The sequence below is a fragment of the Nonomuraea sp. N2-4H genome (assembly GCF_045291505.1).
In the GTDB taxonomy this organism is placed as follows: domain Bacteria; phylum Actinomycetota; class Actinomycetes; order Streptosporangiales; family Streptosporangiaceae; genus Nonomuraea; species Nonomuraea fastidiosa.
This window is the reverse complement of the sequence record NZ_CP147987.1, coordinates 5,356,540-5,414,210: the sequence shown is the minus strand read 5'-3', so window position 1 is coordinate 5,414,210 and position 57,671 is coordinate 5,356,540. Positions and strand designations below refer to the sequence as shown.

Genomic DNA, 57,671 nt, shown 5'->3' with positions numbered 1-57,671 from the left:
ACAGCCCGATGCCCGGCCTGGGGGCGCCGTTGCCGTCGCCGCCCTCGGCGACAGGTACCGTCATGCTCACTCCCCGCGTCCGCACCGGTGTCCGCATCGGCATGTACGTCAACGATCGACGGACGTGCCGACATCTGCCTACCGGCCGCACCGCCAGGTGAAGCGCCATTTCAAGATATTTCTAAGAGAGCCACAGCAGCCGGATATGTGGGCAGACTTCCGTTTCGTGCCTTCGCTTTGGTACGGCGCCGCCGCTCTCCTCCTGGCGCTCACCCCGACCCCGGCGCCGACGCGTCCGGTGTCCCCGACCCCGGCGCGCGCGGTCACCTGCGACCCCGAGCCCGGCGTCGCCGAGGTCACCGGGACGCCGTGGCCGCAGGAACGGCTGCGGTTCTCGCAGGTGTGGCGGCTCACCAGGGGCGAAGGCGTACGGGTCGCGGTCGTGGACAGCGGCGTGGACGCCGCGCACCCGCAGCTCCGAGGTGTCGTCACCGACCAGGTGGACCTCACGGGGACGGACGCGCGCGACTGCGTCGGCCACGGCACCGCGGTGGCCGGCATCATCGCGGGCCAGGACCTCACCTCGCGCGGCGTGCCGGTGCTGGGCGTGGCGCCGGCCGCGAAGATCCTGGCGATCAAGCAGAGCGCGGGCAGGTCGGGCGACGTGTCGCGGCTGGCCGCCGCCATCCGGCGGGCCGCCGACCTCGGGGCCGACGTGATCAACGTGTCCGTGCAGGCCCACGACGCGCCCGAGCTGAAGGCGGCGGTGGCGTACGCGCAGGAGCAGGACGCGGTCATCGTGGCCGCCGCCGGGAACGTCGAGCAGGACGGCGGCGAGGTCACGCCCGCGTACCCGGCCGAGTACCCCGGCGTGATCGCGGTCGGCGCGGCCTCGCCCGACGGCGACAAACCGGACTTCTCCAATGGCGCCACCCGCGTCTCCGTCACCGCGCCCGGCGCGGGGATCACCAGCGCGTGGACGGGCGGCGGCTACCGTACGGGGCTCGACGGCACCAGCTTCGCCGCCCCCTTCGTCTCCGGCGTCGCCGCCCTCGTCAGAGCCCGATATCCGGACCTCGACCACTGGCAGGTCAAGCGCCGCATCGAGCAGACCGCCGAGGGCGGGGAGCGGCGGGCACCGGCGCCGGACTCATCAACCCGCTGCAGGCGGTCACCTCGGTGCTGCCGCCGCCCGACGGCCCCGCCACGGCGAGTGCCGCCGCCGCGCCGCCGCTCGTGCTGCCCGCGGCGCCCGTCCCGGACCCGCGCACGCGTACGGTCGCCGTCGGCATCACCGCCGGCGCGGCGGGCGTCACCGCGATCGTGGTGTTCGTGGCGCTCATGCTGCCCAGGGCCAGGCGCAGAGGCTGGCGCGCGGGCGGCCCCGCGACATTTACAGGAAAGTTGAAATCGCAGCCCGGCCCGCCGGAACCCGCTTACGTTGATCCGGGAGATATCCCGGCCCGCGCCGCGCCGAAAGGAGCACCGTGGTAAATCAACCGACCACTTATACCGAGGGCAGCCAGCATAGCGCCGCAGAACGCGCGCAGCAGGCCGTCGCCAACATCGAGCAGATCTACAACCGGCTCACGCAGATCCCCGAGACGCTCGGCGCCGCCTGGCAGGGCGAGGCGGCCACCGTTTACCAGCAGGTTCTCGCCGAGTGGACGCCGCAGTTCAGAAGGGTCATCGACGCGCTCAACTCGATCGGCGAGAACCTGAAGGCGACCGGCATTCAATACAACGAGGCGAACACCCAGGCGACCGATGTGGCGGCGAAACTCCGGGCCGCGCTCGCCGGCGGCGAATTCTCCGGGCCCGTCTCCTGAACCACGGATCGAGGAGCTGACATGAGCGACATCATTCTCGCCAATTTCGACGAGATGGACGAGATCGCGAACGAGCTCGGCCGCGCGTACACCAATCTCGTCGGCGAGCTGGCGGACCTGGAGGCCGACTTCAAGGTGCTGGAGACCTGGGAGGGCGCGGCCAAGGAGGTCTACATGGAGGCCAAGCGCCAGTGGAACGACGCCGTCGTGAAGATGGGCGACACCATGCAGCGCTTCGGCCCGTCGCTGCAGGAGGCCACCGGCATCATGCGCGAGGCCGAGCACGTCAACGTGCGCCGCTGGACCGGCTGAGCAGGTGAACGAGCCGCTCATCGACCCGGCCGCCGCCGGGGACCGCACCGTGTGCCGGCCCGACGCGCTCCTCGACGTGGCCGGCAAGCTGCAGCGGGAGCTGCTGCCCCGGCTGGAGGCGGCGCGTTTCCAGGTGCCGGACCTGAGCCGGGGAGCCGCGGGGACGTGGGACATCGCCCAGGGGTACGCCGACACCGTGCGCCGCGCCCGCGAGGCCACGGGAGACTCGCTGCAGTTCGTGCTGGAGCAGGTCCAGCGGGTCATCGGCGACCTGGCCGACACCGCGACCACCGTACGCGACGCCGACCAGCGGGCCGCGGGCGTGGCGGGCCGCACTGACAGCGCGAGATAGAGGCGCGAGATAGAGGAACGCGTGCCGGAACCCGAACCGATCAAGAACGGCTGCCTCCAGGGCGGCAACCCCCACCAGTACGGGGGCCGCGACGCGATCAGGTCGCTGATCATGGGTACGCGGCCGGAGGAGTTCGAGCCGGTCGCGGCGGCGTACCGGCAGACCGCCGAGCTGCTCACCACCACGATCACCACGCTCGGCGACGGCGCGGCCCGCCTGGTCGCCGACGGTGACTGGGGCGGGGAGTCGGCCCGCGCCATGCTCACCCGGATGAACCGGCTGCAGACCTACCTCCAGGCGCTGCGCGACCGGCTGCAGGAGATCCCGCCCTCGCTGACGAGCGTCGGGCAGGAGCTGGCCACGGCCAAGGAACAGTTCGACCAGGCCACCAAGCCGCAGACCTACTACGCGATGGGCGCGGGATCGACCGACCCCCGCCATCCCACCAACGACCCCGACGAGGCGGCCAGGGCGTTCATCACCCGGCTCAACGCGGCCTTCCATCATGCGCACACGGCGCTGCCCGACCGGCTGCCGTGGGACGCGGAGCTGGCCTCGCCCGCGCCGTACCTGCCGCCTGCCGCCGCCGGTGACGGCGGCGACGGGACGGGGGAGAGCACGACCCCGCTGCGGCTGGGCACGGAGCTGGCCGGTACGGCGGGCTCCCCGCAGACGACCCCGGCAACGATGCCCGTCCCACCCGGCACGCCCGGCGCCGCCGTCCCACCCGGCACCGCCGTCCCACCGGGCACCGTCCCACCCGCGGCCGTGCCGGGCCCCGGAGCGGCAGGCACCCCGGTGACCGCCACCCCATCCGGCTACCTCGGCACCACGCACCTGACCGGCACATCGGACCTGGTGCGCCCTCTCTCGACCGGCCCCGACGGGCAGCCGGGCCCGGCGGAGAACGCCCGGCAGCCGCAGACCGCCCGCCCCACCGGCGTGCTGCCGCATGCCGCCGTTCCGCGGACGGCCCGCACCACCCCGGTCGCCCAGCCGATCACCAGGCCCGACCGCCACGTTCCCGCAGGCAGGGACACCTCCACCGCCCAGGGCCCCTCCGTACGGCCCGGCAGCGTCCCCGTGGTGGGCGGGTCATCTCCGGCGGGCCTACCGGCCGGGACCGGCGGGCAGGGCACGGCCGGAACGGCAGGTGCCGGCGGGGTGCCGTTCCTGCCGATGGCCGCGGGCGCGCCGCTCGACCGGCAGAGTGCGCGCCGCCCCGGCACCCAGCGGGCCGACGACGACTTCTTCCGCCCGTCCGTGGACACGCCGCCGCCGGTGGTGGGGTGATCGGCATGGACCACGCTTCCGTGGGTTCGCAGCGCATGGACGCCGGCACCGTCGCCGTCGTCGCCGACTCCGTACGCGGGCACGTCGCCGGCGTGATGCACAGGTACGCCCAGCTCAACCCGTTCGCCAGGGCCGTGTCCGAGGTGGCCGCCACGCAGTTCGGCATCAGGGCCGACCGGCAGGCGGGCGCGATCGCCAGCCGGGTCAGGCAGTTCGCGGCGGGCGGGCAGGGCGTGCTCGGCAAGGTCGTGGGCCACCTGGCCAAGGTCTCGCCGGGCAGGCTCGCGCTCTACGGAGGGGTGGTGCTCGGCGGCGGCATGCTGGGCCAGCAGGCGGTGGCGACCCGGTTCAGCGAGACGAGGCTGCGGCAGGAGCCGCCCGGGCCGCCGTTCGGTCAGACGCCGTTCGGTCAGACGCCGTTCGGTCAGACGCCGTTCGGTCAGACGGGCCAGGGGAGCAGTCCGGAGACCCGTCCGGGAGATGAGCCCGGAGACGGAGAGGTGAGACAGACGTGACGGCGATCCCCGACGAAGGAGCCCTGGACCGGCTGATCGACCGCGCCCGGCAGCCCGACACCGGGCTGGACGACCTCTACCAGCAGGTCCTGGCCGTCACAGGCACCGCCAGTGACCCGGACGACCTGGTCAGGGTCGAGTGCTCGGCTGAGGGAGTCACCGGCCTGCACATCGACCCGAGGGCCATGCGGTGGGGCTCGCAGCGCCTGTCGGAGACGATCCTGCGCCTGATCGCCGAGGCCCTGGCCGACCTGCAGGCGCGCTCGGCCGAGCTGCTGCGCGAGGTGGTGGGGGACGGCCCGCTGGACCTGTCCGCCCAGGACAACCCGGCCGACGTGCGCATGCGCGAGGCGCGCGAGGCGTACGAGTCCGCGCTCGACCAGGCCATGGCCGAACTCGCCCGCATCGAACGCGAACTGTAGAACCCCGGCTGTAGAACCCGGCCACGACGGCCCGGCACGGCGGCCGCACTCTGCGCAGCCCGCACACCGGAACCGGCCGAGGGCCGCGGGGAGCGGCCGGGCTCAGGACTGCAGGAACGCGGTCTGGATGAGCTTGTCTCCGGAACGCCGATCCACGTACACACCCCGCCCGGCCGGCAGCGTACGCGGCCGCACGTTCCCGAAGAGCTGCCCCTCGTCGCGCGGCCCCGACAGCAGCACGGCGGGCGTGTTCATCTCCTTCAGCCGCCGCACCACGGGATCCAGCATGGCCCGCCCCGCGCCGCCCATCGCCCGGCCGAGCACGAGGTGCAGGCCGATGTCGCGGGCCTGGGGGAGCAGGTCGCCGAGGAGCGCGAGCGGGTTGGCCGAGGTGGCGACGAGGTCGTAGTCGTCCACGATCACGTACAGGTCCTGCCCGGTCCACCAGCTCCGGGTGCGCAGCTGCTCGGCGGTGAGGTCGGGCGGCGGCAGCCGTTCCTGCAGCACCTCCTGCACGCCCTTGAGCAGCGTCGCGGCGGCGGTGCTCGATGCGGCGTAGCCGACGCGGTGCTCGGTGTCGGTGGCGTCCAGCAGCGAGCGGCGGTAGTCGATGACGACGAAGCGGGCCTGCATGGGCGTGCGGGCGGCGGCGATGCCGCGCGCGATCACCTTCAGCAGGTTGCTCTTGCCGGTCTCGGTGTCGCCGAACACCACGAAGTGCGGGTCGGCGTCGAAGTCCAGCAGGACGGGCGCGAGCGCGGCCTCGTCGATGCCGATCGGCACGCGGGCGCCGTCGCCGGGCGGCAGCGGCAGCGTGTGGGCGGGCAGCAGGGACGGCAGCAGCCGTACGGGCGGCGCGCCCTGCTCGTGCCAGGCCGCCGCGGCGGCTTCGACCAGCGCGGACACGCCGTCGGCGAGGTCGTCGACGGTGCTGCGGCCGTCGATGCGCGGCAGCGCGGCGAGGAAGTGCAGCGCCTCGCGGGTCAGGCCGCGTCCCGGCGCGCCCTCCGGCACGTTGGCGGCGGCCCGCCGGTCGATCTCGGAGTCGAAGGCGTCGCCGAGCCGCAGTTCGAGGCGGGTGCCGAGCAGGTCGCGCACGCCGGCCCTGAACTCCAGCCAGCGGTTCGCGGTGCCGACGACGTGCACGCCGAAGCCGAGCCCGCGCGTCACCAGGTCGCCGAGGTCGGGTTCGAGCTGCTCGTACTCCTGGCGCAGCGTCGCCCAGCCGTCCACGACGAGGAACACATCGCCCCAGCCGTCGCCCTCGTACTCGCCCGATGCGACCATCCGCCGGTAGGTGGCCATGGAGTCGATGCCCCGCTCCACGAACAGCCGCTCGCGCCGCTCCAGCACGCCCCGCACCTCGGCGACGGTCCTGCGCACCGCGTCGGCGTCCAGCCGGGTGGCCACGCCGCCGACGTGCGGCAGGCCGGCCAGCGCCGACAGGGTGCCGCCGCCGAAGTCCAGGCAGTAGAACTGCACCTCCTTCGGCGTGTGGGTGAGCGCGAGCGAGGCGATCAGCGTGCGCAGCAGCGTGCTCTTGCCGGTCTGCGGCGCCCCGACGATCGCGACGTTGCCCGCCGCGCCCGACAGGTCCAGCCAGTACGGATCCCGCCGCTGGTCGAACGGGCTGTCCACGATCCCCGCGACGGCGTGCAGCCGCCCCGGCCGGTCCCGCGCGGTGCCCGCGGCGGTGAGCCCGTGACGGGGCGTGGCCACGATGCGGGGGAGGAGCTGGTCCAGCGAGGCGGGCTCCTTCAGCGGCGGCAGCCAGATCCGGTGCGCCGCCGGGCCCTTGCCGGCCAGCCGGGACACCACGATGTCGAGCAGGCTCTCCTGCTTGCCCTTCTCCTCGGCGGGCGGCGGCGTCTCGGGCGCGGGCGGCAGCGGCACCCGTTCCGGGCCGTACCAGACGATCTTCCCGCGGTGGCCGGAGCGCGCCGCCGTGGCCGGGCTCTGCGCCGCCGCCGGCTGGTACGGCCCCGACACGTACGCGGCCTTGAACCGCGTCATGCCGGTCGTCTCGAACATCAGGTACGCGTTGCCCGGCTCGGGCGGCAGCGAGTACGCGTCCGCCACCCCGAGCACGGCCCGGCTCTCGGCGGCGGAGAAGGTGCGCAGCCCGATCCGGTACGACAGATGCGTGTCGAGCCCGCGCAGCCGCCCGGACTCCAGCCGCTGCGAGGCCAGCAGCAGATGCACGCCGAGCGAGCGGCCCAGCCGCCCGATCATCACGAACAGCTCGATGAACTCCGGCTTGGCCGACAGCAGCTCGCTGAACTCGTCCAGCACGATGAAGAGCGTCGGCAGCGGCCGCAGGTCGGCCCCCTGCTCGCGCGCCTGCTCGTAGTCGCGCAGCGAGGCGAAGTTGCCGGCCGCGCGCAGCAGCTCCTGGCGGCGTACCAGCTCGCCGTGGAGCGCGTCGTGCATGCGGTCGACCAGCGGCAGCTCGTCCTCCAGGTTGGTGATGACGGCCGAGACGTGCGGCAGCGACTCCAGGCCGAGGAAGGTCGCGCCGCCCTTGAAGTCCACGAGCACGAAGTTCAGCGTCTCGGACGAGTGGGTGATCGCCAGCGCCAGCACGAGCGTGCGCAGCAGCTCCGACTTGCCGGATCCGGTCGCGCCGACCACGAGGCCGTGCGGGCCCATGCCGCCCTGCGCGGCCTCCTTGATGTCCAGCTCCACGGGCCGCCCGTCCGCGCCGAGACCGATCGGCACCCGCAGCCGGTTGCGCAGCGGGCGCGGCTGCCAGGTGACGGCGGTGGACAGGCGCCGGGCGTCGCCGAGGCGCAGCAGGTCGGTGAGCGTGGTGTTGGCGGCGAAGACGTCGCGTGCCTCCTCCTGACCGCCCGTGCCCGTGCGCATCGGCGCGAGCTGCCTGGCCAGCGCCGCGAACGCGGGCTGCGACAGCCGGTCGGGACGGCCGAGCGGTGACCTGACCTCCTTGCCCAGCTCGTCCTCGGAGATCCTGACCAGCTCGTCCCCGGTGACCTCAAGCCGCAGCGTGAGCTGGGCGGGCCCCTGCGGCACCGTGCCGCTCAGGTCGATCACCGTGACGCCCTCGATGACGTCGAGCGCGAGCTGGCTGCCCTGCGGCACCGTCCCGCCGTCAACCACGATCACGTGGTACGGCACCGCGTCCGCCGACAGGCCCTTGGTGAAGCGCGGCCGGTCCTTCAGCTCGAAGCCCAGCAGCCCGTCGAGCTCGCCGAGGTCGCCCACGACCAGCCGCACGGGACCGGCGCCGTCCTCCTCCGACGGGTGCAGGGCGTGCGGCAGCCACTTGACCGGCTCCCACTCCCTGGCCCGCTCGCCCGCCGCGCACACCGAGATCCGCATCTCGTCGGGCGCGTGCAGGGCCGCCGCCTGGGCCAGCGCGGCGCGTACGAGGTCGCGCGCCGCCACCGGATCCCCCGACAGCGTGATCCTGGCGAACGAGTGCAGCGCCAGCGCCACCGGAAGCCCCGGCACGGTCGCGTGCGTGCGCACGAACCTGCGCAGCGCGCCCGCCGTCAGCGGGTCCAGGTCCTCGATCGGCCGGGTCTCCGGCGGGATGAGCGGCAGCGCCAGCCGCTGCGCCGAGGTGGCGATCCGCACCTGGGCGAAGTCGTCGTCGCGGGGCCGCCGCTCCCACAGACGGCTGGTCATCACCAGCGACCACAGGGTGGCCGGGTCGGGGTGGTTCCAGGTCATGGCGCGGCGCTGCTGCGCGGCGGCCGTACGCACCCGCTTCCTGACCTGCTCCAGGTAGCGGTAGTAGTCGCGGCGCAGGCCGTTGAGCTGGTTGCGGCGCTCGCCCGCCGTCCGCATGAGCTGGCCCACGCTCATGCCGATCATGGAGACCGCGAACAGGCCGCTGGAGACCAGCATGATCGGGTTGTGCGCCGACCCGCCGGTGAACATCAGCGCCATCGCGCCCGCCCCGGCGATCATCGGCAGATACGTCAGCAGTTGCGTCAGCCCGCCGCCCGTGACGGTCTCGGGGATCTCCGGCGGCGACTCCAGAAGCACCTCGCCGCTCGGAGGCTCCGGCGGCCTGCGCCGCTCGGGCCTGCGTACCACGATCAGGCTGCCGCTCACCGGGCCCATACAAGCCCCTGACGTAGGGATATGCCGGATATTTCAAAATTCCTGTACGTGTTACGCCCGCCGTCACGACAGCGCGCTCCCTACACTCGTCCGGGTGAGCGCCACCGGAACCGACCTGTGCCGGGTCACCATCGTGACCCCGCGCGGCTTCCTGGACCTCGGCCTGCCGCCGGACATCCCGCTCGGCAACCTGCTGCCGACCGTGCTGCGCATCGCCGGCGAAGGGCTGGCCGAGGCGGGCCTGGCGCACGGCGGCTGGGCGCTGCAGCGGCTCGGCGGGCCGCCGTTCGACCCCGGCGTCACCCTCGCCGAGCTGCAGGTGCGCGACGGCGAGCTGCTGCACCTGCGCCCGCGCGGCCACGAGCTGCCCGAGCCCGTCTTCGACGACGTGGCCGACGCCGTGGCGACCGGCGTGGCCGAGCGCACCGGCCGCTGGCAGCCCGATCTGACGAGGACGTACGGCCTGCGCGCCGCCGCCTGCCTGCTCGCGCCCGGCGCCGCCGCGCTGCCGCTCGCCGGGCCGCCGTGGACGCCCGCCGCCCTGGTCGCGGGCATCGTGGCGGTGCTGCTGCTGGTGGTCGCCGTGGCGCTCTCCCGCGCGCTCGGCGACGCCCGATCCGGCGCGGTGCTCGGCTACGCCGCCCTGCCGTACGGCTTCGTCGCCGGCCTGGTCGCCCCCGCCTCAGGCCCGTCGGTGCTCCAGCCGGACAACCTGCTGTCCGCCTGCGGCGTGACCCTCATGCTCGCCACCGCCACCGGGTTCGCGGTCGCGCAGGGGCTGCCCGCCTTCCTCGGCATCGCCGCCGCGGCGTTCTGCGGGCTGCTCGGCGCCGGCGTGGTCATGGCGTTCGGCCTGCCCGCGGCGGGTGTGGCGGCGGTGCTCGCCGCGCTCGCGGTGGGGCTCACCACGGTCGTCCCGTCGCTGTCGTTCCGGCTGGCCGGCATGCCGCTGCCCGCGCTGCCCACCACGGCCGAGGAGCTGCGGCGCGAGACCGGCGACCTCGACGGCGAGCTGGTCATCGACAAGACCGTGGTCGCCGACCGCTTCTGTGCCGGGCTGCTCGGCACGGTGTCGCTGGTCGTGCTCGGCGCGCAGGCGCTGCTGACGCTGGAGGGCACCTGGGCGGCGCTGGTGATGAGCGCCGCGCTGTCGCTCTCGCTGCTCATGCGGGCCCGCGTCTTCGAAGGACGCGGCCAGCGGGCCTGGCTGCTGTCCGCGACCCTGGCCGGCGTGGCGCTGCCGCTCGCCGGAGCCGCGCTGACCGCGGCCGACGCGCTGCTGCTGTACGCGATCGTGCCCGGCGTGGTGGTCCTCGCGCTCGGCGTGACCGGCACGGCGCTCTGGCTGGCCGCCTCGCGGCCGTCGCCGTTCTGGGGCCGGGTGGGCGACATCTTCGACATCCTGCTGATGATCGCCCTCATCCCGCTCGCGCTCGCCGTCATGAACCTGTACGAGACCATCCGCGGCCTGGTCAGCTAGCGGCCGTGAACGGGAGCGAGGGCGCAGTTGCACAGCCGGCGTGACCTTTACCAGGCCTACCGCCTCACCATCCAGCGGATCGGCCTGGCGCTGCTGCACGGCCGGCCCAACCAGCCGGAGTGGCCGCTGCGCCGCCAGACCATCGGGTTCCTCGCCGGGATCATGGTGGCGGTGCTGCTCTGCGTCGGCTTCGCCGTCTACGGGCTGCTGCGGCCCGGTGGCACCGCGTCCCTGGAAGAGCCCGGCACGCTGATCATCGAACGCGAGACCGGCGCCCGCTACGTCTACAGCCCCGACCAGCGCCGCCTCGTCCCCGTCGCCAACTACGCATCCGCCCGGCTCGTGCTGCCGTCCGGCCAGATCAAGGAGCGGGTCGTGGCTCGGGAAGCGCTGGCCTCGTACGAGCGGGGCGTGCCCATCGGCATCCCCGGCGCGCCCGACTCGCTGCCCGGCCCGGAGCACCTGGCCCGCGGCCCCTGGTCGGCCTGCGTGCAGGAGCGGGCCGAGCCGACCGGGCGCAAGCCGTACGTGACGCTGATCGCCGGACGCGAGGTCGGCGGCACGCCCGTCGCCGAGGGACAGGCGCTGCTGGTGGACGTCGGCGGGCAGCGGTGGGCCATCTGGCGCGGCACCCGCATGCGCGTGCCCGCCGGCATCGCCCGCGGGCTCACCGCCACCGACCCCGCGTCCGTACCGGTGGCCTGGCTCAACGCGCTGCCGGAAGGCCCCGATCTGGCCGCCCCGGCGATCAGCGGACGCGGCCGCCCCGTCACCGGGCCGGGCGGCAGGGCGGCGGCCGTCGGTCAGGTGTTCCGCGCAGGAGCGGTCGCGGGCGGCGAGGACCGCTGGTACGTGCTGCTCGCCGACGGCCTCGCCCCCGTCACGCAGGCGCAGGCCGCGCTGCTGCTCAGCGACCCGGCCAGCAGGGCCGCGTACGGCGGCGGCGCGGTCAGGGAGATCCCCGTGGACGCCGCCACCGCCAACGCCGCGCCGCGCTCGCGCACCACCGTGCCCGCCGACGGCCTGCCCGCCACGATGCCGGAGATGATCGCCTACAGCCCGGCCAGGCCGCTCTGCGTGGTGTACGCCGAGACGGACACCGGCTCCACCCGCGTCCGCCTCACCACCGGCGCCGCGCTGCCCGCACCGCGCGGCGACGCCACCGACCTGGTACGCCTCCCGCCGGGCCGCGCCGTCCTGGCCGGCGTGCTGCCCGGCGACGGCCAGCTCAAGGCCGTGCGCTCCTACTACCTCATCACCCAGGAGGGCCGCCGCCACGCCGTGCCCAGCGCGCAGGCCCTCGGCAAGCTCGGCTACGCGCCCTCGCAGGCAGCGCCGGTGCCGCTGAACCTGCTCCAGCTCATCCCCGAAGGGCCGGTGCTCGACCCGGCGCGGGCCGCCAAGCCGGTGCTCGACGGCGACCGGGCCGATCAGTAGCCCGTCAGTAGCCCCGGTAGCCCGTGCCGGTCTTCATGCCGACGACGCCCGGCACGTTCGACACCGAGCCGTAGCGGGCGATCGCGTAGCGGACGCCCGCGATGATGTTGTCCACCGGGTTGTAGATGTCGTCGTGTCCGGGCAGCTTGTAACGCTGGAACGTCGGGTCGATCGTCTGCATGAGGCCCTTCGACGGGGTGCCCCTGGCCGCGTTCGAGTCCCAGTTGTTGATGGCGTGCGGGTTGCCGCCCGACTCGTGCTTGATGATCAGGTAGATGTCGTTCGGGTGCATCTTGTCGGCCGGGTACCCGTGAGCCTTGAGGATCTCGATGGCCTGGTCGATCCAGACGGCCACCTGGCCCTGGGGCGCGGGGCCGCCGCCGGGCGGGGGAGGACCGCTCGGGCCGTAGCCGCCGAAGCCGCCCGTCGTGCCGCCACCGCCGTACCCGGCCAGCGAGGTGCCCCGGTCGTCGCCGCGTGACGCCGGCGACCAGCCGAGCGCCTGCCCGGCGCGGGGCGCGAACGGCTGCGCGTCCGGCTCCGGCACGGTCGCGCCCACGTCGGGGATGCCCTCCATGGCCTCGGTGATCTTGCTCGCCAGGCTCGCCAGCGTGCCGCCGGTCTCGGTGACCAGCCGCTGCAGGATGCCGCGCGCCTCGTTCAGCGCGGGGGCGACGCTCCGCGCCACCTGCTCCTCGGTGGGCGGCGGGGTGGCCGCGCGCGCCTCGCGTACGGCGGCGGCGTACGCCTGGCACACCTCCTGCGCCTGCGACTCGGCGGCGCGCAGCGTCTCGGCGGCGGTCTCCAGGTGGCCCGCCGCCGTCTCCAGCGCCTGCGCCAGCCGGTCGCCCGCACCTGTCAGCCTGCCCATGTAGCCTGCGAACGCCTCGGCGCTGCCGCCCTGCCAGGCCTCGCTCACGTTACCGGTCGCGGAGGTCAGCGCGCCGGTGTGCCGCCGGGCCGTGCTCGCCGCGGTGCGCAAGGCGCCCGCCTGCGCGGAGATCGCGCCCGGGTCGCCGACCAGCCGCTGCGCGAGCCCGGCCAGCTCCGCCCCGCCGGGCATGCCGCCGACGTCGTCGATCGCGCTCATGCCGGCGCCACCTCCGGTGACGTGATCGCCTCGCCGCCCTGGCGGCCTGCCCCGGTCCTGCCCGTACGGGGCCGCCCCGGGGTCATCGCCTGACCGCCTGCGCGGCCTGTCCTGGCCCTGCCCGTACGGGGCCGCGCCGGGGTCATCGCCTGACCGCCTGGCCGTCGGCGGAGGTGAACGTGCGATCGACGGCGTCGAGCGTGCGGTCCACCGCCTCCAGCCTGCGGCCGAGCGTCTTGGCCGCCTGCTCGGCGGCGCCGCGCAGCGCGGAGACCGCCGACGCCAGCGCCTGCGATCCCGAGACCGTCCCGAAGGCCGCCGCTTCCGGGGCGTCCGTACCGATCAGCCCGGCGAAGACCCCGGAGGCCGACTTCGCCGCCGCGCCGCAGTCGTCCAGCGCGTCGCGGTGGAACGTGAGCGCCATCCCCAGGCACTCTCCTTCCCTCAGCCCTTACACACAGCCTCACACTCCCGGCGCCGGGGCTCAGCGCCGGAAGAGCTCCAGCAGCTCCTCGGCCCGGTGGGTGCGGGCGATCCACACCTCGCGCCCCCGGCGCTCCCTCGTGATCAGCCGCCCGGCGCGCAGCCGGTCGCAGTGGTACGTCAGCCCGCTGGGCGCGATCTTCATGTCGGTCGCCAGCATGGACATCGTCATCGGCTGTTCCAGCGCGCAGAGCAGATCGGCGCGGACCGGCCCGACCAGCGCGGACAACTCGTCCACCGCCGGTGCGACGGGCCGCCGCCACAGGGAGTCCGCCCCCGGCACCGGGTAGGCGATCCAGACGGCGTCGGGGTCGTCAAGGCCGAGGATGAGCGCGTCGCGCCCGGCCAGCATCGGCACCAGCACGATCCGCCGGTCGCCCAGCTCGTACGTGCCGGCCGCGACACCCGAGAAGACCAGCCCGCGCTCGCCGTAGGACATGCGGTCGCTGATCGCGCCGAGCAGCAGCTCGGGCCCGCCGCGCACGGTGGTCACGCCGACCCGCTCGACCTCCCTGTCCAGCAGCAGGCGGGCCCGCTTCCACAGCGGTTCGGTGGTTCTCCAGACGTCGGCGAGCGCGGTGGCGTAGCCGTGCAGCCAGAGGTCTGGCCGCTCGACGACCGGGCGCCACTGCGGGGGCGGCGTGCCAGGCCCGTACGTACGCTCGAGATCCTTGATCAACGCGTCGGGCTCGAGCTCCTGAAGTGCGGCGATCTGGGCCGCGACCGTGAAGTCGCCGCCTGAGGGGGAGCGCGGCACCAGGAAGTCGGGCGCGAGCGCGGATCCGGGGGCCGACAGGGGACGCACGGCCTCATGACCGAGCGGGCCGACCCGCGCGCCGACCGCCCGCCGCCAGAGCTCGGGCAGGCCGCGGCGGCGGCCGGCGAGGGCGTCGGCGAGCATGGCGAGCGCCGTCAGGTTGGGCGAGATCGAGATGGAGAGCTGCGGTGTGGAGCCGATGATCAGTTCGCTCCACGCATTGGTCCTTGTTACTTCGGCCCCCACGGGTAGGACTGTAGACAGAGAAGACATCGGCGGAGGAATGCTTCAACGAAGCTCGAAACATCAATAAAGCGGGCGAATCACGGGGCTAAGTGCCGCACCTTTCGTGGCATCCCTTCGGCGGAGAGGCGGCGTTCATCGCCCGCGCCTCCTGCAAAGGGGCGGGCGGATTTGTCGGTGCGGGAAGTTACGCCACGCCGCTAACTTTTGCCTTAAAAGCGGCTTACAACCCCTGCTGGGTCATACGTCCTCGTGGGGCGCGGCCGCCTCTCCGGGCCACCGCCGCACCGCGGAAACCGTTTGTTGTACCGAGGTCAAAAGACGGACCACCGCGTGATGGCTTTTTCCACCGAATGCCGGGCCGACGGGTGGCGTACGGCGCGCCGGGATGAAAGCCTTCCGGCAACCGCCCCGGCCGCCCTGCGAACGGGCGGCCGGGGCGAGCCCGCAACGCACCGAGAGGAGTGCTGCAGATGACACCTGACGCCAGCCGCGTCGCGGCGAAGCGGATCAACGACCACGTGGAGGTCGTCCACGTGGATCACCCGGATGTGGTCCTGGAGGTTCCTCGCCGCGACTGGGAGGCGTTCACCGCGGCCGTCAAGTCGGGAGCGTACGATCTCGACGTGCTCTCCCGAGTGGCCGAGGAGAGCGCGGCCTGACATTCCGCAGCACGACGGCGCCCGCTCCCGCCAGGGGGAGCGGGCGCTCCGCACTCATCGGTCCCCGCCCGGTACGAGCGCGGGCGCGCGCCCGCGGACCCCACCCGGCTGGAGCGCAGGGGCGGGTGCCCGCGGACCCCGCCCGCGAGGCGGCGGGCCCGGCAAGAGGCCACACCTGGGCTCAGGGCAGTCGCAGCTCGGCGAACACGCCGCGATGGTCGGTCCCGGGGACGTCCACCACCTCGACGTCGCGCACCGCCACCCGCCGGTCCGCCACCACGTGGTCGATGGAGATGATCGGCGGCATCGGACGGAAGTTCGGCCAGGTGGGCGTGAGGCCCTGGCCGAGCTGGTCGGCGGCGTCCACGTACCCCCTGTCCAGCAGCTCGCGGAAGGCGCGGTGGTCGAGGCTCGCGTTGAAGTCCCCGGCGAGCACCCTGATCGCCGACGGCGAGGGCCCGGGCAGCGCGCGCAGCGACGCCGTCCACTCCCGTTCCTTGCGGCCCAGGGGCGGGTTGGGGTGTACGGCGACGAACTCCACGCTGCTCCCGCCGGGCAGCGTCACGGTGGCGGCCGGCATGTTGTGCCCGATCGGCGTGAACAGGTCCTTCAGCTCCGCCACCGGATGCTTGGCGTAGATGCCGCTGCCCGTCACGTCGGCCTCCGGCTGCAGCACCCGGTACGGCAGCAGCTCCCGCAGCCCGGCCGCGTCGAGCCGGTCCGCCTCGGCGTGGGTCAGCTCAAGGGCGCTGAAGACGTCGATGTCGTAGCGGCGTACCAGGGCGACCACGGCGGCGGCGTCGGCACGGCCGAACAGGTTGACCGACAGCACCCGCAGCGGCGCGCCCTTGGCCGGCGGCTGCTCGGCGGCCACCGTACGCGGCGCCACGACGGCGGCCATCGTCACGCTCGCCAGCGCGGCGACCAGCGCCGCCCACCGGTTGCGGCGCAGCAGCGCCACGATCGCGGTCAGCGCCGCAAGCACCGCGCCGTACGGCGTCACGGTCATGAGCTGGGTGTCGAACGAGCCGCGCTCCCACCCGAAGAGCCGCTCGACCGCCCACACGCCGACCACCACGGCCGCCGTCCACGACATCCACCGCCTGCGCCGCCGTCGCCGCGGCACCGGCGCCTCGTCGCTCGCGGCTCGCTCGATGCCGACCGTCGTGCTCACTTCGTCGTCGTCCCGTCCCAGAGGAGGTAACTCGCCGATGCCCGGCCGCGCCAGGGACGGCGTCTAGCGTTTGCGGCCCACGCCCGCGTACATCCAGGCGGGCTCGTCGGGGAAGAGCGGCGTGTCCCGCCACTGCGACACCGCCACGAGCCCCGGCTCCAGCAGGTCGAACCCGTCGAAGTAGCGGCTGATCTGCTCGCCGGTGCGCGGCGTCCTGTGCATCGCCTGCGTGCTGGTCGCCGCCACGTAGTCGTCGGCGGTCTTCTTGTCGATCAGGTCGAGCGTCAGGTGGCTGAGCACCAGGTAGCTGCCCGACGGCAGCGCCTTCGTGTACGCCTTGACCAGGCCCTCGGGGTCGTCGCTGTCGGGGATGTGCATGAGGATCGCGACCATGACGAGCGCGATCGGCTGCGTGAAGTCGAGGGTGGCCAGCGTGTCGGGGTGCTCCAGGATCGAGCGGGGCTCGCGGACGTCGGCCTCGATGTACGCGGTGCGGCCCTCGGGCGTGCTGGTCAGCAGGGCCCTGGCGTGCGCCATCACGATCGGGTCGTTGTCGACGTAGACCACACGCGACTCCGGCGCCTCCTCCTGGGCCACCTCGTGGGTGTTGCCCTGGGTGGGGATGCCGGTGCCCAGGTCGAGGAACTGCCGCACGCCGAGCTGCGCGAGGTGGCGCACGGCCCGGCCGAGGAAGGCCCGGTTGTTCCGCGCGCTCTCGCGGATGCCCGGCACCGCGGCCATCGTCGCTTCGGCCACCCGGCGATCGGCTTCGAAGTTGTCCTTGCCACCGAGCCAGTAGTCGTAGACCCGGGCGGAGTGAGGAATGTTCGGGTTGATGCCGTGGGGTGCGCTCACACCGAGGATCTTACGGGCAAGTCAGGCTGATTCCGCGATCAGCCCTTGCGGCTCAGGCGGTCACGAACTCCGCGACGATCACCGTGGCGTCGCCCTTGGGCTCCTGAGCGGCCATCTCGTCTGCGCTCCTGAGCGGTCAGCTCCGTCGAAGACGCGATCCAGGCAGGCCGCAGGCGACGCGCCCGCCATGAGCAGCACCTCCAGCCGCTCCGCGCCCAGCGCGTCGAGCGCCCCCTCACTCGCGATCGCCACCCGGTCGCCGGGGCGCGGCTCCACCGTGCCCACCTGCACCTCGCTCGCCGCCGACGTGCTGCTGCCGGACCTCAACCTGGGCGGCACGATGGTCATGGACCGCGTCGCCGAGCTGTGCGCGGGCGGGCAGCGCGTCATCGTCTTCTCCGCGGCACCTTATCCGGCTGCGTCACGCTCCGTGCCGCGCTTGCTACCAAGCGATCTTCCCTGAAAGTTTCAACTTCCTGAGCAATATCGGGAAAGCCCTTTCCCCAGCTCAACCCCCGGGGTCACAGAGGGCGGGCGCGGTTGACAATCCGCCGTCACTTGGCCGTACGTCCGCCGTCAGATACCGTCCGCCACTGGGAGCGCTCCCAGCAACCGGCAACCCCCGACCGGAAACACGGAGACCGCACTATGCCCCAAGCACCACGTCGTCGCAGGGCGTCGCGTGCCCTGATCCTGCTCTTCTCCGCCCTGGGGATCCTGTTCGTGCCGCTCACCGGCACCGCCTCGGCGCACGGTTCCGTCATCGACCCGGCCACCCGCAACTACGGTTGCTGGGACCGCTGGGGCAGCGACCACCTGAACCCCGCCATGGCGCAGGAAGACCCGATGTGCTGGCAGGCGTGGCAGGACGACCCCAACGCCATGTGGAACTGGAACGGGCTCTACCGCGACAACGTCGGCGGCAACCACCAGGCCGCCGTGCCCGACGGCCAGCTCTGCAGCGCCGGCCAGACGCAGGGCGGCCGCTACCGCTCGATGGACACGCCGGGCGCGTGGAAGACGACGAGCCTCGGCAGCACGTTCGACATCCGGCTGTACGACCAGGCGCTGCACGGCGCCGACTACATCAGGGTCTACATCACCAAGCAGGGCTACGACGCCACCACCACGCCGCTCCGCTGGAGCGACCTGGAGCTGGTGAGGGAGACCCAGCGGTACGCCCCCGCGAACGAGTACCTGGTCACCGGCATCGACAAGGGCTCGCGCACCGGCCGCCACGTCGTCTACACGATCTGGCAGGCCTCGCACATGGACCAGGTCTACTACCTCTGCAGCGACGTCACCTTCAGCTGACGCGCTCGCCTGGCCGCTACGGGCGGGGGCTCGTGGAGGCGCGTACCGCCGGCTCGATGGGGTGGACGCGTTCCGCCCCCGCCTGTGCGGCCCCGGCAGCGGCTCGAACAGCAGCTCGGCGCAGCTTGGCCGGCCTTCTCGGGCCGCAGGCCGATGGCCGTGATGGGCGGGTCGGCCGGCGCGTGGCCGCACTGCCGACGCGGGAGGCGCGCAGTACGCCGGCCCCCGGCGCGCGCAGCCGCCGCGCCCCGCCTCGCGCGGATGGTCGGGGAGCTTGCCGAGCCGAGCATCAGAGCGCGCTCCGACCAGATGGCGCCGCCGGCCTGGCGCGCGCCGCCTCGGCCCCGCCGCCTCGACCGTGCCGCCTCGACCGCGCCGCCTCGGCTGTGCCGCCTCGGCCGCGCTCGCCGCGCTGGATCGCCGCGCTCGCCGCGCTGGGAGCCGGCGCCGTCTTCGCGCGAGAGGTTCCGCGCGCTGCTGCCCGGGGTAGTGGCTTTCGGCGTGGACGTACGGTCGGTCAAGGCCATGTTCAAGCTGAGCCAGGGCATCGACGCCGAACGGTACTCGCGCGTCCGCGCCGATCTCGCCGCCCGCAACCCGCGGCTCGCCGACTTGATGGATGCATCATGACTTTTCCTGCTTTCTCGTCCAGCCAGATCGACCCCCGCGCTCGTGGCAAGGAGCTCGGCACCCACCTGCGCGACCGCATCGCCGCCAACTACGCCGGCTACACCGACCTGTTCGCCGTCGCCGGCGCCACCCCCGAACAGGTGCGCGCGTGGGCCGAGCGGGCACTCGAAGCGAGCGCGGACTGGGCGCCCGAGCTGGCGGAGGAGATGACGGGCATCGCCGCGGGCTCCGGCCTTGAGCCGTGGCAGGTCGCCGTCGTCAACGCGCGCACGGAGATCCTGGCCGCCATCGACGCGACCGGGCACGGCGAGTGCTCGACCTCGGTGGTGCTGCCCGAGAGCGGCCCGCCGCGTACGGTGCAGACCTGGGACTGGCACGACCACCTGCGCGAGGCGCCGATGCTGTGGGAGCTGGAGCCGCGCCCGGGTCACGTCGTGCGCACGTTCACCGAGGCGGGCGCGCTGGCCAAGATCGGAGCCGCCACGTCCGGGCTCGGCGTGCACTTCAACATCCTGCGCCACGACTCCGACACCGACGACATCGGCGTGCCCGTGCACCTGATCGCCCGCCGCATCCTCGACGAGGCGGCCACGGTGGCGGAGGCGGCGGAGATCGCCCGCTCCGCCCGGGTCTCGGCCTCGACCGTCATCACCGTGGTCACCGCCTCGGACGAGGGGAACGACGCCGCGTCCATCGAGATCTCCCCGGCGGGCGTGGCCGTCATCCCGCCGGAACCCGACGGCGTGCTGCTGCACTGCAACCACTTCCACGACGCCGCGCTCGCGGCGGGGGAGCGGCACGCCACCTCGCGGCCCGGCACCTACGACCGGCTGCGCCACCTGCGCGACCACGTCGACGACCTGCGCGACCCCGACCAGCACGCGCGGGCGCTCGCCATGCTCAGCCACGCGCCGGACGCGCCCGTCTGCGCGCACCCCGACCTCACCCAGCCGCTCAACCAGCGGTGGGAGACGCTCGCCACGATCGGGCTCGACCTGCCCGCCGGGCATCTGCGGGTGCATCAGGGCGGGCCCTGCCAGGTCACCGAGGCGACCTGGCGGACGTTCTGAGCGTCACTTGAAGGCTCCGATGCCGGTCAGCGCCTTGCCGATGACCAGCGTGTGGACTTCGGAGGTGCCCTCGTAGGTGAGCACCGACTCCAGGTTCACCGCGTGCCTGATCACCGGGTATTCGAGGGTGACGCCGTTCGCGCCGAGCAGCGTGCGGCACTTCCTGGCGATCTCCAGGGCCTCCCGCACGTTGTTGAGCTTGCCCAGGCTCATCTGCTCGGGCGCGAGCGTCCCGGCCTCCTTCAGCCGGCCCAGGTGCACCGCGAGCAGCAGCCCCTTGCCCAGCTCCAGCGTCATGTCCGCGAGTTTCTCCTGGGTGAGCTGGTACGACGCCAGCGGCCTGGCGAACACCTCGCGGTCGGCCACGTACGCGAGCGTCGTCTCCAGGCAGTCGAGCGCCGCCCCCATCGCGCCGAACACGATGCCGAACCTGGCCTCGTTCAGGCAGCCGAGCGGCCCCGACAGGCCGCGCGCGCCGGGCAGCATCGCGTCGGCGGGCAGCCGCACGCCCTCCAGCACCAGCTCGCTGGTCACGCTCGCGCGCAGGGAGAGCTTGTGCTTGATCTCGTTGACGGTGAAGCCGGGTGTGCCGGCCGGGACCAGGAAGCCCCTGATGCCCTCGTCCGTACGCGCCCAGACCACGGCCACGTCCGCCACGGAGCCGTTGGTGATCCACATCTTGGTGCCGTTCAGCACCCAGTCGCCGCCCTCCCGCTTGGCCGTGGTGCGCATGCCGCCGGGGTCGGAGCCGAAGTCGGGCTCGGTCAGGCCGAAGCAGCCGATGCGCTCGCCGGCCGCCATCGCGGGCAGCCACTCCTGCTTCTGCTCCTCGCTGCCGTACTTCCAGATCGCGTACATGGCCAGGGAGCCCTGCACGGAGACGAGGCTGCGCAGGCCCGAGTCGGCGGCCTCCAGCTCCAGGCAGGCCAGCCCGTACGCGACCGCGCCCATGCCGGCGCAGCCGTACCCGTCGAGGTGCATGCCGAGCACGCCGAGCGAGCCGAGCGTGCGGGCCAGTTCGCGCGCGGGCAGCTCGCCGGCCTCGAACCAGCCCGCGACGTGCGGCCGGATCTCGCGGTCGCACACGCGCCTGACCGTGCTCCTGATCTCGCGTTCCTCCTCGGTCAGCAGGGTGTCGAGGGAGAAGAGAGCGGTGGGTGCGATCATGGCGTCTCCGTATTTTGGATCCAATATTGAAAATCCAATATGGCATAGTTAGGGTGCGTTGACCATGGACGTTCTGCATCTCATCGCCGGCCGCCGGGTCTGCACCCGCGCCGTCACCGTCTACCTGGGGGCGCCGGCATGAGCGGGGCGCTGTCGGGGCTGCTGATCGCCGACTTCAGCCGGGTGCTCGCCGGTCCTTACGCCACCATGCTCCTCGCCGACCTGGGCGCGGAGGTGGTCAAGGTCGAGCGGCCCGGCACCGGCGACGACACGCGGGCCTGGGGGCCGCCGTACGCGGGCGGCGAGGCCACGTACTTCCTGGGCGTCAACCGCAACAAGCGCTCCATCGCGCTCGACCTCAAGGAGGACATCGAGGTCGCCAGAGCCCTCGCCGCGCGGGCCGACGTGCTGGTGGAGAACTTCAAGCCGGGCACCATGGACCGGCTCGGGCTCGGCTACGAGGCGCTGCGCGAGCTGAACCCCGGGCTCGTCTACTGCTCCATCACCGGCTTCGGGTCCGGGGCGGGCGCCGGCCTGCCCGGCTACGACCTCATCGCCCAGGCCGTCGGCGGGCTGATGAGCGTCACCGGCGAGCCGGAAGGCCCCGGCACCAAGGCGGGCGTCGCGCTGGTGGACGTGATCACCGGACTGCACGCCGCGCTCGGCATCCTCGCCGCCCTCCGCCACCGCGACCGGTCAGGCGAAGGGCAGCGCATCGAGGTGTCCTTGCTGTCGTCGCTGCTGTCGGCGCTCACCAACCACTCCTCCGCGTACGCCGCCGCCGGGGTCGTGCCGCGCGCCATGGGCAACCGGCATCCGAGCATCGTGCCGTACGAGGTGTTCCAGGCCGCCGACCGCCCGATCGTCATCGCCGCGGGGAACGACCGCCAGTTCCGCGCCCTGTGCGCCGCCCTCGACCGGCCCGATCTCGCCGGCGACCCCCGCTACGCCACCAACGCCGATCGCGTCGCCGCCCGCGAGCCGCTCGTCGCCGAGCTCAACGCGGCGCTCGCCGAGCGCACGGCCGACGAGTGGTTCGCCCGGCTCACCGAGGCCGGGGTGCCGTGCGGCCCGATCAACGACCTGGCCGCCGCGTTCTCGCTCGCCGCCGGTCTCGGACTCGAACCCGCCGTGGACATCGACGGCGTCGGCCAGGTCGCGAACCCGCTGCGGCTCAGCGCCACCCCGCCCTCCTACCGCCGCAGGCCGCCCGCGCTCGGGCAGGACGAGGCGTGGGTTCGTGAGATATTGGGGCGGTGAGTCCGGACGAGGCACGACGCAGGCCGCCCACGGCCCAGCAGTTCGTGCTGGGCGAGCTGCGGCGGGCCATCACCACCGGCAGGCTGCGCCCCGGCGCGCCCATCCGGCAGGACGCGCTGGCCGAGGAGCTTCAGGTCAGCCGGGTCCCGCTGCGCGAGGCGCTCAAGACGCTGCAGGGCGAAGGGCTGGTCACCTACGAGGCCCATCGCGGCTACTTCGTCGAGACGCTCTCACTCGACGACCTGCGCGAGGTCTACCGCATCAGGGAGCTGCTGGAAGAGGAGGCCGTGCGCCGGGCGGTGCCCCGGCTGACGGACGACGACCTCGCCCGGCTCGAGGCCGCGCAGGACGACGTCGAGCGGGCCGCCGCCGCCGGCGACGTCGCGGCCATGGCCGCCGCCAACCGGGCGTTCCACATGATGTTGTTCGACTGCTCGGGGATGCCGCGCCTGGTCCGGCTGATCCGTACGCTGTGGGACTCCACCGACGCCTACCGGTCGATGTACTACGGCGAGCCGGGCAACAGGGAGCGGGTGATCAAGGAGCACCGCGCCACGCTCGACGCGCTGCGCCGCCGCTCCGCCGACGACGCCGTGGCCACGCTCGACGTGCACCGCGCCCACGCCGTCACCGCCCTCGCCCCGCTGCTCGACACCTGACCCGCAGGCGCGCATCCGCTCGGGGCGCTTTCCAGCGCCGGCGCCGGGCTTTTCGGCGCGGGGGGCTTTCCGCACGGGGTCGGCGTCGAGAGGCGCTTGCCGGGTCAGGCGCTCAGCAGCGGATCGTACGGCGGCACCCGGCCCCTGGCGATGCCGGGAGGAGAACCTTCCCGTGACGCCCCGCCGTCTCGCGATGCTCAGGCGGGCCCCGCGACGTTCAGGCGGAACGGCCGGCCAGGGTGAGCACGGCGTTCACCAGCTCGCGGCCGTTCAGCATGACGAGGTCGTTGTGCCCCGCGCCCGGGATCTCGACGACGGTGGCGCCGGCGGCCTCGGCGACCGCGCGGCTCAGGCGGGCGGGGACGATCGTGTCGGCGGTGCCGTACACGACGACGACCGGGGCGCGCACCCGGCCGACCCGCTCGGTGACGGGGAAGCGGTCGCGCAGGAGAGCGCGTACCGGAAGGAAGGGGTAGTTGACCTGACCGGCCGCCGCCAGGTCGGTGAACGGTGAGCGCAGCACCAGCCCGAGCGGCGGGCGCTCCACGGCCAGGCGGGTCGCGACCGCCGCGCCCAGGCTCTCGCCGAAGTACACCACCCGCCGGTCGCCGAGCCAGTCGCGCGCGGCCAGCGCGTCGCGGAACAGGCCCTCCTCGTCGGGGCCGCCCGGGTTGCCGCCGTAGCCGCGGTAGTCCATGAGCAGCACCCCGAGCCCGTGCTCCGCCAGCGCGCTCGCCAGCGGCGCCCGGTGCAGCCGGTTGCCCGCGTTGCCGCCCATCACCAGCACGGTCACGTCGCGCCGTCCCGGCACGTACCAGGCCGACAGCGTCAGGCCGTCGCTCGTGGTGAACGTGACGTCGCGCCCGTCCGGCAGCACCGACGCCGCCGGAGGCGCGGGCGAGCCGTCGGGCAGGTAGATCAGCCGCCGCTGGAACGCCCACAGCAGGGCGAGGAGCAGGACCGCCACCGCGGCGACGACCAGGACGGTGCGCATGAGCGTCGTCACGCCCTTCACGGTACGCACGCACTCCCGGCCTCGCACCCGTGAACGGCTTCGCACGTCGGTCTGGTGATCTCCGCGCTCCGCGCCCATGGAGGGTTTCGCGTGTCGGCCCAGCCATCTCCGGCCCCGGCCCCTCGCTTCACGCCCGCGCCCCTCCCTCCGCGTCCGCACCCTTCCGGCACGCCCGATTCACCGCAGGCGCCCAGCCGGGGAGGGCGGGAGGTGCCGTCGAGGCGCAGGCCCTGATGAGGGGTGATGGTGATGGCGGTCGGTCAGACGAGGGCGCCGGACCGGATCATGCGGTGGCTGCGGCAAGGGTGCCGGACCGGATCACGTGGCGGATGCGGCGAGCGTGCCGGACTGGATCACGTGGCGGATGTGGGCGGGGTCGGCGAGCACGCCGATGTCCTCCAGCGGGTCGCCGTCGAGCACCAGCAGGTCGGCGCGGGCGCCCACGGCGAGAGTGCCGATCTCGCCGGACATCCCGACCAGCTCCGCCGCGCCCGTGGTGGCGGCGCGCAGCACGTCGAGCGGCCGCTGCACCTCGGCGCGGAGCCGGAACTCCTGGTTCTGGTGCCGGTGCATGCCGCCGAGCAGGTCCGTCCCGTAGGCCAGCCGCACCCCGCCGCGCGCGGCGCGTTCGAGCGCGACGATGCCGGCTTCGAGCACGTCGTCCACCTTGCGCCAGCTGCTCTCCGACAGCCCGAACTCGCGGCCCTCCTCCTTCAGCGCCCAGTACGTCACCAGCGTCGGCACCAGGAAGGCGTCGTGCCGCAGGAACAGCTCCACGCTGGAGTCGTCGATGAGGTTGCCGTGCTCGATGGAGCGCACCCCGGCCTCCAGCGCCCGGTTGACGGCGCGGGCGGTGTAGGCGTGGGCGGCGACGTACCGGCCCGCGGCCTCGGCCTCCTCGACGGCGGCGCGCAGCTCGTCCATGGAGTACTGGGTGGAGTCGATGCGGTCGGTGGGGGAGGCGACGCCGCCGGACGCCATCACCTTGATGTGGTGCGCGCCCTTGCGCAGCTCGTCGCGGGCGGCGGTGCGTACGGCGTCCACGCCGTCGGCCACCCGTCCGACGCCCGCGCAGCACGGGTGGTCGTCGTCGAGGTGCTCGCCCCGGCCGCGGAAGTCGGCGTGGCCGCCGGTCTGGCTCAGCCCTTTGCCGCAGAACAGCAGCCGCGGCCCCCTGATCAGGCCCTCGGCCTGCGCGTCGGCGAGGCCGAAGTCGGCGCCCGACGCGTCGCGCACGGTGGTGAAGCCGCGGCTCAGCATGTCGCCCATGATGCGGGCGGCGTGCGCGGTCACGTACGACGGCGGCTTCGACCGCAGGGAACCGAGGTCGGCGCTGGAGGCGGTGACGTGCACGTGCGCGTCGATCAGGCCGGGCACGACCCGCGCGCCCGCCACGTCGATCACCCGGGTGCCGTCCGGCGCGGTGAGCCCGCGCCCGGTCTCGGCGATCCTGCCGTCGGCGCAGCGCAGGTCGGCCTCGGTGTACTCGCCGGTCTCGACGTCGAGCAGCAGCGCGTTGCGCAGCAGCAGGGTCATGCGGTACCTCCGAACGTGAAATCCTTGGCGATCTTCTGGGCGGCGGCCACCGAGGCGTCGTCGTAGGCGCCTTCGGCATCGAGGATGTTCAGCACGGCGGCGACCTCGCCGTCCGGGCCGAGCACGGGCACGTTGATGATCGAGCCGCAGCCGAGGCTCTCGATGAGCGCGTGGTCGGCGAAGATCTCCCGTACGGCGGCCTTGTCGCGGCCGAAGTACGGCTCGCGCCGCTCGATGCAGGTGGCCAGCCACCGCTGGGCCACCTCGACGGTCTTCTCGCCGCCCACCGGGTACTCGGCGGGGTGGCTGCTGTGGACGCGGCGCAGCGCCCGCCGCTGCGGCACCCAGGCCAGCACGGTGAACAGCCGCACGCCCACCTCCTCCCGTACGCGCCGCTCCAGCTCGTCCAGGTCGTTCACGTGGTCGCCTCCTCGGTGGCGGGTTCGGTGAGCTCTTCCAGCGATCGCCCTGCGGTGGCCAGCCCGAACACCATCACGCAGACCACTCCGGCCACCAGCACGGCGGTGGTGAGGCCGAACACCCCGGCGAAGCCGAGGCTCGCCGCCGACACGCCGATGATCGTCGGGGCCAGGATGCTGCCGACCCGCCCGAACGCGCTGGACAGGCCGGTGCCGGTGGCGCGGATCCAGGTCGGGAAGACCTCGGGGGTGTAGGAGTAGACGCCGGCGTACGTGCCGTTCAGGAAGAACGACAGCACCGCGCCCGCGAGCGTGATCGTGACGGGCGAGTCCATCTGCGACAGCCAGAACGCGCTGACCGCCGAGCCCGCGAGGTAGATGGCGATGGTGTTCTTGCGGTCGATCCGCTCCGACAGCCAGGCCGCGGAGAAGTAGCCGGGGATCTGCGCCAGGTAGATGATGATCGAGAACTCGAAGCTCTTGGTGACCGTGATGCCGCGCTGCACGAGCAGCGTCGGGATCCAGGAGAAGAACCCGTAGTACGAGAACGTGATCACGAACCAGATCAGCCAGATGACCGCCGTGCGCTTGGCCATGGCCTTGCTCCACAGGTAGCGCAGGGCGCTGAGCAGGTTCACCGTGGGCGTCTGCGCGGCCGGGGCGACGGCGGTCTCGGGCACCGGGGGCAGCGGGCCGCCGACGGCGCGCTCGACGCGCCGCTCCAGGTCGGCGACCACCTGCTCGGCCTCGCTCGTACGGCCCTGCTGCAGCAGGTAGCGGGGCGACTCGGGCAGCGAGCGCCGCCACCACAGCAGCATGAGGATCGGCACCGCGGTGATGATCTGCGCGATGCGCCAGCCCTCGTCGAACGTCGGCACCACGAACCGGCCGATCAGCGCCGCCGCCACGAAGCCGAACGAGAAGAACCCCGACAGTGCGCCGACGAACCAGCCGCGCCGCTTGGCCGGTACGAACTCCGACAGGAACGGCGCGATGATCGCGCTCTCCGCGCCGGCGCCCGCCCCGGCCAGCACGCGGGCGGCCAGGAACACCTCGTAGTTGGGGGCGAACGCGGCGACCACCGAGAAGGCGGCGTAGAAGGCGAGCGCGTACATCATGACCTTCTTGCGCCCGATCCTGTCACCGAGCAGCCCGGCCGCCGTCGCGCCGAACAGGAACCCGAACGGCGTCGCCGATCCGATGATGCCGAGCTGCCCGTTGGACAGGTTCCATGCCTCCTGCGCGCTCGGCAGCAGGAACGCGACGACCGCGGAGTCCATGCCGTCGAAGGTGTATCCGAGGCCGCCGATCAGGAGGAGGAGGTAGTGAGGACGGCTCAGCGGGAGCCGGTCCAGACGGGCCAACAAGGTCATCGAACACACCTTTCACCAGGTTGTGGCCCTGCAGGTCGATTGCGCAGCAACATATAGTGCGTTTCGCTAAAATTGCAATGTTCTTTGCAAAACTCGCGGAGCCGGAGCACGTAGGATGCTCCCGGCTGAAGGCCCACAGAGCGGCCGAGCGGCCGGTGAGGAGAGAGAACGGGTGACAGGCACCGACAGCTTCGAGGAGTGGCTGCGCGAGCGGCTGCCGGCGCGCGGGCTGCGCGGCAAGTCGGCCGCCGTGCTCGAAGTGCTGCTCTCCCAGCCGCGCCGGGCCTCGTTCGGGTCGGCGCAGGAGCTGGCCCAGCTCGCCGGGGTCAACGTGGCCACCGTCACCCGCACGGCGCAGGCGCTCGGCTTCGCCGGCTGGCCCGCGCTCCAGCAGGAGCTGCGCGCCCGCTACCTCTCCTCGCTCAGCGCCGGCCAGGTCGCCGCCGAGCACCGGGGCGCCGGCTCGCCCAGCGCCCGCTCGCTGCGCCGCGACCTCGACAGCCTGGCCCTGCTCAACCGGCGGCTCGACGAGCGCGTCCTCGTCACCATCGCCGAGGCGGTCGCGGCGGCCCGGCGTACGGTGATCGTCGCCGACGGCAGCTACGCCGCCGTGGGCCTCGCGCTCGCGCACAACGCCCGCCTGGCCGGCTACCCGGTCACCGCCGTCACCGGGGGAGATGCCGAGCTCGCCAACACCATGGCCGCCATCGGCGAGGGCGACGTGCTGATCGCGATCAGCTTCTGGCGTCTGTACGAGAGCACCGTCCTGGCCGCCAACGAGGCCCGCGCGCGCGGCGTGCGCGTCTTCGCCGTCACCGACGCCGCCAGCCCTGCCCTGGCCAAGGCCGCCGAGGAGGTCGTCATGGTGCCGGCGGAGGGCGAGGCGTTCTTCCCGTCGCTGACCGCCGGCATCGCCGTCGCCCAGGCCCTGGTCACCCAGCTCGCCGCCGTGGACCCGGCGCGTACGGGGGCCTCCATCGAGGCGGCGGAGGCCATGTGGGGGAAGTTCTCACTCCTGCACCGCCGCCCCGCTCCCGCGCCCAGCTCCACGGACCGCCCCGCCTGACTCCAAGGACCGCCCGCCGCCCCGCCTGGCTCCAAAGGACCCGGCCCGCTGCCCCGCCTGACTTCGCGGATCGGCCCGCCGCCCCGAGCGAGCCGCATGAGAACTGCTCAGAAGCGCACGCTGGTCATGCGGGAGCGGCTATGGGCGCATGCGGGCGGCGGCCCGGCGGGCTGCGGTCACGGGGCGGGCGGCTGATTGCGGAGGCCGGGCCGTGGGCGCACTATGGGCGCGGGTCGATGGGGTGCGGGCGGGTCAGAGCCAGCTCGCGCGTACGCTGGTCGCGACTTCGGCGCCCTCGGGCACGGGCGAGGAGCGGACGGCGTCGAGCAGCCGTGCGACCGTCTCCACGATCTCGGGCGCGCGCTCGCGCAGCCCCTTGACGTCGGCCTCGCTCACCGTGTCGCGCGGCTCGCCGGCCTGGTCGAGCACGCCTTCCAGGTCCGACAGCCGCTCCCGCAGCCACTTCAGCGGCTCCTGCGACAGCTGCGGGTCGAACACCCGCCGCCCCGGCTCCCAGCCGTTCACGCCCGGGTGGTGGTGCGTACGGTCGAAGCTGCCGGGCGTCCCCGAGACCGACTCCAGCAGGTCCACCCGCCAGATCGGCCGATCGACGGTGATCGGGCGGGCGGAGTAGATCGACCCCTTCAGCTCGCCCGTCTCCAGCCTGCGCAGCTCGAGCCGCACTCCGCGCTCGGCGCCCTCCTGCCCCTTCATGGGCTGGGGATCGACGAAGAAGATGTCGCTGACGGCCACGCCGATGCGATCGAAGCCGAAGAGGTAGAGCACGGGAGACCACGTCCTTCGCGGGTGTCGGGCACGCTCCTCGACTCAACGTAACACCGAGAACCGGGCGTTCAAGGGCGCGGCGCGAGGGCGTGGTCAGCGGGGTGGCAGGTGGTCGTGAGCCCACTGGGAGATCTGCTCGAGCGCCGGCATGAGCGCCCAGCCCGCCTCGGTCAGCTCGTACGACACCGCGACCGGCGGCCCCTCGTCGACCTTGCGGGCGACCAGCCCCGCCTTGGTCAGCTCGGAGAGCCGGTCGGACAGCACGGAGTCGCTGACCCCGTCGATGGCCCGTGACAGCTCGCGGAACCCGGCCGGTCCCGAGCGCAGGCTGCCCAGCACGACGGCGATCCAGCGCTTGCCGAGCAGGGTGAAGGCGCGGGTGAGCGCCTCGTCGCGGCGATTACAGGCTTCCACGTTGTGGGTCGTCGGTGCCGCCATGCCTTCAACGCTAGCAGAAATACTGCTGCTTTGATTTTCGAAGTAGGTATGAATAACCTAGCCGCATCTCGATACCTAGCAAGGAGTTCGCTGATGAGCCAGAAGCCGAAGCCTGCGGGCAGCCGCCCGTCCGTCGTGGTGCTCGGCGGTGGTTACGGCGGCCACAAGGTCGCCAAGCTGCTCGACGATGTCGCCGACGTGACGCTCGTCGACCCGTCTGACGCCTTCGTGCACAACGTGGCCTCATGGCGGGCGCTGGTCGAGCCCGAGTGGCTGGACCGGATCTTCCTGCCGTACAGCCGGCTGCTGAAGCACGGCCGGTTCCTGCGTGACAGGGCGGTCGCCGCCGACGGCCGCCGCGTGACGCTCGCGTCGGGGACCACGCTGGAGCCCGACTACCTGGTGCTGGCCACGGGGTCGGCCTACCCGTTCCCCGCCAAGATCGCCACTCCGGACGCGGCCGCCGCCAAGGCCGAGGTGCGCCGCGCGCACGACGCGCTGAAGGAGGCGGAGCGGGTGCTGCTGATCGGCGCCGGCCCGGTCGGGCTCGAGCTGGCGGGTGAGATCAAGGCGGCCTTCCCCCGCAAGCACGTCACGCTCGCCGACATGTCCGACGACATCCTGCCCGGCCCGTTCCAGCCGTCGCTGCGCGCGGAGCTGCGCCGCCAGCTCGACGACATCGGCGTGGAGCTCAAGCTCGGCAGCCCGCTGCGGGAGCTGCCCGCCGCCGCGCCCGCCACGGTGGCGCCCATCGCGATCGCGACCGGATCGGGGGAGAAACTCGTCGCCGACATGTGGTTCCGCTGCTTCGGCGTGCAGCTGCGCACCGACTACCTGCGCGGCGAGCTGGCCGCCGCCCGTGACGCGCGCGGCTACGTACAGGTGGACGAGATGCTGCGGGTGCGCGGTCAGGAGCGGGTGTTCGCGATCGGCGACATCGCCGACGCCGACCGCGACATGGCCGCGTACGCCGGGCGGCAGGGCGAGCTGCTGGCGGGCAACCTGCGCGCGCTCATCACCGGCGAGGGCGAGCCGGTCCCGTACGAGAAGCAGCCGCCGATGATCCTCGTCCCGCTCGGCCCCGCGGGCGGCGCCGGCCAGCTCCCCGACCAGGGGGTCGTCGGCGCCGAGGCCGCCGCGGAGATCAAGGGCCGCGACATGCTCGCCACGTACGCGAGCGCGCACTTCGACGTCACGGACGCCACCGCCTGAGCCGGATCAGGGGCCTGGCCGCATGACCCGGGATGAGGGGGCGGGCCATGCGGCCCCGGATCCGCAGGCGGGGGACGCGGGTCAGGGCCGCGAGGGCCCGTGGCGGGGGCGCGCCCCCGGAGCCCCGGCGCGGGCCAGAGCGGGGGCGTGCCCCAGAGGCCCGGGCGGGCGCGGGTCAGGGTTCGACGAGGCCGGCGCGGATGGCGTAGCGGGTGAGTTCGAGCCGGTCGCGCATCCCGAGCTTCTGCAGGATGTTCGCCCGGTGCCGATCGACCGTCTTCACGCTGATGACCAGCGTCTCGGCGATCTCCTTGGCCGAGTTGCCCTCCGCGATCAGCTTGACGATCTCCTCCTCCCGAGGCGTCAGGATGCTCTCGGGCAGGCGCTCGCCCTCGCGGTCGCGCTGGAGGTAGTCGCGGATGAGCGCGGTGATCGCCCCGGGGTACAGGAAGGGCTCGCCCCGCATGGTGGCCCGGCACGCCTCCAGCAGGTCCTGGTCGGCGACCGACTTGAGCACATAACCGGACGCCCCGACCTTGAGCGACTCGAAGAAGTACTGCTCGTTGTCGTACATCGAGAGCATCAGGATGCGGATGCCGGGCGCCCGGCGGTTGATCTCCCTGGCCGCCTGGAGCCCGGTCATGCGGGGCATCGCGATGTCGAGGATGGCCAGATCCACCTTGTCGTCGTCGGCGGCGGCCACCGCCTCGGCGCCGTCCGCGGCCTCCGCGACCACCTCGAGGTCGGGCTCGGCGTCGAGGATCAGGCGCAGCCCCCGCCGTACGAGGGCGTGATCGTCGGCCAGCAGGATCCGGGTCTTGTTCACGAGGTTGCGCTCCGATTCGCGGGACATGGGATGACCAGGCTCACGCGCGTGCCCTCGCCTGGCGGTGAGTCGACGGTCAGGCGGGCGCCGATCAGCAGGGCACGCTCGCGCATGCCGCGGATCCCGGCGCCGTCCTGGCGCGCGCCGCCCTGCCCGTCGTCGGTGATCCGCAGCACCAGCCGGCCGTTCTCGGCCTTGAGCGACAGCTCGGCATGCTCGGCGTGGGCGTGCCTGGCGATGTTGGTCAGGCTCTCCTGCGCGATCCGGTACAGCACCAGCTCGACGTCCGAGCCGAGGTCGGGCAGGTCGGCCTCGACGCACCGGGTCACCTTCACGCCGCTCATCTGCGAGACGTCCACGGCCAGGGCGTTGAGCGCGCTGTGCAGGCCGAGGTCCTCCAGGACGCCGGGCCGCAGCCGCCGGGCGACCTGGCGGACCTCGTCGAGGCTGGCGCGCACGGTCTCCTGCACGGCGTGGAGCTCCTCGCGCAGGTCGTCGGGCGCGCGGTCCACCACACGCTTCAGCCCGAGCAGCACCACGGTCAGGCTCTGGCCGATCTCGTCGTGCAGCTCGCGGGCGATGCGCCGGCGCTCGCCCTCCTGCGCGGCCAGCGCGTGCGCGCTGCTCGCGCTGCGCTCGGCCTCCAGCCTGTCGAGCATCGCGTTGAACGTGTCGATCAGGTGGGTGAGGTCGCTGTTGCCCCCGTCGGACAGGCGGTCGCCGGTGCCCAGCAGGTCGACGCGCTGCATGAGCGAGGTGAGCGCGTCGAGCGGGGCCAGGCTGCGCCGCAGCAGCAGCGCGTTCGCGCCCAGCATCACCGCGAGCCCCACGAGCAGCACCGGCACTTCCGCGAGGACGATCGGCGATGAGATGGTGGCGGGAGAGAACGCCAGCACGAGCGTGCCGATCGTGAACACCAGCCCGTTGATGACAACCAGCCGCCGGAACAGCGCCTGAGCCGGTGTGCGCGGCAGTTGCACCGCCCGGTGCGCCGCCCCCTCGGCCACGCGGTCGTTCATAGCCTCAGCCTCTTCGTCTAGGGCCTTCGTTGTCCATCCGGGCTGACCCTCATCCGTAGCCCACGCCTACATGTTGTATCCCCGCGGAGATGGGTGACGGACCCGATGGTTCGGGCCCCCTTTCCGCCACGACACTTGAGCGGAGCCGGATTGGAGAGATAGCGGATGTCATGCATGCCAGCGAAATCGCCGTGAACCTGCCCACCGTCACCGCCGGCGACCCTGTCACCAAGGCGGTCCGCCTCATGGCCCTGGGCCGCATGCCCGGCCTGATCGTGGTGGACGAGCAGGGACGGCCCTCCTGCGTCCTGCCGGGGACGCAGGTGCTGCGGCTGGCGGTGCCGGGGGCGTACCAGGAGGACCCGGCCCTGTGCCGGGCCATCGACGAGGCCCACGCCGACGTGTTCTGGGGAGAGCTGGGCGAGCGGACGGTCGGTGACTGCCTGCCCCGGCATCCGGTCACCCCCGCGACCGTGCGCTTGGAGGCGACGCTGCTGGAGGTGGCCGCGCTGATGGCGCGGCTGCGCAGCCCCATCGTCGCCGTCGTCGGCCGCGACGGCGCGCTCGAGGGGGCCATCACCCTCGAACGCCTGCTCACCTGCCTGGCCCTCGCTTCAGACGACTGACAGAACCTTGGCCCGCCCGGCGTGTGCCGCGCGGCCACGCCTCGACCTTCCGGGCGTGCTCCGCCGGTGTCGCCGCGGCGGTTCACCCATCTCCGAAAGGTCTTCGCCATGTTCGCCCTTCACTGCGTTGTTCCGTCATGCGTTGAATGTCTGCTTTGTCGATACGTACCCGCTGAACGCGGGCTCTCCGCCGACGGGCAGGCCGGCCCGCCGGGGCGGCACGGATGAGCGCCTTCCTCGCACTGGCCATCTTCATCGTGGCGTTCTTCTTCATCGCCACGGAGAAGATCAACAAGGTCAAAGTCGTCCTCATCGCCGCGGGGCTGATGGCCGTGCTCGGCCTGATCCCGGGCGCGGAGGTGTTCTACTCCGAGCACGAGGGCATCGACTGGAACGTCATCTTCCTGCTGTTCGGCATGATGATCATCGTCGGGATCATCAAGCAGACAGGCGTCTTCGATTACCTGGCCATCTGGGCGGCCAAACGCGCCAAAGGACGGCCCTACCGGCTGATGGTGATGCTGATGGGCATCACCGCCATCGCCTCGCCGTTCCTCGACAACGTCACCACCATCATGCTGGTGGCGCCCGTCACGATCGTGGTGTGCAACCGGCTGCGGATCAGCGCGCGGCCGTACCTGATCGCCGAGGTGCTGGCCTCCAACATCGGCGGCGCGGCCACGCTCATCGGCGACCCGCCCAACATCATCATCGGCAGCCGCGGCGGGCTGACGTTCAACGACTTCCTCGTGCACATGACGCCGATCGTGGTGCTCATCTTCACCGTGTTCGTGCTGTTCACCAGGGTGCTGTTCCGCAACTCGTTCCAGTACAACGCCGAGCACGTGGCCGAGGTGATGGCGCTGCAGGAGCGGCGGGCCATCACCGACCCGCGGCTGCTGGTGCGCTGCCTGGTGGTGCTCGGTGCGGTGATCGCCGGGTTCGGGCTGCACGCGGTGGTGCACGTCGAGCCGTCGATCGTGGCGCTCGTCGGCGCCGGCGTCATGCTGCTGGTCTCCCGCGCGAACGTCGACGACGTGCTGCGCGAGGTCGAGTGGCCGACGCTGGTGTTCTTCATGGGCCTGTTCGTCATGGTGGCGGGGCTCGTGCACACCGGCGTGATCGCCGCCATCGGCACCTGGGCGCTGGACGTGCTGGGCGACAACTACCTGGTCGCCGCGACGGCGCTGCTGTTCGGCTCTGGCGCGCTCGGCGCGTTCTTCGACAACATCCCCTACGTCGCCACGACCGCGCCCATCGTGGAAGGCGTCGTCGAGGCCGCGACCGACCCGCAGGCCGGGCAGGCGCTGTGGTGGGCCTTCGCGCTCGGCGCCGACTTCGGCGGCAACGGCACCGCGGTCGCGGCCAGCCCCAACGTGGTCGCGCTCGGCATCGCCGCGCGCAACGGACACAAGATCACCTTCTGGCAGTTCACCCGGTACGGCATCATCGTCACCGCGCTGAGCATCGCGCTCGCCTGGCTGTACGTCTGGCTGCGCTACTTCACCTGATCCCGCGCCCCTGGCGGCCTCAGGGTCAGATCAGGGGCGATCACCGATGAGCGGGCCGGGCGGAACGGGGCATCGTGGCCCGTATGAACCCCGCAAGCCGCCTGGCCCAGATCTCCTTCACCGCCGGCCCCGCCGCCTTGCTCGCCGGCTGGTTCCTCCTCCGTCCCATCCACGGTGAGGCGGAGCCCGGTCCCTGGTGGACGGCAGGGCACCTCGCCTGGCTGGCCGGATTCGCGATGTTCGGCCTCATGATCTTCGCCATGCGCGGCCTGGCCGGACCGGTACGCGGCGGCCGCCGGGCGGCGGTGGAGGCGGCGACCGTCGTCGCGCTGCTCGGCGTGGCCGCCAACCTCGCCCAGCTCGCCATCGCCCTGCACGCCGGGTTCACCGCCTCCGACGGCGAGCAGATGCGGGCGCTGCTGAGCCAGGCGCGCGCCTACCCGGGGATCGAGCTGGTCGTCTACACGCCGGGTGCGCAGCTGTTCTTCTTCGCGGTGCTCGCGATGGCGGCCGTCCTCGCCCTGCTGCGCCGGGTCACCACGGTCAGCGCCGGCGTCACCGCCGCCGGCGTGGTCCTGCTGGGAGTGGCCACGCTCCAGGAGGGCGCGGGCACCGCGCTGGCCGCCGTCGGCATGGCGGTCATGTGGCTCGGCACGCTGCTGCTCGGTCGCGGGCCGTCCGGCGACGGCCTCCCCGCGACCACCCCGACCCGGGCCTGACGTCGGTGCGCGCCAGGCGCGGCCACGGTGCGATGGGCGGCGCGCGGGCCGGCTCCGGCGCGACGGTCAGCGTTCGCGGGGCGGGCAGACCGGCTCGTACGGGCGGTCCGGCAGGTAGTGCCGCCACTCCTCCTGGGTCAGGCTCCGGCCCGCCCGCATGCACACGGTCTCGGCCAGCGCCGGCACCGTGGTCGGCAGCCGGGTCAGCCGCCCGCCCCTGCCGATGGCCAGCACCTCGGCGGAGCCGGCGGTGAAGGCCACCGAGCGGGCGCTGCCGGTGAGCCCCACCGGCGGGCCGATCCGCCGTCCCTGACGCACGTCCCACAGGCTGAGCGTGTTGTCCTGCGAGGCGAAGGCGAACAGCCGGCCGTCGGACGAGAACGCCGCGTCCCACGGCGGGCCCTCCATCCGCATCCAGTTGCCCACCTGCATGCCCGTCGCGGTGTCCCAGACGCCGACCTTGCCGGAGAAGTTCGCCGCGACCAGGTCGAGCTCCGCGCCGAACCACACGTCGTCGGCCTGCCCCGGCAGCGACAGCCGGGCGCCGAGCGGCGTGCCGGTCTCCAGGTCCACCAGCCGCGACCCGGCGCCGTCGAGCCCGACGAGCCGCCCGTCGGCGGTGGCGGTCCAGCCGAGCAGCCGCTCCGGCCTCGGCACCTGCTTGAGCCGCCGCCCGCCGGGCAGCCCCCAGAGCGTGAACGTCCGCTCGCCCGCCGTCCACAGGCCCTTCGCGGTCGGCAGCACCGATCTCGCCTCGACCTCGGCGGCGAACTCCGGGGTGAGCGCGGCGAGCTTCCGCCACGAGGCGGTCTCGTGGACCGTGACGTGGTCCGCCCGCCGCACCGCGAGCAGCCGGTCGTCGGGGCTGAAGGCCAGCTCGCTGTCGTAGTCGTCGAAGTGGCCCACCTTCCTGTGGCGGCCGTTCAGCGTGATGTCGGTGCTGCCGAGCGCGTGCATGGCCACCGTGCGGCCGTCGCCGCTCAGCCGTACGGCGTCCATCGGCTCGTCGGACGGCGGGGCGGGCACCAGCGTCACCACCGTGTCGTCGCTGAGGTAGCGCAGCCCGCCGGGGCCGAACGCGGCGGCCGTCACCGGGTCGCGCGGGCGGCGCTGCAGCAGCAGCGGCTCGCCGGCGCCCGGCCGCCACACCTTGATCGACCTGCCGACGCCCGCGACCAGCTCGCCGTCCGCGCTGAACACGGGCACGGCGTGCGCCTCCCAGCCGTACAGGACGTCGATCTCCTCGCGGGTGCGGGTGTCGTACACGGTCAGGCCGTCGTCGTCGCTGATCGCCAGCCGCGCGCCATCCGGGCTGAAGGCGGCGGCGCTGTCGCAGTCGGCGCACACGCCCGGGTAGCCGGGGCGGCGCTTGCCCGACGGCAGCAGGTAGATGTCGGGGCCCGCCACCGCGTACCGGCCGCTCGGGTGCACGGCGGGCCGCCGCATGGTGGGCAGCGACGTCGTCTTCCCGGTACGCCAGTCGTAGACGCGCGTGCCCTGCCCGGCCGTCACCAGCAGCCGGCCGCCGCTGAACGCGATCGACAGGTCCACCGCGCCGGGTGCGGGCAGCCGGCGGCCGAGCGGGCGTCCCGTGGCCAGCTCCCACAGGCCCACGCCCGTGTCGTCGGCCACGGCAAGCACCTTGCCGTCCTCGCTGACCGCCGCTCCCCGCAGCCGTCCGCTCTCGGGGTCGGTGCCGTAGCCGTCGGCGGCGGCCCTGGCCGCCTCCCGCATCCGCCCGGCCCCAGCCCCGGCGCCGGCCCCAGATCCGGCTCCGGCCGCGCTTCCGGCTCCGCCGGCCGCCCCGGATTTGGCCTCGCTTCCGGCTCCGGCGGCCTCAGAGCCCGTCGTGGCGGATCCAGAGCCTGTCGCGGTGGAGCCGGAGCCCGCGGCGGCGGGCGGAGGGCCGGTGATGGCGGCGGTGAAGCCGCCGGTGCGGCGGCCGGTGGCGACGTCCCACACCGTGACCGCGCCGGGGGTGACGCTCACCAGCGAGCGCCCGTCGGCGGTCAGCGTGCGCACGATGTCGGGGCCGAGCGCCGGGTCGTGGAAGGCCGTGGTCGCCGGGTCGGAGGCCGCCGCGATCAGGCTCGACCTGGCCGCGCCCGTGGGCGACAGCTTCCCCGCGGCGGCGGCGAGCAGCATGCCGAGCACGGGGTCGCGCCCGCGTACGGTGTGGGACGCGGCGGCCAGCCGGGCCGAGTCGGCCGCGTCGCGCTGCCCGGCCAGCGTGGTGCTCTGCCGCCAGGCCAGCCCGCCCGCGCCCACGGCGAGCGCGAGCAGCGCGGCGAGGCCCACCGACAGCAGCCGGATGCGGCGCGTGCGCCGCCGGGTGAGCGTGGCGGACGCGGCCAGGAAGTCCCGCTCGGCGGGGGTGAGCGTGAGGTGCTTGCGCTCGGCGGCGGCCCAGCGCAGCGCGTCGTCGAGGGTGCTGCCGTGGAACAGGTCGGCGTCCTTGCGGCCGTGCCGCTGCCAGCGTCCGGTGGCCGCCGTGATGCGGCGGTGCACGGCCAGGCCGTCGCGGTCGGCCTCGATCCAGCCGCGCAGCCGGGGCCAGGCCAGCGGCAGCGCGGGGCGCAGCAGGCGTACGGGGTCGCCGCCGGACACCAGGTACGAGAACGCCGACAGCACCCGGTCGATCCCGGCGGGCAGCTCGGACCTGCGGGCCTCGCGCAGCGCCAGCTCGCCTTCGTCGGTCACGGTGACCAGCCGCAGGAACAGCTCAGGCACGAGGAGCCGGTCCTCCGGCGGGAGCGCGGCGTAGGCGTCCTCGGCGATCACGTCGAGCGCCGGGTCGGCCGCGACAGCGAACGCGGCGGTGACCCGCCGCCCGTCACCGGCGCCCAGCGCGAGGAGCTGCTCGGTGTCCACGGAGCCCGCGGCGCCCCGGACGTGCCGCCGCGTGGTGTCCATGGTGCGGTGTGCGCGCCTCCCTGCGGGGCCCGGGGTGTCCTGAGGGTGCGCGCCGCCGGAGGCGAGCGGGCGTACGGCGTCGCCGGTCCTGGTCAGCAGACGGGCGGGCAGCACGGGATCGGTACCGGTCAGCAGGGCGAGCAGCAGATCGCGGGAGGTCGGACGCTCCGCGGGGTCCTTGGCCAGCGCGGCGCCCACCGGGCGGCGCAGCGACGCGGGCAGCACCGACAGGTCGGGCTCGTGGGCGAGCACGCGGTGCATGACCGCGGCGACCGAGTCGCCGGTGAACGGGTCCTCGCCGGTGGCGGCGTACAGGACGACCGCGCCCCAGGCGAACACGTCGGCGGCGGGACCGGCCCGCTCGCCGGAGAGCACCTCGGGCGCGAGGTAGCCGGGCGTGCCCGTGACCGAGCCGGTGGAGCTGAGCGTCATCTCCTGCGTACGGGCGATGCCGAAGTCGATCACCCGGGGCCCGTCGGGGCCGAGCAGCACGTTGTCCGGCTTGAGGTCGCGGTGCACGACGCCGGCGTCGTGCACCGCGGTCAGCGCCGTGGCGATCGCGGTGGCCAGGCGGTGCAGGTCGTCGCCGCCGAAGGTGCGCCCGGCGGCGCGCAGGCTGGGCCCTTCGACGTACGCGCTGACGATGTACGGCCTGGGTCCCTCGAGATCGGCGTCCAGCACCCTGGCGGTGCAGAACGGCGCGACCCGCTGCGCGGCGGCGGCCTCCCTGGCCAGCCGTTCGCGCAGCCGGGGCTGCCCGTCGGGGTCGCCGCGCAGCACCTTGACCGCGACCCGCGTGCCGTCCTCGTCATAGCCCTCGTAGACGACTCCCTGGCCGCCTTCGCCGAGGCCAGGCCAGCCAGTAGCCGCCGAGTCGCTGCGGGTCACCGTCGATCAGTGGACTGCTCATGCCAGGTTGGACGGCGACGGTGACGCAGTGGTTGGGTAAAGGTCACACTCTGTGTCCGTTGACCCGCACATTACGCAGCACGAACCCGGTCACATCGGACACAACGTCGTCCTCGGTCATGTTCTCGAAGACGCTGTTGGTCACCTTCACGCCCCGGATCGGGTTGCCGGGGTTGCCGATGAGGGTGAAGGCCCTGGGCGCCGTCCCGGCCCGCAGCCTGGTGATCTCGATGTCGCCGACGTACGGGAAGTAGGGGCCGGTGTGCTTGTTCTCGTAGTTGAGCGCCACCTCGATCACCGCGTCGGCGGCCTGCCCGACCGTGACGTTCCTGACGTAGAAGTCCCTGACGTAGCCGCCTCTGTCAGGGTTGGTCTTGATCCGGATCGCGCGCTCCAGGTGGGGGCTGCTCATCGTGCAGTCCCAGGCGAACACCCAGCGCACGCCGCCGGTCGTCTCGCTGCCCGCGGTCACGCCGCCGTTGCCGTCGCGCATGACGCAGCCGGTGACCAGGACGTTCAGGCAGGGCGCGTTCACCCGGCGGCCGTCGGCGTTCTTGCCCGCCTTCAGCGCCACGCAGTCGTCGCCGGTGTCGAACGTGCAGTTCTCGATGAGCACGTCCACGCAGGACTCGGGGTCGCAGCCGTCGTTGTTGGGGCCGTGCGGGCTGTCCACGGTGACGCCGCGGATCGTCACGTTCGTACACAGGACGGGGTGGATGTTCCACATGGGGGAGTCCTTGACCGTGACGCCCTCGATGAGCACGTTGCGGCAGCGGTAGAGCTGGATGAGGTTGGGCCGCAGGTAGTGGCCCTCGCCGAAGACCCGCTCCGCGACCGGCACGCCCTCCTCCGCCATGCGGGCGAGCAGCTGCTTGTCGGGGCCCTCCGACGGCGGCGGGTCGTTCGACCAGTCCCACCAGTGCGTGGCGTCGGCCTGGCCGTCGATCACGCCGGAGCCGGTGATGGCGACGTTGGTGCGGCCGTAGGCGTAGATGAACGGCGAGTAGTTCATCAGCTCGATGCCCTCGTACCGGGTCGGCACGACCGGCAGGTAGTCGGCGGGGTCGCGGCTGAAGCGGATGACCGCGCCCTCCTCCAGGTGCAGCTCGACATCGTCGGCCAGGTGGATCGCGCCGGTCAGGTACGTCCCCGCGGGCACCAGCACCCGGCCGCCGCCCGCCGCCGAGCACGCCTCGACGGCCCGGCGGAACGCCTCGGTGCACAGGGCGGTCCCGTCACCGGTCGCGCCGTAGCGGGTGATGGGGAACGTGCGGGCGGGGAAGCGCGGCGGCCTGATCCGCCGCCTGATCGCGGGCACCCGGCTCCACGCGGTGCCCGCCTCGGCGGGCCCGGCCAGGGCCGGCGCGATGACGAAGCCGCCGACCGCGGCGCCCAGGAACGTCCTGCGAGAGTGCTGCATCGATGTCCTCCGGATACGGAAAGCGGGGGTCGGCCCGTCACGCCGGTGAGCGTGATGCCTGGATGAAGGGGCGCCGCGCGCCTGGTCACGCCCATGCCACGCCGACGCCCCTGTGCTCGGTCATGCGGTGCTCGCCCACCAGGTACGGCTCGGCCCGCCGCACCGCCGTGTAGAAGTGGTGCAGGCGTCCCTCGTGGGTCACGACGGCGGGCTTGTGCGCGTAGGTGTCGTCCACGCTGCCCGGCGGCCCCACGTCGACCAGGATCTCGCCGCCCTTCTTCCAGGTGCGCAGGTCGCGCGAGACCGCGTACCCCTCGCGGGCGTGCCCGTCGAAGGAGAGCCCGAAGTAGAACATCACCCACCAGTCGCCGTCGCGCAGCACGCACGGGTCGGAGGTGAAGCGCTCGTCGAACGCGCCCGGCCCGCCGTTCGGCACGACCGGCTCGGAGCCGGGGCGCTCCCAGTGCTCGAGGTCGGGGGAGACGGCGTAGCCGATCTGCTCGCGCCAGCCGTCGTAGGTGCGGTTCTTGGCGTTGTAGAAGCAGTGGAACAGGCCGTCGTGGCGCAGCAGCCACGACTTGTACAGGCCGCCGCGCTCCCACGCGCCGCCGTCCTGCGGGCGCAGCACCGACCCGGTGTCCTTCCAGGTACGCAGGTCCTCGCTGACGACGAACCCGATGATCGCCGCGCCCGACTCCATGCCCGGCTCGGGGTAGGCGTGGTAGGTGCCGATCGCCCGCCCGTCCAGCCAGGTGACCTGCCCGTCGGAGCCGAGCCGGTTGTCGCGCACGATCGAGGTGAGCGCGGCGTTGTAGCGCCGGTAGGGGTGGCCGGGGTCGCGCGGGAACACGACCTCGCCGGGGCTCCACGTCGTCAGGTCGCGCGAGCGGCTGAGCGCGGTCTGGTAACCGGTGCCGTCGAAGCCCACGTACGTCATGAGGTACTCGCCGCCGTCGGAGCAGACGAACGGGCAGTCCACGAAGAGCGCGTCGAACGCGCCCGGCTCGCCCGACGGGCCGATGAGCAGCCGGTCGGCCTTGTGCGGTGTGCGCAGCCGCGCGGGGTCGTAGCCGGTCATCGGCCCGCCCCGAACGTCCAGCGGCCCGCGGGCACCTGCCAGGCCCGCTCACCCACGGCGGTCGCCGCGCCGGGCGCGGTGCAGCGGGGCAGACCGAGGTCGGGCAGCCGCACCTCGGCCGTCGAGCCCGGCGGCACCTCCACCTGTAGCTCGTACGCGCCGTCCGCCCGCTGCCAGGCCACGCCCACCTCGCCGTACGGGGTCTCGGTGCGGGCGGTCACGGACGCGAGGTCGCCGGGCGCGGCCGGCGCGATGAGCAGCCGGCGGAACCCGGTCGAGCCGGGCGCCTGGCCGATGCCGCCGAGCCCCCGGTAGAACCAGGCGTCGATGGCGCCCAGCATGTAGTGGTTCTGCGACAGGCCGCGGGTCGGGCCGTCCCACGCCTCGGTGAGCGCGGTCGCGCCGTGGCGCACCTGGTAGCCGTAGCTCGGGTGGCTGGTGGAGGTGGCGAAGCCGTAGAGCGCGTCGTGCCGCCCGGCCCTGGTCAGCACCTGGTAGAGCGCGGGCAGCGCGACCTCGCCGACCGTGATCTCGCCCGCCCGCACGGCCGCGCTCAGCTCGTCGAGCGCGCCCTGCGCCAGGTCGGCGGGGACGACGCCCATGTCCAGCGCGAACACCTGCGACGCCTGACCGCCGCCGCCGAAGCGCCCGTCCTTCAGGAACGCATCGGTGAACGCGGCGGAGATCTCGTCCGTCAGCGCGCGGTACCGCTTGGCGTCGTCGTCGCGGCCCAGCACCTCGGCCGCCCGTGCCAGCGTGCCCGCCGCCCGCCAGTAACCCCAGGTGGACACCAGCGGCACCGGTGTGCTGCCGTCCAGGCCGAACCAGTCGCCGAGCCCGTGCCGCACGATGCCGCCGTCGGCCTTGCCCGTCAGGTAGCCGACATAGCGGGCCATCGCGTCGTAGTGCCGCTCCAGCGCCGAGGTGTCGCCGTACCAGCGGTAGATCTGCCACGGGATGCGCACCATCGCGCCGCCCCAGTTCGGGTCGTCCCTGAAGGGCCCGTCGAAGACGACGTACTCGGGTGCGATGTCCGGCACCAGGCCCTCGGGGGTCTGCGCCTCGGCGATGGTGACCAGCAGCTCGCGCAGGTAGGCGGCCACGTCGTAGTTGTAGGCCACCACGTCGAACAGCAGGTGGGTCTGCTCGAGCCAGCCCAGCTTCTCCCGGTGCGGGCAGTCGGTCAGGACGCTGTACATGTTGCCGCGCACCGCGCGGTCGATGATCCGGTGGATGTCGTTGAGCAGCGGGTTCGAGGTCTCGAACCGGCCGATCGCGTCGTTGGCGGCGCGCAGCGCCAGCCCCGCCACCGCCTCGCGGCCGACGTGCTCGGGCAGGCCCTGCACCTCGACGTAGCGGAAGCCGTCGTAGCGGAAGTCCGGATGCCAGGTCTGCGGGCCGTCCTTGGTGACGTACGTGTTGAAGATCGGCGCGCCGGTCGCCGGCTTCGACTGCACCACGCGGCCGTAGTCGTCGAGCTGGTCGCCGGGCAGCACCCGCAGGTAGCGCCCGGCCGGCAGGTCGAGCCGCAGCTCCGCCCAGCCCGCGATCACCGTGCCCACGTCGAAGACGGGCGTGCCGTCCTTGGCCGGCCGCTTCTCCACGGCGGGCAGCTCCTCGGTGACCCTGATCGGCGGGCAGGAGCGGGCCCGCAGCAGCTCCGTGCCGCCGGGCAGGACGACGACCGGCCGCCAGCCCGAGCGGTCCGCGCCGGGGACGTCCCAGTCCGGAAGCCGCAGGCGGGCGTCGTGGTCCTCGCCGCCGTACCAGTGGGAGCGGGTGGTCGGGCCTTCGGTCGCCAGCCAGCCGGAGTCCGTGCCGAACCGCTCGGTCGTGCCGTCGGCGTAACGCACTTCGAGCTGCGCGATCGCCTTCGGCGCGGCTTTCGAGCCGTAGAACTTCATGTAGCGGTCCTGGTGCGGGAAGACGTGCGCGATGCCGGGGCCGAGCGTCAGCCCCAGCGCGTTGCGTCCCTCCCGCAGCAGCGCCGTCACGTCGTGCGTGGCGTACGCGACCCGCCGGGTGAAGTCCGTGTACGCCGGCTCCAGCACGGCGTCCGTCACCGGGGCGCCGTTCAGCGAGGCCACGTACACGCCGAGCCCGGCCACGTACAGGCGGGCCGCGGCCACCTGCCCGGCGAGGGTGAACTCGCCGGCCAGCAGCGGCAGCGGGCGGCCCTCGCCCACGCGGGGGTCGCCGCCCTCGTCGTACCAGTCGGGGTGGGTGATCCACGACGCCGACCAGTCCTCGGGCTCCAGCAGGCCCAGCTCGAAGCGGGCCGGCTCGCTCCACTCCGACCAGCGGCCCGTCTCGTCGCGCGTCCTGACCCGCCAGATCGCGGCGGTGCGGCCGGCCAGCGGCTCGCCGCCGTAGACCACGCGCTGGTCGGCCGACTCGACCTCGCCGCTGTCCCACAGGCCGTCCACCCGCACGTGGTAGGCGGTCTGCGCGGCGGCGCCGGTGAGCCGCCAGCTCAGGACGGGCCGGGTGGCCTCGATGCCGAGTGGGTCGGTCAGGTCGCACGTTCGCAGGTTCGTCGGCAACGAAGACACTCCTCAGATGATCTTCAGCATGTACGCGGCGGTCGTCGGCGGCTCGGGTGGCAGCTCGGCGCGCAGCGCGTCGGAGGACAGCGTCCAGGGGACCGGGCCGTGGCCCAGCAGCTCGACCCGCTGCGGGCGGCGCTCAAGCAGCCCGGCGGCGGTGCCCAGGCTGGTCACGACCGCGGTCCTGTCGTGCGGCCAGGCCAGCAGCGTGGCGTAGACGGCCTCGCCGCGCCTGGTGAAGCGGATGTCGCCGGGGGTGTAGGCGCGGTCGGCCTCGTTGTAGCCCTCGTAGCCCTTGGTCTCGCCCAGCCCGGTCGAGCCCTCGGCGGCGCGCACCCAGGGCGTGGTGCCGTAGACGCCCTCGCCGCACACCCGCAGCCACGCGCCCACCCCGGCCAGCAGCTCGCGGGCATGGTCGTCCACCGTGCCGTCGGCGCGCTGCGGCACGTTCAGCAGCAGGCAGCCGTTCTTGCTCACCACGTCGATCAGCGTGTGGATCACCTGCTGGGCGCTCTTGCGCGGGTGGAACATCGGGTCGTCGCCGGCGCAGTCGAACCACTCGCCGTCGCTGGTGTCGAACTGCCACGGGTGCGGCTGCGCGGTGTCGAGCTGGCGGCGCTCGCAGTCCAGCAGCACGGCCGTGCGGTCGGCGTCCGGCACGTCCTTGATCGTGACCACGCCGCCGGTCGGGCAGGTGTCGTAGTAGTGGGCGAGCAGCGCCAGTCCTTCCTTGCTGGCCGGCTCCGACTCCACCACGCTGCCCTCGTCGAACGGCAGCCGCCCGTCGTCCAGATAGACCAGGTCGGGGCGGTAGCGGTCGAGCGCCTCGCGGACGCGGGCGTAGAAGCGCTCGGCCACCCGGGCCGGCGGCTTGGCGCCCGGCTCGTGCCGCTCCGGGTAGAGCTGGGCCGGGTCGAGCCCGTCCCACCAGGTGCCCGCGCCGTCGGCGGTGGTGAGCCCTCCGTCGTACGGTTCGCCCGTCTCCGGGTCCGCGCCGTGGGCCACGTCGAGCCAGCGCCACGTCCAGTTCTGGTGGAAGCTCAGCCCGAACGGCAGCCCGGCCGCCCGCGCCGCGCGCTCCCACGCGCCCACGATGTCGCGGCGCGGGCCGATGCGGGCGGCGTTCCAGGCGTGCAGCGTGGAGTCCCACAGGTCGAAGTTGTCGCAGTGGGTGGCCAGCGCCACGAAGTAGCGGGCGCCGCTGCCCACGTAGAGGTCGATCAGCTCGTCGGGGTCGAAGCGCTCGGCCCGCCAGCGCGGGAACAGGTCCTTCGCGCCGCCCTTGCCGAAGTGGGCTCGGTGATGGGCGTGCTGCCTGGTGGCCCGCTTGCGCTCCCACGGCTCCGACCAGGGCTGCATGCCGTACAGGTGGCGGGCGTACCAGTCGCCTGAGCGGCCCACCGACTGCGGGCCCCAGTGCGACCAGATGCCGAACTTCGCCGCGCCGAACCACTTCGGGATCCGGTGGGCGCGCAGCGACTCCCAGTCAGGCCGGAACGCGCTCATCTCACCACCCGTACGTCGAAGGGCGCCAGGCGCAGCGGGCCCGGCGGCAGCCTCTCGCGGGATCCGGTGACCTCGGTCGCCCGGTCGGTGAGCGTCACCGTGCTCGCGCGGCCGGACCAGTTGTGCACGAACCACAGGCGCTCGCCCCGCGCGTTGACCGCCGAGCGGATGCTGACCTGCGGCACGGTCGCCACGACCAGCGGCTCCGGGCGGGTCATGCGGGTGCTCGCCTGGCGGAACAGCTCGGCGGCCAGCTTGCGGCCCGGCAGCGTGCCGACGTACGTCACGGTGCCCGCGCCGGCGCGGTGACGGGTGATCGCAGGCCAGCGGCCGTAGTGGTGGTGGTCGTAGCGGGCCAGCACCTCGGCGCCCTCGGGCTCAAGGGCGTCGGCCCAGTGCCTGGCCACGTCCTGGATGCCGAGCCCGTGCACGGGGAGCGGCGAGAGCAGCGTCGCGTACTCCAGGTAGCGCACGCCGGCCAGCGCGCGCAGCGGGCCCGGCGCGACCTCGGTGCGCGCCCTCGCCTCCTCGTCGGCGTAGCCGGTCAGGAAGGTCAGGATGAGGTGGCCGCCGCCCTCGACGTACCCGGCCAGCGCCTCGGCGGCGGCGTCCGGCAGGCAGTGGAACGCGGGCGCCACCGCGATGGGCAAACGATTGACCTGTGCGGGTGTCACGAACGCCGCTTGCAGGCCCGCGTCGGCCGCGCCCCGGTAGAACGTGGCCAGGATCCGCTCGTAGGAGTCCTTGTCCGGGTTGCGCCCGTCGAGGGTGAGCGGCGGCTGGAAGGACAGCGCCCACTTGCTCTCGTGCGAGTAGAGGAAGCCGACGTCGGCGTCCGGCGTCAGCCCCGCCACGTCGTCGCCCGCGTGCGCCAGCTCCGCGCCCAGCGCCGCGATCTCGCGGTAGATCCGGCCCGGCTCCATCGCGTGGCCGAGGATGCCGCCCCAGTGGGTCTCCGCGCCGTACGGCAGCGTGTGCCAGTGCCAGTACGAGATCATCTCCGCGCCGCGTGCCACCAGGGCCCACGCCGCCTGGCGGAGCTGCCCGTCGTACGGGGTGAGGTTGAGCTGGGAGCCGGCGATCGAGGTGGCGTTGGTCTCGGTCACCCAGAAGCGGCGCCCCTTGGAGGCGTACATGCGGTCGGCCGCCTGGAACAGGCCCTCCGGTGTGGTGCTGAACCAGGAGACCTCGATCGGCGTGTCGGCCGGGTCGTGCACGAGGTGGTCCTGCGGCAGGTAGTAGGCGTTGCCGCTGGTGACCGTCAGGTGCTCGGAGAGCCGCACGTCGTGCAGCGCCGGGCGCTGGTAGGCCAGGCACGTGGTCAGCTCGCGGTCCTCCGGCACCAGCTCGCGCACCAGCCGGGCCTGCCAGGCGATGAACTCGGTGGTCAGCTCGGCCTGGAAGCGCCGCCAGGCCAGGTCGTAGGAGGGCGTGGTGTTGCCGGAGGGCGGCCACAGCTCGTTCCAGTCGCCGATGCGGTGCGACCAGTACGTCAGCCCCCACTCCTCGTTGAGCCGCTCGACGTCGCCGTACCGGTCGGCCAGCCACGCCTTGAACCGCTCGAACACCGGCTCGTTGTGGATGAGGTGCAGGCCAGGCTCGTTGTCGAGCTGGACGCCGAGCACCGCCGGGTGGCTTCCGTGGCGGCCGACGACCTGGCGGATGACGCGCTCGGCGTAGTGCAGGAACGTGGGGGAGGTGAAGTCGATCTCCTGGCGCGCGCCCCACGGGATCCGGCCGCCGCCCGCCCGCACGATCGCCAGCTCGGGGTGCTTGCGCTGCAGCCACGGCGGTATGGCGTAGGTGGGGGTGCCGAGCAGTACCTTCATGCCGCGCTCGTGGGCGCCGTCGAGGACGGGCGTCAGCCAGTCGAGGTCGAAGACGCCGTCGCGCGGCTCCCAGGTGGACCAGACGGACTCGCCCACGCGGATCGTGTCGATCCTCGCCTGGGCCATGAGGTCGAGATCGAGCTTCAGATCGGGGGTGCGCTGGTACTCCCAGTAGTACGCGGTGCCGAAGCGGACATGGGCCGGACTCGTGGGGAGAAGGAGCCATGGAGTTACCCAATGATCTTAAAACGATTTACCAGATGATATATTTATTCATGCCCCCATGTCAATGCATCTGAGATCTGGTGTCGTGGAGTCCGGACCATTAGGGTTAAAACGTTTTGGCGACTCCTCCGGAGGGACGTACGTGATCGCCGACTTCCACGAGGACCCGGCACCCGGCACGGGACGGCGGGCACCGCGTGCGGACTTCGTCTCCGACGCTCCCAGACTCTCGCTCAACGGGCAATGGCGCTTCCGGCTCTCCGGCACCGCCGCGGGCACCGGCCCCGGCCTGCCCGACCCCGGCCTCGACGACAGCGCATGGGACACCATCCGGGTGCCCTCGCACTGGGTGCTGGAAGGTCACGACAAGCCGCTCTACACCAACACCGCCTACCCGTTCCCGATCGACCCGCCGTACCTGCCGGACGACAACCCCACCGGTGACTACCGCCTCCGCTTCGACCTGCCCGACGGCTGGCCCGCCGCCCGCGACGTGCTGCGCTTCCAGGGCGTCGACTCCTGCGGCACGGTTTGGCTGAACGGCGAGCTGCTCGGCCACTCCAAAGGCAGCAGGCTGCCGTTCGAGTTCGACGTCACAGGGCGGCTGCGCGAGCGCGGCAACGTGCTGGCCGTCCGCGTCCACCGCTGGTCGTCCGGCAGCTACCTCGAAGACCAGGACATGTGGTGGCTGCCCGGCATCTTCCGCGACGTCGAGCTGCTGTCGCGGCCCGAAGGCGGCATCGACGATTTCACCGTGCACGCCTCCTACCGCGACGGCACCGGCACCCTCCTCGTCACCGCCGACGCCCCCGGCCTGGTCGAGCTGCCCGCGCTGGGCCTCGCCGTCCCCACCGGCGAACAGGTCACCGTGCCGGACGTGCGGCCGTGGAGCGCCGAGGACCCCCACCTCTACCGGGGCACGCTGCGCGCCGCCGGCGAGACCATCGAGCTCGCCGTCGGCTTCAGGACCGTCGAGATCGCCGGCGGGCGGCTGCTCGTCAACGGCAGGCCCGTGCTGCTACGCGGCGTCAACCGGCACGAGCACGACCCCGACCGCGGCCGCGCGCTCGACCGCGCCACCATGATCCGCGACATCGAGCTGATGAAGCGGCACAACGTCAACGCCGTCCGCACCTCCCACTACCCGCCGCACCCCGAGTTCCTGCGGCTGTGCGACGAGTACGGCCTGTGGGTCGTGGACGAGTGCGACATCGAGACGCACGGCTTCATCTACTCCGGCTGGGAGGGCAACCCGCCCGCCGAGCCCATGTGGCGCGACGCCCTGCTCGACCGCGCCCGGCGGATGGTCGAGCGCGACAAGAACCACCCCAGCGTCATCATCTGGTCGCTGGGCAACGAGAGCGGCAGCGGCGCCGCGTTCGGCGAGATCGAGAAGTGGATCCGCGAGCGCGACCCCACCAGGCCGCTGCACTACGAGCGCGACCCCTCCTACCGGCACTCCGACTTCTACAGCCTCATGTATCCGGCACAGGACGTCCTGGAGCGCATCGGGCAGCGCAAGGAGGACACGCCCGACGGCGTCGAGCCCGGCTCGCCTGATGACGTGCGGCGTCGCGGGCTGCCGTTCCTTTTGTGCGAGTACGCGCACGCCATGGGCAACGGACCCGGGTCGCTGGTGGACTATCAGCGCATCCTGGAGTCGTACGAGCGGTTCTGCGGCGCGTTCGTGTGGGAGTGGATCGACCACGGCCTCGCCGGGTACGACGAGCTGGGCCGCCGTTACCACCGGCACGGCGGCGACATCGACGCCCGGCCCAACGGCGGGCGGTTCTGCATCGACGGCCTGGTCTTCCCCGACCGCACGCCCTCTCCCGGGCTGCTGGAGCTGCGCAAGGCCATCGAGCCGGTGGCGATGGAGGTGTCGGGCGGCGAGCTGGTCGTCACCAACAAGTACGACTTCGCCGCGCTCGGGCATCTGGCGTTCCGGTGGTTCGCGGAGACCGACGGGGAGCGCGGCGTTTCCGGGACGCTTTCCGTGCCGCACTGTCCCGCGCGCTCGTCCGTACGCGTGCCGCTGCCGCCCGTCGAGCCCGCCGACGAGGGCGAGACGTGGCTGACCGTGGAGGCGGTCCTGGCCGGGGACGCCCGCTGGGCGCCGGCCGGGCACGTGGTCGCCTTCACCCAGGCCAGGCTCGGAAACGGCACCCACCGCCGCCGCGCATCCGGCGTGACACCGGCCACCCCCTCGCGACAGGCGGAGGGAGAGCTGCGGCTGGGGGCGGCGGTGTTCGATGGCAGGACCGGCCGGCTGCTGCGCATCGGCGACCTCGAACTCGACGGCCCCGTGCTCGACGTGTGGCGCGCCCCCATCTCGAACGACCACGGCATCGGCGGCGCCAACGACCTCGCCGCCGACTGGGAGGCCGCCGGCATCGACAGGTTCGTGCACCGCACCGGCGGCATCGAACGTCCCGACGAACGCACGCTCGTCGTCCGCGGGCGCAGCGGCCCCGCCACCCGCACGCTCGGCTTCCGCACCGCGTACACGTACCGGCTGCGCGACGACGGCACCCTGCACCTGCGGATCGACGCCGAACCCGTGGGCGACTGGGACGACACCGCCTACGGCCACCTCACCGTCCGGCCGCCCCGCATGGGCGCGAGGTTCGCGCTGCCCGGCGGCTACACCGACGTCACGTGGTTCGGCCTCGGGCCCGGCGAGTCGTACGTGGACAGCAGGGCCGCCGCCCGCGTCGGCAGGTTCAGCGGCTCCATCGACGCGCTGCAGACCCCGTACGTCGTCCCCCAGGAGAACGGCAACCACGTCGAGACCCGCTGGCTGGAGGTGTCCGGCCCCGGCCTGCCCACCCTGCGCGTGGACGGCGAGCCGTACGTCGACTTCACCGCCCGCCGCTGGACCAGCGAGGCGCTGCGGGCCGCCCGCCACCCGCACGACCTCACCGACTCCGGGCGCGTGTGGCTCAACCTCGACCACGGACAGCAGGGCATCGGCAGCGCCTCCTGCGGGCCCGCCCTGCCCGAGCGTCACCGGCTCCAGGTGCGCCCCTACACCTGGTCGATGACGCTGGCCCCGGTGCATCCGTGACGTGAACCCCCTACGAGCCGAGAGGAATCAGCCGCCATGACGTTCGACTACTGTCCATGGCTGTACTGGGACCACGCCACCGACGACGACCGCCGCGCCCAGGAGGCCCACATCGCCGGGCTGCGTGAGAGCATCGGGCTCGAGCCGGCGGAGAAGGTGTTCATCTCGCCGCTGGCCGCCGTGCACACCGACCGGCTGCGCATGGGCGACTTCTGCTACCTCGCCGCCCACGCGTACGTGACCGGCGACATCTCCATGGGACGCGACTGCACCGTCAACCCGTACGCCGTCGTCCGGGGCACGGTCTCGCTGGGCGACGCCGTACGGATCGGGGCCCACACCTCCCTGCTGGGCTTCAACCACGGCACCGCCCCCGACCGGCCGGTCTTCCGCCAGCCGATCACCAGCAAGGGCATCCGTGTCGGCGACGACGTGTGGATCGGCTCGAACGTCGTCGTCCTCGACGGCGTCACCATCGGCGACCACGCCGTCATCGGAGCCGGCTCCGTCGTCACCAAGGACGTGCCCGCCTGGGCGATGGTCGCCGGCAACCCGGCCCGCCTGATCCGCGACCGCCGCACCCCGCGAGACGGGGCGAGCCGCCCGTCCGCACCGCGTGACCTGGAGGGGCGGCTCGTCGCGTTCGCCGAGCGGGCCAGGCAGCAGGCGCACGACGTCTTGGCCCGCTGCTGGGACGGCGAGCGCTACCTGGACCGGCCCGGCGCCGCGCCCACCGTACGGGCCTGGGCCGACGCCGTCGAGATCGCCGACCTGCTGCTCGGCGGACCGCCGCCCACGCCCTCCCGCGACGAGATCATCGCCTTCCTCCGCGACCGCCAGGACCCCATCACCGGCCTCGTCCCGGAGATCGGCGCCCCCGGCTCACCCGAGGCGGCCTCTCACGGGGGAGGGAACGACGGGGGCGAGGACACCGCCGGAAGGACCGGCGAGGCGGCGGGCACCGGGAGCCCTTTGCAGCTCGAGGGCATCACCGCGTACCACATCCTCTCCGTCGGCTACGCGCTCGACCTGCTCGGCACCCGCTTCCGCCACCCGATCAGAGCCGTCTCCGAGCTTCCGCCCGCCGACCTCATCGCCCTGCTCGACGGCCTCGACTGGACGCGCAACGCCTGGACGGCCGGCTCCGTCGTGGACGCCATCGGCACCGCTCTCTACCGCAACCTCGCCGACTTCGGCCTGACCGGCCCGCAGTTCGAGACCCTGTACGGCTGGCTGCTCAGCCGGTGCCGTCCTGCCCACGGCATGTGGGGCGAGCCCGACTCCGACGCCGGGTGGCTGCAGGTGGTCAACGGCTTCTACCGGCTCGCGCGGGGCACGTACGCGCAGTTCGGGCTGCCGCTGCCGTATCCGGAGCGGGCCGTCGACACCGTGCTCGCCCAGGCCCGCGACCCCCGCTACTTCGGCCCGGACACCGGCAACGCCTGCAACGTGCTCGACGTCATCCACCCGCTCTGGCTCGCCGGACGCCAGACCCGGCACCGGCGCGCCGAGGGTGAGGCCTGGGCGCGGGAGCACCTGGAACGGGCGCTCGGCGGCTGGCACGACAGCGCCGGCCTCAGCTTCGCCCTCACCAGCGGCACCGGCGCGACCCGCACGCCCGGCCTCCAGGGGACGGAGATGTGGCTCGCCATCATCTGGCTGCTCGCCGACTACCTCGGCCTCTCCGACACCCTCGGCTACCGCCCCCGAGGCGTCCACCGCCCCGAACCCGCCATCACGTACCCGGTGGGCTGAGGCGCCGCCGCGTGAGGTGGTGGGAGGTGTCACGGCGGGCGGGGTGGTCAGAGGTGAGGCAGGGGGACGGCGGTGGCCATGGCGTGGTGGCCTGCGGTGCTGGGGTGGAGGTGGTCGCCGCTGTCGTAAGCCGGGAGGAGGCGGGCCGGGTGGGCGGGGTCGCGGAGGGCGGCGTCGAAGTCGGCCACCGCGTCGAACACGCCGCCTCGCCGGAGGCACGCGTTCACCTCCTGGCGGGCCCGTTCGCCGGACGCCGTGTGGTACTCCGCGCCCTCGTACGGCGTGATCGTGCCGCCGACCAGCCGCACCCCGGCGGCGCGGGCGGCTGCGGCCATGCGCCGGTACGCGGCGATCAGGTCCTCCGCCCGAGCGCCCGCGCCGAGGTCGTTGATCCCGGCCTGCACGATGACGGTGGTGATGCCCGGCTTGGTCAGGACCTCGGCGGTCAGCCGTGCTTCCGCCGGCCGTCCGGTCCCCGCCGTCAGGACCTTCCCGCCGGACACGCCCTCGTTCACCACGGCGAGCCCCGTACCGGCTGAGAGGAAGTCGGGCCAGCCGTGGCCGGTCCGCGAGCCGACGCCGGTGGTGATCGAGTCGCCCAGCGCCGCCACCACCCGCACCGGTGGCTCGGCGGGGACCACGGTCAGCGCGTCCAGCCAGTGCCATACCGTCGTCTCCTCGACGAACGCCTCTCCGCTCTCGTCCCCGGCGTGGTCACCGCGCACCGAACGGTAGGAGGGCGCCCCTGCGGGTTCCCGCATCCCGGCCGCTTCCCGCATCCCGGCCGCTTCCTGCACACCGGCCGCCTCCTGCACACCGGCCGTCTCCCGTACCCCGGTCGGGAGCGTGGGAGGCGGATGAGCGGGGGCGGTGGCGCGGTTGCGGCCGGTCAGGACGCCGCCGGGGCCGCGCAGGTAGACGCTGACGGCGAGCCGGCGCCCGGCCCGCACCAGGTCCGAGGCCGGGGTCTGTCCGGGATCCCGTCCTGGGTGCGGCGTCGGACCTCGCACCGTGTAGCGAGCGATCGTGTTCCGGGCGATCGTGTTCCGGGCGGTGGTGTGCGGCACGTCCTGGGACGTGCCCTGGGGTGCGGCCTCGGATATCGGGTCGCTGAGTGCCGTCGCCCCAGGCGGGAGGCGCACCTCCGGGGAGCCGGAGAAGGTGACCAGGCGGTTCGAGCCGGGCTCCAGGGCCGGGCCTTCGCGGGGCACGCCCACGTACACGTGGCCGAAATGCACCGTGCGGTCGCCGAGCGCGTTGGTCAGCCGCACCCGCAGCCCGGTCCCGCTCACGACGGGACGGACGACGTTGCGCACCGTCACCTCGCACAGGTCACCGCCGAGCGCCTCGGATGCGGCCGACCAGGCCGTCACCACGTCCATTCGGTGGCGGGCCGGTTCAGCTCGTACGTACGGCGCGGCGCCACCGGATGCACCCGTCGGCCGCTGTACATCGGCCGGGCCGTGCCCTCGGGGCTGATCCCGATCACGTCGTCGCCCCGCCAGCGCACCCGGTACTCGCAGCCCGCCGCCACCTCCGTGCTGGTCGTCTCGGGGACGGGGAAGGTGACGGTGACGCGCTCGCCCCGGCGCGGCGCGGGGATCGACAGGTAACCGTCGGGAGCCCAGGCCCCGGTCCTGGTGCCGTCGAAGGTCTCCACGGCTCCGGGGTCTTCGGAGCCGCCGGGAGCCGCGGAGCCGTCCGCGCCGTCCGAGCCGCCTGAGCCCCCCAAGCCCCCCGAGCCGCCCAATGCGCGCGTGACGCGGACCTTCGCGTAACCGGCCCACTCCGGCACCCGCATCCGCAGCTCCCGCAGGTCCTCGTGCACCTCCAGGTCCACGCGGCCCTCGTGCGGCAGGTGGCTGAGCACGGTCACCTGGCGGGTGGCCCGGTTGAGCAGCAGGTTGACGCGGGTCACCCGGTCGTCGGCGGTGACGACGTTGTTCCAGCCCCAGAACAGGCCGCGCACGCCGGAGCCCACGCAGCACGCCTGCACGTCGGCGGTGTGGCCACGGCCCAGCTCGACGTCGCAGACGAAGTCGTTGGGCGCGCCGTACCCGGCGAAGGCGCCGAGGACGCGCTCGCCCACCCGTACGTGCGTGGTCCAGCCGGGTTCGTCGAGCGAGTCGTCGGGGGCGGACCCGACCCAGCTCAGGTCGAGCAGCTGCGACTCGACGAGGTGGTTGCGCAGGAAGCGCTCGGCGACGCCCCAGTAGCCGGTGTGCCCGGCGCGGGCCAGCGTGGTGCCGAGGCCGATCAGGTCGACCAGGGAGCAGCTCTCGTGCTCGTACCGCTGGTCGGCGAGGTCGCCGGGGGTCCAGCCGAACGCGGTGGCCTGCCCGAGCGCCCAGTCGTAGGAGCGGCGCACGAACGCGGTCAGCTCGTGGTCGCAGGTGTGCAGGGCGTACCTGGCGAGCCCTTCGAGGGTGCCGAGCCGGGTGTGGAAGTGGCCGCTGCGGTAGGCACGGGCGGCGTTGAAGCCGCCGTCCTCGAGGTAGACGCCGCTCTTCTCGACGATGAGCCGGGCGAACCAGCCGCACAGCTCCAGTGCGTCGTCGTTGCCGGTGGCCTGGTGGTAGCGGAGCAGTGGCATGATGAGCCGGCCGCTGAAGGAGGCCGGGTCGGGGGCGAGGTGCAGCGCGATCGCGTTGGGGGACGGCCAGCCGTCGGGGGTGTACTCGGAGGCGGGATAGAACCAGACGTCGCGCTCCTTGATGGCGATGCGCTTGAGCGCGGCCACGTGCGCGTCGGCCAGCTTCCTGACCTCGGGGTCGCCGTCCGACAGGTACGAGGTGGTCAGGGAGAGGATCACGGCCCGCTGGTCGATGAGGTTGGCGTTGGCCGGCCAGCCGGCCTCGGGGCGGGCCTTGCGGTAACTGAGCCCGTCGGGGCCGAAGAAGGTCGCAAGTCGCCGCCGGTAGCCGTCCTCGACCTCCCGCCAGGTGTCCTTGCCCGTCATGTGCCTGGCCAGCACGCAGGCGTCGAGCAGCCGTCCGTGGCTGGAGCCCCAGTCCCAGTCGCCGTGCCGCAGCACCGCAGGGCGGGCGAGCAGGTCGGCGCTGAAGTACGGGATGCCGCCCATGCTCTCGTCCGGCAGCCCGGCCACGGCGTTCATCGCCAGCGCGGCCCGCTCTTCGAGCACGACCGTGTCGGGAATCTCAGGCATCGTTCCCCTCATAAATATTCACGCACGCATAAACCTTGCATCCCAGCCTCCGACGCCTCTCCTGTGGCGTCAAGGTGAGCATAGATATTCGTATCTTGTTGGATATATAAACACTGAGGCAGGATGTCCGCATGAGCGATGATTCGGTGGTACGACCCCGCCCGGAAGCCGCCGTGACCCTGCGACCCGCCCCCGGCATGCGGATCGACGGCGGCTTCTGGGCAGCACGGCAGCGGGTCAACCGCGAGGTCACCATTCCCCTGGGCGGCGAGCGCATCCGCGAGTCCGGCGCCTTCGCCAATCTCGAACAGGCCGCACGCGGCGGCGGGCGGCACCGCGGCAAGGTCTTCGCCGACTCCGACGTCTACAAGTGGCTCGAAGCCCTCGCCTGGGAGCGCGGCCGCGCGCCGTCCGCAGACCTGGCCCGCGCGTACGACGACGCCTCGGCCCTCGTCGTCGCCGCCCAGGCCCCCGACGGCTACCTGCACACCCACACCCAGCTCACCGGCCGCGCCCGCTACAGCGACCTCGCATCCAGCCACGAGCTCTACTGCGCCGGCCACCTCATGCAGGCCGCCGTCGCAGGACGCCGCGCCACCGGCGACGAACGCCTGCTGAGCGTCGCGGGCCGCTTCGCCGACCACCTCGTCAAGGACCTGCCGCCGGACGCGCTCGACGGGCACCCCGAGATCGAGACCGCGCTGGTCGAGCTCTACCGCGAGACCGGCGTGCGCGCGTACCTCGACCTGGCCACCCGCATGATCGACGGCAGGGGCCACGAGACGCTGCCGCTCAAGGGCCACCACGGGCCCGGCATCCGCCAGGACCGCGTCCCGCTGCGCCAGGCCACCACCGTCGAGGGGCACGCCGTCCGCGCCATGTACCTCGCCGCGGGAGCCGCCGACGTCGCCGCCGAGACCGGCGACCGCGAGCTGCTCGCCGCACTCACCCGGCAGTGGCGGCACATGGTGGCCACCAAGACGTACCTCACCGGCGGGCTCGGCTCCGTCTGGTACGGCGAGCAGTTCGGCGGCCCGTACGAGCTGACGCCCGAGACCGCCTACTGCGAGACGTGCGCCGCCGTCGGCAGCGTCCAGTGGTCGTACCGGATGCTGCTCGCCACCGGCGAGTCCGCCTACGCCGACCTCATGGAGCGCACCCTCTACAACGCCGTCCTGCCCGGCGTCTCGCTCTCCGGCGACCGCTTCTTCTACGTCAACGCGCTGCGCGTCCGCGCGGGCGCCAACCCCGACGACCGCCGCGCCGCCGCGCGCGGCCGCCAGGACTGGTACGGCACCGCCTGCTGCCCGCCCAACGTCATGCGCCTGCTGTCCTCGCTCGACCGCTACCTCGTCACCCGCGACGGCGGCGGCGTCCAGCTCCACCTGTACGCCCCCGGCACCCTCAGGGCCGGTGACGTGGTGCTGCGCGTCGAGACCGGCTACCCGTGGGACGGCCGCGTCGAGATCACCGTCGTCGAGACCCCCGGCACTCCGTGGACGCTCGCCGCCCGCATCCCGTCGTGGGCCGACGGCGCCACCGTGGACGGCCTGTCCGGCACCGGCCTGCCCGCGCGGCCCGGCTCGTACTACCGCGCCCGCCGCACCTGGCGGCCGGG

At 73.2% G+C, this 57,671-nt stretch carries 46 protein-coding genes and 2 pseudogenes (2 of these 48 only partly in view); 23 read left to right on the top strand and 25 right to left on the bottom strand.

The genetic code is table 11. The features are described 5' to 3' along the window. Positions 1–64, bottom strand: partial view of a hypothetical protein gene (locus WBK31_RS24820; protein WP_378787297.1) — the beginning only. It extends 560 nt beyond the left edge of the window; 64 of the gene's 624 nt are visible here — the first part of the coding sequence; its start codon is at positions 62–64; its stop codon lies beyond the left edge, outside the window. Between the two features lie 162 nt (positions 65–226). Between WBK31_RS24820 and WBK31_RS24815 the strand changes: the two genes are divergently transcribed. The 7 genes from WBK31_RS24815 (at position 227) to WBK31_RS24785 (ending at position 4,723) form a co-directional block, all read left to right on the top strand. Further along, a complete protein-coding gene (locus tag WBK31_RS24815) occupies positions 227–1,408 on the top strand; it encodes a S8 family serine peptidase (RefSeq protein ID WP_406673237.1) in 1,182 nt (393 codons plus the stop codon). Between the two features lie 79 nt (positions 1,409–1,487). Further along, positions 1,488–1,829, top strand: a complete 342-nt coding sequence (locus tag WBK31_RS24810; protein WP_364056378.1) for a WXG100 family type VII secretion target — start codon at positions 1,488–1,490, stop codon at positions 1,827–1,829. 21 nt (positions 1,830–1,850) lie between these two features. Next, positions 1,851–2,141, top strand: coding sequence for a WXG100 family type VII secretion target (locus tag WBK31_RS24805; RefSeq protein ID WP_364056375.1), 291 nt, complete (start codon positions 1,851–1,853; stop codon positions 2,139–2,141). A gap of 4 nt (positions 2,142–2,145) precedes the next feature. After that, positions 2,146–2,493 carry a hypothetical protein gene (locus tag WBK31_RS24800; RefSeq protein ID WP_364056372.1) on the top strand — a complete coding sequence of 116 codons (348 nt, stop codon included), beginning with the start codon at positions 2,146–2,148 and terminating at the stop codon, positions 2,491–2,493. A 21-nt stretch (positions 2,494–2,514) separates the two neighbouring features. Beyond that, a complete protein-coding gene (locus WBK31_RS24795) occupies positions 2,515–3,786 on the top strand; it encodes a hypothetical protein (protein WP_406673236.1) in 1,272 nt (423 codons plus the stop codon). 5 nt (positions 3,787–3,791) lie between these two features. Next, positions 3,792–4,301, top strand: a complete 510-nt coding sequence (locus WBK31_RS24790) for a hypothetical protein (RefSeq protein WP_406673235.1) — start codon at positions 3,792–3,794, stop codon at positions 4,299–4,301. Then, the gene (locus WBK31_RS24785) at positions 4,298–4,723 is read left to right on the top strand and encodes a YbaB/EbfC family nucleoid-associated protein (protein WP_378787303.1); all 426 of its coding nucleotides are present in this window, start codon (positions 4,298–4,300) and stop codon (positions 4,721–4,723) included. Before WBK31_RS24790 ends, WBK31_RS24785 begins: the two co-directional genes overlap by 4 nt. Positions 4,724–4,825: 102 nt before the next feature. Here the strand turns inward: WBK31_RS24785 and eccCa are convergent, their stop codons facing one another. After that, positions 4,826–8,803, bottom strand: a complete 3,978-nt coding sequence (gene eccCa, locus WBK31_RS24780; RefSeq protein WP_378787305.1) for a type VII secretion protein EccCa — start codon at positions 8,801–8,803, stop codon at positions 4,826–4,828. 103 nt (positions 8,804–8,906) lie between these two features. Here eccCa and eccD point away from each other — a divergent pair, with 103 nt between their 5' ends. Beyond that, positions 8,907–10,292, top strand: coding sequence for a type VII secretion integral membrane protein EccD (gene eccD, locus WBK31_RS24775; RefSeq protein ID WP_364056357.1), 1,386 nt, complete (start codon positions 8,907–8,909; stop codon positions 10,290–10,292). A 27-nt stretch (positions 10,293–10,319) separates the two neighbouring features. Beyond that, positions 10,320–11,729, top strand: a complete 1,410-nt coding sequence (eccB, locus tag WBK31_RS24770) for a type VII secretion protein EccB (protein ID WP_364056354.1) — start codon at positions 10,320–10,322, stop codon at positions 11,727–11,729. A 4-nt stretch (positions 11,730–11,733) separates the two neighbouring features. Here eccB and WBK31_RS24765 read toward each other — a convergent pair whose 3' ends face one another. The 3 genes from WBK31_RS24765 to WBK31_RS24755 form a co-directional block, all read right to left on the bottom strand. Further along, entirely contained in the window at positions 11,734–12,819 is a 1,086-nt protein-coding gene (locus WBK31_RS24765; RefSeq protein WP_406673234.1) for a transglycosylase SLT domain-containing protein, read from the bottom strand. A 142-nt stretch (positions 12,820–12,961) separates the two neighbouring features. Beyond that, positions 12,962–13,243: a hypothetical protein gene (locus WBK31_RS24760; protein WP_364056348.1), complete on the bottom strand. Its 282-nt coding sequence runs from the start codon at positions 13,241–13,243 to the stop codon at positions 12,962–12,964. A 60-nt stretch (positions 13,244–13,303) separates the two neighbouring features. After that, positions 13,304–14,305, bottom strand: coding sequence for an ArsR/SmtB family transcription factor (locus WBK31_RS24755; RefSeq protein ID WP_406673233.1), 1,002 nt, complete (start codon positions 14,303–14,305; stop codon positions 13,304–13,306). 470 nt (positions 14,306–14,775) lie between these two features. On the opposite strand from WBK31_RS24755, the gene WBK31_RS24750 reads away from it, so the two are divergent. Then, positions 14,776–14,964, top strand: coding sequence for a hypothetical protein (locus WBK31_RS24750; RefSeq protein WP_406673232.1), 189 nt, complete (start codon positions 14,776–14,778; stop codon positions 14,962–14,964). Between the two features lie 181 nt (positions 14,965–15,145). Here WBK31_RS24750 and WBK31_RS24745 read toward each other — a convergent pair whose 3' ends face one another. Both WBK31_RS24745 and WBK31_RS24740 read right to left on the bottom strand, forming a co-directional pair. Beyond that, positions 15,146–16,138: an endonuclease/exonuclease/phosphatase family protein gene (locus tag WBK31_RS24745; RefSeq protein WP_364056339.1), complete on the bottom strand. Its 993-nt coding sequence runs from the start codon at positions 16,136–16,138 to the stop codon at positions 15,146–15,148. Positions 16,139–16,201: 63 nt separating this feature from the next. Next, complete coding sequence (locus WBK31_RS24740) at positions 16,202–16,993, bottom strand: SAM-dependent methyltransferase (RefSeq protein ID WP_364056336.1); 792 nt, start codon at positions 16,991–16,993, stop codon at positions 16,202–16,204. Positions 16,994–17,180: 187 nt separating this feature from the next. Between WBK31_RS24740 and WBK31_RS24735 the strand changes: the two genes are divergently transcribed. The 3 genes from WBK31_RS24735 (at position 17,181) to WBK31_RS24725 (ending at position 20,007) form a co-directional block, all read left to right on the top strand. After that, complete coding sequence (locus tag WBK31_RS24735; RefSeq protein ID WP_364056333.1) at positions 17,181–17,456, top strand: hypothetical protein; 276 nt, start codon at positions 17,181–17,183, stop codon at positions 17,454–17,456. A 185-nt stretch (positions 17,457–17,641) separates the two neighbouring features. Next, positions 17,642–18,307, top strand: a complete 666-nt coding sequence (locus WBK31_RS24730; protein ID WP_364056330.1) for a lytic polysaccharide monooxygenase — start codon at positions 17,642–17,644, stop codon at positions 18,305–18,307. A gap of 626 nt (positions 18,308–18,933) precedes the next feature. Continuing rightward, positions 18,934–20,007, top strand: coding sequence for a C45 family peptidase (locus WBK31_RS24725; RefSeq protein ID WP_364056327.1), 1,074 nt, complete (start codon positions 18,934–18,936; stop codon positions 20,005–20,007). Positions 20,008–20,010: 3 nt separating this feature from the next. Here the strand turns inward: WBK31_RS24725 and WBK31_RS24720 are convergent, their stop codons facing one another. Further along, the gene (locus tag WBK31_RS24720; protein ID WP_406673231.1) at positions 20,011–21,174 is read right to left on the bottom strand and encodes an acyl-CoA dehydrogenase family protein; all 1,164 of its coding nucleotides are present in this window, start codon (positions 21,172–21,174) and stop codon (positions 20,011–20,013) included. 138 nt (positions 21,175–21,312) lie between these two features. On the opposite strand from WBK31_RS24720, the gene WBK31_RS24715 reads away from it, so the two are divergent. Together WBK31_RS24715 and WBK31_RS24710 are read left to right on the top strand one after the other, a co-directional pair. Then, positions 21,313–22,434, top strand: coding sequence for a CoA transferase (locus WBK31_RS24715; protein ID WP_364056321.1), 1,122 nt, complete (start codon positions 21,313–21,315; stop codon positions 22,432–22,434). Beyond that, positions 22,431–23,093, top strand: coding sequence for a GntR family transcriptional regulator (locus WBK31_RS24710; protein WP_364056318.1), 663 nt, complete (start codon positions 22,431–22,433; stop codon positions 23,091–23,093). The genes WBK31_RS24715 and WBK31_RS24710 overlap by 4 nt, the downstream gene beginning before the upstream one ends. 217 nt (positions 23,094–23,310) lie before the next feature. Here WBK31_RS24710 and WBK31_RS24705 read toward each other — a convergent pair whose 3' ends face one another. From WBK31_RS24705 to WBK31_RS24690, 4 genes are all read right to left on the bottom strand, one after another. Continuing rightward, positions 23,311–24,099, bottom strand: coding sequence for an alpha/beta hydrolase (locus tag WBK31_RS24705; RefSeq protein ID WP_378787319.1), 789 nt, complete (start codon positions 24,097–24,099; stop codon positions 23,311–23,313). Positions 24,100–24,426: 327 nt separating this feature from the next. Then, positions 24,427–25,644, bottom strand: coding sequence for an amidohydrolase family protein (locus tag WBK31_RS24700; RefSeq protein WP_406673230.1), 1,218 nt, complete (start codon positions 25,642–25,644; stop codon positions 24,427–24,429). Next, the gene (locus WBK31_RS24695; protein ID WP_406673229.1) at positions 25,641–26,063 is read right to left on the bottom strand and encodes a GAF domain-containing protein; all 423 of its coding nucleotides are present in this window, start codon (positions 26,061–26,063) and stop codon (positions 25,641–25,643) included. The genes WBK31_RS24700 and WBK31_RS24695 overlap by 4 nt, the downstream gene beginning before the upstream one ends. Next, positions 26,060–27,436, bottom strand: a complete 1,377-nt coding sequence (locus WBK31_RS24690) for an MFS transporter (protein WP_406673228.1) — start codon at positions 27,434–27,436, stop codon at positions 26,060–26,062. The genes WBK31_RS24695 and WBK31_RS24690 overlap by 4 nt, the downstream gene beginning before the upstream one ends. A 172-nt stretch (positions 27,437–27,608) precedes the next feature. Between WBK31_RS24690 and WBK31_RS24685 the strand changes: the two genes are divergently transcribed. Next, positions 27,609–28,502, top strand: coding sequence for a MurR/RpiR family transcriptional regulator (locus WBK31_RS24685; protein ID WP_378787324.1), 894 nt, complete (start codon positions 27,609–27,611; stop codon positions 28,500–28,502). 252 nt (positions 28,503–28,754) lie between these two features. On the opposite strand, the gene WBK31_RS24680 is transcribed toward WBK31_RS24685, so the two are convergent. Next, on the bottom strand, positions 28,755–29,288 hold the full coding sequence (locus WBK31_RS24680; protein WP_406673227.1) for a hypothetical protein: 534 nt from the start codon (positions 29,286–29,288) through the stop codon (positions 28,755–28,757). A 93-nt stretch (positions 29,289–29,381) separates the two neighbouring features. Continuing rightward, positions 29,382–29,726: a helix-turn-helix domain-containing protein gene (locus WBK31_RS24675; RefSeq protein WP_364056297.1), complete on the bottom strand. Its 345-nt coding sequence runs from the start codon at positions 29,724–29,726 to the stop codon at positions 29,382–29,384. A 93-nt stretch (positions 29,727–29,819) separates the two neighbouring features. Here WBK31_RS24675 and WBK31_RS24670 point away from each other — a divergent pair, with 93 nt between their 5' ends. After that, complete coding sequence (locus tag WBK31_RS24670) at positions 29,820–30,938, top strand: NAD(P)/FAD-dependent oxidoreductase (RefSeq protein ID WP_406673226.1); 1,119 nt, start codon at positions 29,820–29,822, stop codon at positions 30,936–30,938. Positions 30,939–31,113: 175 nt separating this feature from the next. Here the strand turns inward: WBK31_RS24670 and WBK31_RS24665 are convergent, their stop codons facing one another. Together WBK31_RS24665 and WBK31_RS24660 are read right to left on the bottom strand one after the other, a co-directional pair. Continuing rightward, positions 31,114–31,791, bottom strand: coding sequence for a response regulator transcription factor (locus WBK31_RS24665; RefSeq protein ID WP_364056291.1), 678 nt, complete (start codon positions 31,789–31,791; stop codon positions 31,114–31,116). Continuing rightward, entirely contained in the window at positions 31,761–32,783 is a 1,023-nt protein-coding gene (locus WBK31_RS24660; protein ID WP_364056288.1) for a histidine kinase, read from the bottom strand. Before WBK31_RS24660 ends, WBK31_RS24665 begins: the two co-directional genes overlap by 31 nt. A 170-nt stretch (positions 32,784–32,953) precedes the next feature. Between WBK31_RS24660 and WBK31_RS24655 the strand changes: the two genes are divergently transcribed. From WBK31_RS24655 to WBK31_RS24645, 3 genes are all read left to right on the top strand, one after another. Further along, the gene (locus WBK31_RS24655; protein WP_364056286.1) at positions 32,954–33,409 is read left to right on the top strand and encodes a CBS domain-containing protein; all 456 of its coding nucleotides are present in this window, start codon (positions 32,954–32,956) and stop codon (positions 33,407–33,409) included. Positions 33,410–33,633: 224 nt separating this feature from the next. Continuing rightward, positions 33,634–34,920, top strand: coding sequence for an SLC13 family permease (locus WBK31_RS24650; protein WP_406673225.1), 1,287 nt, complete (start codon positions 33,634–33,636; stop codon positions 34,918–34,920). 83 nt (positions 34,921–35,003) lie between these two features. Beyond that, complete coding sequence (locus WBK31_RS24645; protein ID WP_364056280.1) at positions 35,004–35,639, top strand: hypothetical protein; 636 nt, start codon at positions 35,004–35,006, stop codon at positions 35,637–35,639. 66 nt (positions 35,640–35,705) lie between these two features. Here WBK31_RS24645 and WBK31_RS24640 read toward each other — a convergent pair whose 3' ends face one another. The 7 genes and pseudogenes from WBK31_RS24640 to WBK31_RS24610 all read right to left on the bottom strand — a co-directional run. Further along, complete coding sequence (locus WBK31_RS24640; protein ID WP_406673224.1) at positions 35,706–39,440, bottom strand: WD40 repeat domain-containing serine/threonine-protein kinase; 3,735 nt, start codon at positions 39,438–39,440, stop codon at positions 35,706–35,708. 64 nt (positions 39,441–39,504) lie between these two features. Beyond that, the gene (locus WBK31_RS24635) at positions 39,505–40,881 is read right to left on the bottom strand and encodes a glycoside hydrolase family 28 protein (RefSeq protein ID WP_378787330.1); all 1,377 of its coding nucleotides are present in this window, start codon (positions 40,879–40,881) and stop codon (positions 39,505–39,507) included. An 85-nt stretch (positions 40,882–40,966) separates the two neighbouring features. Further along, a complete protein-coding gene (locus WBK31_RS24630) occupies positions 40,967–41,959 on the bottom strand; it encodes a hypothetical protein (RefSeq protein WP_406673223.1) in 993 nt (330 codons plus the stop codon). Next, positions 41,956–44,502, bottom strand: a complete 2,547-nt coding sequence (locus WBK31_RS24625) for a family 78 glycoside hydrolase catalytic domain (protein ID WP_406673222.1) — start codon at positions 44,500–44,502, stop codon at positions 41,956–41,958. The genes WBK31_RS24630 and WBK31_RS24625 overlap by 4 nt, the downstream gene beginning before the upstream one ends. Positions 44,503–44,514: 12 nt before the next feature. Beyond that, entirely contained in the window at positions 44,515–46,011 is a 1,497-nt protein-coding gene (locus WBK31_RS24620) for an alpha-L-fucosidase (RefSeq protein WP_364056265.1), read from the bottom strand. Next, entirely contained in the window at positions 46,008–46,865 is an 858-nt protein-coding gene (locus WBK31_RS24615; RefSeq protein ID WP_378790207.1) for a beta-galactosidase trimerization domain-containing protein, read from the bottom strand. The genes WBK31_RS24620 and WBK31_RS24615 overlap by 4 nt, the downstream gene beginning before the upstream one ends. Positions 46,866–46,892: 27 nt before the next feature. Beyond that, positions 46,893–48,005, bottom strand: a pseudogene (locus WBK31_RS24610) (beta-galactosidase); the annotation flags it as partial. A gap of 202 nt (positions 48,006–48,207) precedes the next feature. Here WBK31_RS24610 and WBK31_RS24605 point away from each other — a divergent pair. Beyond that, positions 48,208–51,132, top strand: coding sequence for a glycoside hydrolase family 2 TIM barrel-domain containing protein (locus tag WBK31_RS24605; protein WP_364056259.1), 2,925 nt, complete (start codon positions 48,208–48,210; stop codon positions 51,130–51,132). A gap of 420 nt (positions 51,133–51,552) precedes the next feature. After that, positions 51,553–51,717, top strand: a pseudogene (locus WBK31_RS24600) (DapH/DapD/GlmU-related protein); the annotation flags it as partial. Positions 51,718–52,934: 1,217 nt separating this feature from the next. Here WBK31_RS24600 and WBK31_RS24595 read toward each other — a convergent pair. Then, positions 52,935–54,260: a GDSL-type esterase/lipase family protein gene (locus WBK31_RS24595; protein WP_406673221.1), complete on the bottom strand. Its 1,326-nt coding sequence runs from the start codon at positions 54,258–54,260 to the stop codon at positions 52,935–52,937. Further along, a complete protein-coding gene (locus tag WBK31_RS24590) occupies positions 54,257–56,053 on the bottom strand; it encodes a hypothetical protein (protein ID WP_406673220.1) in 1,797 nt (598 codons plus the stop codon). Before WBK31_RS24590 ends, WBK31_RS24595 begins: the two co-directional genes overlap by 4 nt. Before the next feature lie 131 nt (positions 56,054–56,184). Here WBK31_RS24590 and WBK31_RS24585 point away from each other — a divergent pair, with 131 nt between their 5' ends. Beyond that, positions 56,185–57,671, top strand: the 5' portion of a protein-coding gene (locus WBK31_RS24585; protein ID WP_406673219.1) for a glycoside hydrolase family 127 protein. The gene runs 400 nt beyond the window's last position; the window shows 1,487 of its 1,887 coding nt (coding positions 1–1,487); its start codon is at positions 56,185–56,187; its stop codon lies beyond the right edge, outside the window.

Bases quoted from the DNA above. Each gene is read 5' to 3' on its own strand.
- WBK31_RS24645 (WP_364056280.1), top strand. From the start codon at position 35,004: ATGAACCCCGCAAGCCGCCTGGCCCAGATCTCCTTCACCGCCGGCCCC.
- WBK31_RS24765 (WP_406673234.1), bottom strand. From the start codon at position 12,819: ATGAGCGCGATCGACGACGTCGGCGGCATGCCCGGCGGGGCGGAGCTG.
- WBK31_RS24635 (WP_378787330.1), bottom strand. From the start codon at position 40,881: ATGCAGCACTCTCGCAGGACGTTCCTGGGCGCCGCGGTCGGCGGCTTC.
- WBK31_RS24790 (WP_406673235.1), top strand. From the start codon at position 3,792: ATGGACCACGCTTCCGTGGGTTCGCAGCGCATGGACGCCGGCACCGTC.
- WBK31_RS24590 (WP_406673220.1), bottom strand. From the start codon at position 56,053: ATGCCTGAGATTCCCGACACGGTCGTGCTCGAAGAGCGGGCCGCGCTG.
- WBK31_RS24650 (WP_406673225.1), top strand. From the start codon at position 33,634: ATGAGCGCCTTCCTCGCACTGGCCATCTTCATCGTGGCGTTCTTCTTC.
- WBK31_RS24805 (WP_364056375.1), top strand. From the start codon at position 1,851: ATGAGCGACATCATTCTCGCCAATTTCGACGAGATGGACGAGATCGCG.
- WBK31_RS24760 (WP_364056348.1), bottom strand. From the start codon at position 13,243: ATGGCGCTCACGTTCCACCGCGACGCGCTGGACGACTGCGGCGCGGCG.
- WBK31_RS24665 (WP_364056291.1), bottom strand. From the start codon at position 31,791: ATGTCCCGCGAATCGGAGCGCAACCTCGTGAACAAGACCCGGATCCTG.
- WBK31_RS24730 (WP_364056330.1), top strand. From the start codon at position 17,642: ATGCCCCAAGCACCACGTCGTCGCAGGGCGTCGCGTGCCCTGATCCTG.
- WBK31_RS24725 (WP_364056327.1), top strand. From the start codon at position 18,934: ATGACTTTTCCTGCTTTCTCGTCCAGCCAGATCGACCCCCGCGCTCGT.
- WBK31_RS24670 (WP_406673226.1), top strand. From the start codon at position 29,820: ATGAGCCAGAAGCCGAAGCCTGCGGGCAGCCGCCCGTCCGTCGTGGTG.
- WBK31_RS24720 (WP_406673231.1), bottom strand. From the start codon at position 21,174: ATGATCGCACCCACCGCTCTCTTCTCCCTCGACACCCTGCTGACCGAG.
- WBK31_RS24620 (WP_364056265.1), bottom strand. From the start codon at position 46,011: ATGAGCGCGTTCCGGCCTGACTGGGAGTCGCTGCGCGCCCACCGGATC.
- WBK31_RS24630 (WP_406673223.1), bottom strand. From the start codon at position 41,959: ATGACCGGCTACGACCCCGCGCGGCTGCGCACACCGCACAAGGCCGAC.
- WBK31_RS24715 (WP_364056321.1), top strand. From the start codon at position 21,313: ATGAGCGGGGCGCTGTCGGGGCTGCTGATCGCCGACTTCAGCCGGGTG.
- WBK31_RS24690 (WP_406673228.1), bottom strand. From the start codon at position 27,436: ATGACCTTGTTGGCCCGTCTGGACCGGCTCCCGCTGAGCCGTCCTCAC.
- WBK31_RS24700 (WP_406673230.1), bottom strand. From the start codon at position 25,644: ATGACCCTGCTGCTGCGCAACGCGCTGCTGCTCGACGTCGAGACCGGC.
- WBK31_RS24675 (WP_364056297.1), bottom strand. From the start codon at position 29,726: ATGGCGGCACCGACGACCCACAACGTGGAAGCCTGTAATCGCCGCGAC.
- WBK31_RS24750 (WP_406673232.1), top strand. From the start codon at position 14,776: ATGACACCTGACGCCAGCCGCGTCGCGGCGAAGCGGATCAACGACCAC.
- WBK31_RS24655 (WP_364056286.1), top strand. From the start codon at position 32,954: ATGCATGCCAGCGAAATCGCCGTGAACCTGCCCACCGTCACCGCCGGC.
- WBK31_RS24660 (WP_364056288.1), bottom strand. From the start codon at position 32,783: ATGAACGACCGCGTGGCCGAGGGGGCGGCGCACCGGGCGGTGCAACTG.
- WBK31_RS24735 (WP_364056333.1), top strand. From the start codon at position 17,181: ATGAGCAGCACCTCCAGCCGCTCCGCGCCCAGCGCGTCGAGCGCCCCC.